The 56,103-nt window shown below is 53.4% G+C and carries 51 protein-coding genes and 1 tRNA gene; 49 read left to right on the forward strand and 3 right to left on the reverse strand.

Annotated elements, in window-relative coordinates:
* The first annotated feature begins 167 nt into the window (after positions 1-167).
* From WMO29_RS15530 to WMO29_RS15605, 16 genes are all read left to right on the forward strand, one after another.
* A complete protein-coding gene (locus WMO29_RS15530; RefSeq protein WP_349165412.1) occupies positions 168-1,157 on the forward strand; it encodes a beta-ketoacyl-ACP synthase III in 990 nt (329 codons plus the stop codon).
* Positions 1,158-1,192: 35 nt separating this feature from the next.
* Positions 1,193-1,417: an acyl carrier protein gene (gene acpP / locus WMO29_RS15535; protein WP_349165413.1), complete on the forward strand. Its 225-nt coding sequence runs from the start codon at positions 1,193-1,195 to the stop codon at positions 1,415-1,417.
* Positions 1,418-1,489: 72 nt separating this feature from the next.
* Positions 1,490-2,428, forward strand: a complete 939-nt coding sequence (gene fabK, locus WMO29_RS15540; RefSeq protein ID WP_178039204.1) for an enoyl-[acyl-carrier-protein] reductase FabK — start codon at positions 1,490-1,492, stop codon at positions 2,426-2,428.
* Positions 2,421-3,332: an ACP S-malonyltransferase gene (fabD, locus tag WMO29_RS15545; RefSeq protein ID WP_349165414.1), complete on the forward strand. Its 912-nt coding sequence runs from the start codon at positions 2,421-2,423 to the stop codon at positions 3,330-3,332. The genes fabK and fabD overlap by 8 nt, the downstream gene beginning before the upstream one ends.
* Positions 3,333-3,405: 73 nt before the next feature.
* Positions 3,406-4,149, forward strand: a complete 744-nt coding sequence (fabG, locus tag WMO29_RS15550; RefSeq protein ID WP_349165415.1) for a 3-oxoacyl-[acyl-carrier-protein] reductase — start codon at positions 3,406-3,408, stop codon at positions 4,147-4,149.
* Between the two features lie 30 nt (positions 4,150-4,179).
* Positions 4,180-5,418, forward strand: coding sequence for a beta-ketoacyl-ACP synthase II (gene fabF / locus WMO29_RS15555; protein ID WP_349165416.1), 1,239 nt, complete (start codon positions 4,180-4,182; stop codon positions 5,416-5,418).
* A gap of 13 nt (positions 5,419-5,431) precedes the next feature.
* Positions 5,432-5,935, forward strand: coding sequence for an acetyl-CoA carboxylase biotin carboxyl carrier protein (accB, locus tag WMO29_RS15560; RefSeq protein WP_349165417.1), 504 nt, complete (start codon positions 5,432-5,434; stop codon positions 5,933-5,935).
* Between the two features lies 1 nt (position 5,936).
* Complete coding sequence (gene fabZ, locus WMO29_RS15565; protein WP_349165418.1) at positions 5,937-6,365, forward strand: 3-hydroxyacyl-ACP dehydratase FabZ; 429 nt, start codon at positions 5,937-5,939, stop codon at positions 6,363-6,365.
* A 13-nt stretch (positions 6,366-6,378) separates the two neighbouring features.
* Positions 6,379-7,725, forward strand: a complete 1,347-nt coding sequence (locus WMO29_RS15570) for an acetyl-CoA carboxylase biotin carboxylase subunit (RefSeq protein WP_178039210.1) — start codon at positions 6,379-6,381, stop codon at positions 7,723-7,725.
* Positions 7,726-7,786: 61 nt separating this feature from the next.
* Positions 7,787-9,484, forward strand: a complete 1,698-nt coding sequence (gene accD / locus WMO29_RS15575; RefSeq protein WP_349165419.1) for an acetyl-CoA carboxylase, carboxyltransferase subunit beta — start codon at positions 7,787-7,789, stop codon at positions 9,482-9,484.
* Positions 9,485-9,515: 31 nt separating this feature from the next.
* Positions 9,516-10,571 carry an NAD(P)H-dependent flavin oxidoreductase gene (locus WMO29_RS15580; RefSeq protein ID WP_349165420.1) on the forward strand — a complete coding sequence of 352 codons (1,056 nt, stop codon included), beginning with the start codon at positions 9,516-9,518 and terminating at the stop codon, positions 10,569-10,571.
* A 114-nt stretch (positions 10,572-10,685) separates the two neighbouring features.
* Positions 10,686-11,225 carry a TetR family transcriptional regulator gene (locus WMO29_RS15585; RefSeq protein WP_178039212.1) on the forward strand — a complete coding sequence of 180 codons (540 nt, stop codon included), beginning with the start codon at positions 10,686-10,688 and terminating at the stop codon, positions 11,223-11,225.
* A gap of 31 nt (positions 11,226-11,256) precedes the next feature.
* A complete protein-coding gene (locus WMO29_RS15590) occupies positions 11,257-12,615 on the forward strand; it encodes a Wadjet anti-phage system protein JetA family protein (RefSeq protein ID WP_349165421.1) in 1,359 nt (452 codons plus the stop codon).
* A 9-nt stretch (positions 12,616-12,624) separates the two neighbouring features.
* Complete coding sequence (locus WMO29_RS15595) at positions 12,625-13,254, forward strand: DUF4194 domain-containing protein (RefSeq protein ID WP_349165423.1); 630 nt, start codon at positions 12,625-12,627, stop codon at positions 13,252-13,254.
* Positions 13,229-16,585, forward strand: coding sequence for an ATP-binding protein (locus WMO29_RS15600; protein ID WP_349165424.1), 3,357 nt, complete (start codon positions 13,229-13,231; stop codon positions 16,583-16,585). The genes WMO29_RS15595 and WMO29_RS15600 overlap by 26 nt, the downstream gene beginning before the upstream one ends.
* 93 nt (positions 16,586-16,678) lie before the next feature.
* Positions 16,679-17,293, forward strand: a complete 615-nt coding sequence (locus WMO29_RS15605) for a DUF4230 domain-containing protein (protein ID WP_349165425.1) — start codon at positions 16,679-16,681, stop codon at positions 17,291-17,293.
* Between the two features lie 112 nt (positions 17,294-17,405).
* On the opposite strand, the gene WMO29_RS15610 is transcribed toward WMO29_RS15605, so the two are convergent.
* Positions 17,406-17,476 (reverse strand) — tRNA-Trp (locus WMO29_RS15610).
* 170 nt (positions 17,477-17,646) lie between these two features.
* On the opposite strand from WMO29_RS15610, the gene WMO29_RS15615 reads away from it, so the two are divergent.
* The 6 genes from WMO29_RS15615 to WMO29_RS15640 all read left to right on the forward strand — a co-directional run bounded on the left by WMO29_RS15615 (position 17,647) and on the right by WMO29_RS15640 (position 23,679).
* Entirely contained in the window at positions 17,647-17,970 is a 324-nt protein-coding gene (locus WMO29_RS15615) for a helix-turn-helix transcriptional regulator (RefSeq protein ID WP_178039217.1), read from the forward strand.
* Positions 17,963-18,943: a DUF1700 domain-containing protein gene (locus WMO29_RS15620; protein WP_349165426.1), complete on the forward strand. Its 981-nt coding sequence runs from the start codon at positions 17,963-17,965 to the stop codon at positions 18,941-18,943. The genes WMO29_RS15615 and WMO29_RS15620 overlap by 8 nt, the downstream gene beginning before the upstream one ends.
* Positions 18,927-19,481 carry a hypothetical protein gene (locus WMO29_RS15625; RefSeq protein WP_349165427.1) on the forward strand — a complete coding sequence of 185 codons (555 nt, stop codon included), beginning with the start codon at positions 18,927-18,929 and terminating at the stop codon, positions 19,479-19,481. The genes WMO29_RS15620 and WMO29_RS15625 overlap by 17 nt, the downstream gene beginning before the upstream one ends.
* A gap of 79 nt (positions 19,482-19,560) precedes the next feature.
* Positions 19,561-20,259: a response regulator transcription factor gene (locus WMO29_RS15630; RefSeq protein ID WP_349165428.1), complete on the forward strand. Its 699-nt coding sequence runs from the start codon at positions 19,561-19,563 to the stop codon at positions 20,257-20,259.
* On the forward strand, positions 20,234-22,423 hold the full coding sequence (locus WMO29_RS15635) for a sensor histidine kinase (protein WP_349165429.1): 2,190 nt from the start codon (positions 20,234-20,236) through the stop codon (positions 22,421-22,423). Before WMO29_RS15630 ends, WMO29_RS15635 begins: the two co-directional genes overlap by 26 nt.
* Positions 22,424-22,554: 131 nt before the next feature.
* Positions 22,555-23,679: a dipeptidase gene (locus WMO29_RS15640; RefSeq protein WP_349165430.1), complete on the forward strand. Its 1,125-nt coding sequence runs from the start codon at positions 22,555-22,557 to the stop codon at positions 23,677-23,679.
* 80 nt (positions 23,680-23,759) lie between these two features.
* On the opposite strand, the gene WMO29_RS15645 is transcribed toward WMO29_RS15640, so the two are convergent.
* Positions 23,760-24,452 carry a gamma-glutamyl-gamma-aminobutyrate hydrolase family protein gene (locus tag WMO29_RS15645; protein ID WP_349165431.1) on the reverse strand — a complete coding sequence of 231 codons (693 nt, stop codon included), beginning with the start codon at positions 24,450-24,452 and terminating at the stop codon, positions 23,760-23,762.
* A 273-nt stretch (positions 24,453-24,725) separates the two neighbouring features.
* On the opposite strand from WMO29_RS15645, the gene WMO29_RS15650 reads away from it, so the two are divergent.
* The 23 genes from WMO29_RS15650 (at position 24,726) to WMO29_RS15760 (ending at position 51,087) form a co-directional block, all read left to right on the forward strand.
* Positions 24,726-25,424: an ABC transporter ATP-binding protein gene (locus tag WMO29_RS15650; RefSeq protein ID WP_349165432.1), complete on the forward strand. Its 699-nt coding sequence runs from the start codon at positions 24,726-24,728 to the stop codon at positions 25,422-25,424.
* A gap of 22 nt (positions 25,425-25,446) precedes the next feature.
* Positions 25,447-27,153, forward strand: a complete 1,707-nt coding sequence (locus WMO29_RS15655; RefSeq protein WP_349165433.1) for an efflux RND transporter periplasmic adaptor subunit — start codon at positions 25,447-25,449, stop codon at positions 27,151-27,153.
* Between the two features lie 2 nt (positions 27,154-27,155).
* Entirely contained in the window at positions 27,156-28,382 is a 1,227-nt protein-coding gene (locus WMO29_RS15660) for an ABC transporter permease (RefSeq protein ID WP_178040071.1), read from the forward strand.
* Between the two features lie 159 nt (positions 28,383-28,541).
* The gene (locus WMO29_RS15665; RefSeq protein WP_349165434.1) at positions 28,542-29,438 is read left to right on the forward strand and encodes a PP2C family protein-serine/threonine phosphatase; all 897 of its coding nucleotides are present in this window, start codon (positions 28,542-28,544) and stop codon (positions 29,436-29,438) included.
* Complete coding sequence (locus WMO29_RS15670; RefSeq protein ID WP_349165435.1) at positions 29,414-31,096, forward strand: serine/threonine-protein kinase; 1,683 nt, start codon at positions 29,414-29,416, stop codon at positions 31,094-31,096. The genes WMO29_RS15665 and WMO29_RS15670 overlap by 25 nt, the downstream gene beginning before the upstream one ends.
* Before the next feature lie 2 nt (positions 31,097-31,098).
* Positions 31,099-31,395 carry a hypothetical protein gene (locus WMO29_RS15675; protein ID WP_349165436.1) on the forward strand — a complete coding sequence of 99 codons (297 nt, stop codon included), beginning with the start codon at positions 31,099-31,101 and terminating at the stop codon, positions 31,393-31,395.
* A complete protein-coding gene (locus WMO29_RS15680; protein WP_349165437.1) occupies positions 31,392-35,105 on the forward strand; it encodes an Ig-like domain-containing protein in 3,714 nt (1,237 codons plus the stop codon). The genes WMO29_RS15675 and WMO29_RS15680 overlap by 4 nt, the downstream gene beginning before the upstream one ends.
* 210 nt (positions 35,106-35,315) lie before the next feature.
* Positions 35,316-35,813, forward strand: coding sequence for a translation initiation factor IF-3 (infC, locus tag WMO29_RS15685; RefSeq protein WP_178040066.1), 498 nt, complete (start codon positions 35,316-35,318; stop codon positions 35,811-35,813).
* 80 nt (positions 35,814-35,893) lie between these two features.
* Positions 35,894-36,091, forward strand: coding sequence for a 50S ribosomal protein L35 (gene rpmI, locus WMO29_RS15690; RefSeq protein WP_087165851.1), 198 nt, complete (start codon positions 35,894-35,896; stop codon positions 36,089-36,091).
* 46 nt (positions 36,092-36,137) lie between these two features.
* Entirely contained in the window at positions 36,138-36,494 is a 357-nt protein-coding gene (gene rplT, locus WMO29_RS15695; protein WP_158363222.1) for a 50S ribosomal protein L20, read from the forward strand.
* 120 nt (positions 36,495-36,614) lie between these two features.
* Complete coding sequence (locus WMO29_RS15700; RefSeq protein ID WP_349165438.1) at positions 36,615-37,694, forward strand: CobW family GTP-binding protein; 1,080 nt, start codon at positions 36,615-36,617, stop codon at positions 37,692-37,694.
* A gap of 13 nt (positions 37,695-37,707) precedes the next feature.
* Positions 37,708-38,652 carry a TIGR03943 family putative permease subunit gene (locus WMO29_RS15705; RefSeq protein ID WP_178040064.1) on the forward strand — a complete coding sequence of 315 codons (945 nt, stop codon included), beginning with the start codon at positions 37,708-37,710 and terminating at the stop codon, positions 38,650-38,652.
* A 158-nt stretch (positions 38,653-38,810) separates the two neighbouring features.
* Positions 38,811-39,263, forward strand: coding sequence for an Lrp/AsnC ligand binding domain-containing protein (locus WMO29_RS15710; protein WP_178040063.1), 453 nt, complete (start codon positions 38,811-38,813; stop codon positions 39,261-39,263).
* Between the two features lie 179 nt (positions 39,264-39,442).
* The gene (locus WMO29_RS15715) at positions 39,443-39,898 is read left to right on the forward strand and encodes a DUF1653 domain-containing protein (protein ID WP_178040062.1); all 456 of its coding nucleotides are present in this window, start codon (positions 39,443-39,445) and stop codon (positions 39,896-39,898) included.
* 15 nt (positions 39,899-39,913) lie between these two features.
* Positions 39,914-41,272 (forward strand): Trk system potassium transporter TrkA, encoded by a 1,359-nt coding sequence (gene trkA / locus WMO29_RS15720; RefSeq protein ID WP_178040061.1) that lies wholly within the window; start codon positions 39,914-39,916, stop codon positions 41,270-41,272.
* A gap of 12 nt (positions 41,273-41,284) precedes the next feature.
* Complete coding sequence (locus tag WMO29_RS15725) at positions 41,285-42,727, forward strand: TrkH family potassium uptake protein (RefSeq protein ID WP_349165439.1); 1,443 nt, start codon at positions 41,285-41,287, stop codon at positions 42,725-42,727.
* A gap of 105 nt (positions 42,728-42,832) precedes the next feature.
* Positions 42,833-43,663 carry an Mrp/NBP35 family ATP-binding protein gene (locus WMO29_RS15730; protein WP_349165440.1) on the forward strand — a complete coding sequence of 277 codons (831 nt, stop codon included), beginning with the start codon at positions 42,833-42,835 and terminating at the stop codon, positions 43,661-43,663.
* Between the two features lie 14 nt (positions 43,664-43,677).
* On the forward strand, positions 43,678-45,093 hold the full coding sequence (locus tag WMO29_RS15735) for an amidohydrolase (protein ID WP_349165441.1): 1,416 nt from the start codon (positions 43,678-43,680) through the stop codon (positions 45,091-45,093).
* A 239-nt stretch (positions 45,094-45,332) separates the two neighbouring features.
* Positions 45,333-46,757, forward strand: coding sequence for a putative DNA modification/repair radical SAM protein (locus WMO29_RS15740; RefSeq protein ID WP_349165442.1), 1,425 nt, complete (start codon positions 45,333-45,335; stop codon positions 46,755-46,757).
* Positions 46,758-46,806: 49 nt separating this feature from the next.
* Positions 46,807-47,589: a TIGR03915 family putative DNA repair protein gene (locus WMO29_RS15745; protein ID WP_349165443.1), complete on the forward strand. Its 783-nt coding sequence runs from the start codon at positions 46,807-46,809 to the stop codon at positions 47,587-47,589.
* A gap of 195 nt (positions 47,590-47,784) precedes the next feature.
* Positions 47,785-49,083, forward strand: a complete 1,299-nt coding sequence (locus WMO29_RS15750) for a homoserine dehydrogenase (RefSeq protein ID WP_349165444.1) — start codon at positions 47,785-47,787, stop codon at positions 49,081-49,083.
* Positions 49,084-49,113: 30 nt separating this feature from the next.
* Positions 49,114-49,719 (forward strand): HD domain-containing protein, encoded by a 606-nt coding sequence (locus tag WMO29_RS15755; RefSeq protein ID WP_349165445.1) that lies wholly within the window; start codon positions 49,114-49,116, stop codon positions 49,717-49,719.
* Between the two features lie 81 nt (positions 49,720-49,800).
* On the forward strand, positions 49,801-51,087 hold the full coding sequence (locus WMO29_RS15760) for an aspartate aminotransferase type Ic (protein ID WP_349165446.1): 1,287 nt from the start codon (positions 49,801-49,803) through the stop codon (positions 51,085-51,087).
* A 123-nt stretch (positions 51,088-51,210) separates the two neighbouring features.
* On the opposite strand, the gene WMO29_RS15765 is transcribed toward WMO29_RS15760, so the two are convergent.
* Entirely contained in the window at positions 51,211-52,035 is an 825-nt protein-coding gene (locus tag WMO29_RS15765) for an undecaprenyl-diphosphate phosphatase (RefSeq protein ID WP_349165447.1), read from the reverse strand.
* Between the two features lie 391 nt (positions 52,036-52,426).
* Here WMO29_RS15765 and WMO29_RS15770 point away from each other — a divergent pair, with 391 nt between their 5' ends.
* The 4 genes from WMO29_RS15770 to WMO29_RS15785 all read left to right on the forward strand — a co-directional run bounded on the left by WMO29_RS15770 (position 52,427) and on the right by WMO29_RS15785 (position 56,016).
* Complete coding sequence (locus tag WMO29_RS15770; protein ID WP_178040054.1) at positions 52,427-53,257, forward strand: ABC transporter substrate-binding protein; 831 nt, start codon at positions 52,427-52,429, stop codon at positions 53,255-53,257.
* Positions 53,258-53,445: 188 nt separating this feature from the next.
* Complete coding sequence (locus tag WMO29_RS15775) at positions 53,446-54,168, forward strand: ABC transporter permease subunit (RefSeq protein WP_178040053.1); 723 nt, start codon at positions 53,446-53,448, stop codon at positions 54,166-54,168.
* Positions 54,155-54,877: an ATP-binding cassette domain-containing protein gene (locus tag WMO29_RS15780; protein ID WP_178040052.1), complete on the forward strand. Its 723-nt coding sequence runs from the start codon at positions 54,155-54,157 to the stop codon at positions 54,875-54,877. Before WMO29_RS15775 ends, WMO29_RS15780 begins: the two co-directional genes overlap by 14 nt.
* 806 nt (positions 54,878-55,683) lie before the next feature.
* Positions 55,684-56,016 (forward strand): hypothetical protein, encoded by a 333-nt coding sequence (locus tag WMO29_RS15785; RefSeq protein WP_494337554.1) that lies wholly within the window; start codon positions 55,684-55,686, stop codon positions 56,014-56,016.
* Positions 56,017-56,103 lie beyond the last annotated feature (87 nt).

A 56,103-nucleotide genomic window follows, 5' to 3' on the forward strand; every position in this document is an offset into this window, starting at 1 on the left:
TAATAACCCCCCCCCCCCCCCCCCCACGTCGTTTTCGTCCGTCTATCGTCCTTATTCTTACACTTTCCCCATTTTTGTAAAGTCCACACCCCCATCCCATCTGCTACAATCCCCTTTGTTGAATTACAAGACACTAAAAACAGAAAGCAAAAGGAACGAAAGACGCCATGATTGGAGTTATCAAAGGCACCGGCTCCTGTGTGCCGGGGAAGGTCGTGACCAACGATGATATCGCCGGGCTGGTGGAGACCAGCGACGGGTGGATTCGGGAACGGACCGGAATTGAGGAACGGCATATCGCAACAGAGGAGACCTGCGTGGACCTGGCAGCAGAGGCGGCCCGGCGGGCGCTTCAGAACGCCGGAATGGATGCGGAGGAGCTGGATATGATTCTGGTATCTACCATCTCGCCGACCCGCGTCATGCCCTGTACGGCCTGCGAGGTGCAGGCAGCCATCGGGGCAAAAAAAGCCCAGTGCTTTGACCTGAGCGCAGCCTGCAGCGGCTTTGTGGTGGCATGGAATACTGTAAATGCTTACATGGCGGCGGGCTTTGTAAAAAAGGCCCTGATCATCGGAAGCGAGTGCCTGTCCAAGCTGACAGACTGGCAGGATCGGAGCACCTGCATCCTCTTTGGAGACGGGGCGGGAGCCGTGGCGGTGAGCGCAGAGGCGGGAACCCCTTTTCTTCCGGCGACTTACGCTGACGGCGCGTCAGGCGAAGCATTGACACTGCAAAGCAGGTATGGCAGCAGCCCGTTTCGTTCGGCGGGCGAAAGAAACAGCGAACCGGCAGGCAGCTATTTTATGGAAATGGATGGGCAGGCCGTGTTCAAATTCGCGGTCCGGAGGGTTCCGCAGGTTATCGAGGAAGTGCTGGAAAAAAATAGTATTCACAAAGAAGCCATTTCCCGGTATATACTGCACCAGGCCAACCGCCGCATCGTGGAGGCCGTGGCAAGACGCCTGGAGGAACCGGGTGAAAAGTTCCCCATGAACCTGCAGCATTACGGCAACACCTCATCCGCTTCCATCCCCATCCTGCTGGATGAGCTGAACCGGAGCGGACAGCTGAAAAAGGGACAGAAAATCGTGCTGGCAGGGTTCGGCGGCGGACTGATCTGGGGAGCGGCGGTGACGGAGTGGAACCGGGATTAAAAAACAAATTTTTAAAACAAAAGGAGAAAATGAAAATGTTTGAGCAGATTAAGAAAATTGTAGCAGAGAACCTGAATGTAGAGGAAGAGTGCGTAACGCTGGAAGCGTCCTTCAAAGAGGATTTAAAGGCCGATTCCCTGGACCTGTTTGAGATGGTTATGGCGCTGGAGGAAGAGTTCGATATGGAAATCCCGTCTGAGGATCTGGAACAGCTGGAGACAGTACAGGACGTCATCACTTATATTGAGAACCATAAATAAAAGTTCGTTTCGTGAAGCAGCCCGGAAAAACGGATGTGGCATGCGGCGGAAAACAAAGGAAAGGCAGAACATATGCAGACAAGAATTACAGATTTACTGGGAATCCGGTATCCGATTATCCAGGGCGGCATGGCCTGGGTGGCCGAGTATCATCTGGCGGCAGCCGTATCGGAAGCCGGCGGCCTTGGCATTATCGGCGCGGCCAACGCTCCGGCGGAATGGGTGCGGGAGCAGATTCGGGAGACAAAGAAGTGTACGGATAAGCCCTTTGGCGTCAATGTGATGCTGATGAGTCCCTACGCGGACCAGGTGGCGCAGGTCATTGCCGAGGAGGGCGTGGCTGTAGTCACCACCGGTGCGGGCAACCCGGAAAAATACATGGATCTGTGGAAATCCAAAGGCATCAGGGTAATTCCGGTGGTTGCCTCCGTGGCCCTGGCAAAGCGCATGGAGCGCTGCGGCGCAGACGCGGTAGTGGCCGAGGGCTGCGAGTCCGGCGGGCATGTGGGCGAGAGTACCACCATGGCGCTGGTGCCCCAGGTGGTGGACGCGGTAGAGATTCCGGTTATCGCCGCAGGCGGCATCGCCGACGGCAGAGGCGTGGCGGCGGCCCTGATGCTGGGTGCGGAGGGCGTGCAGATGGGCACCCGATTTGTGGCCACCACCGAGTGCCAGGTGCATCCGAATTATAAGGAGAAGGTGCTGAAAGCCCGGGATATCGACACCCGCGTTACAGGCCGGACCACCGGTCATCCGGTCCGGGCGCTTCGCAATGAAATGACAAAGAAGTATCTGGAAATGGAAGCGGCGGGAGCCACAGCAGAGGAATTGGAATATCTGACCCTGGGCGGCCTTCGAAAGGCTGTCGTGGAGGGCGATGTGAAAAACGGCAGTGTTATGTCAGGCCAGATAGCAGGACTGGTGAAGGATGAGCTTCCCTGTAAGGAAGTCGTGGAAAACGTTATGGCAGAGACGGAAAAGGTCTTAAAGGGAGCGGCAAAGTATGAGTAAAACCGTGTGGATGTTCCCGGGACAGGGAGCCCAGAAGGTGGGCATGGCAAAGGATTTTTACGAAAATAGTACCCTGGCGCGGCAGCTTTTTGACGAGGCGGACGCGGCATTGGATTTCAACCTTAAGGATACCTGCTTTGAGGAAAATGAGCAGATCCACCTGACGGAATACACCCAGCCCTGTCTGGTGACGGCCTGTCTGGCCATGGCGGCAGAGCTTCGAAAGCGTGGCTTCAGACCGGATATGACGGCGGGCTTAAGCCTTGGCGAGTACGCGGCCATCGCGGCGGCAGGCGGCATGAGTCCACCGGACGCCATCCGTCTGGTGCGGAAGCGGGGATTGCTCATGCAGAATACGATCCCGGCAGGTGAGGGAGCCATGTGCGCGGTGCTGGGAATGGAGACGGCAGTGATCGAGACGGTGCTTTCCGGCGTCGATGGCGTGACCATCGCCAATTATAACTGTCCGGGTCAGCTTGTGATTACCGGAAGAACGGCGGCGGTAGAGACGGCAGCAGAAAAGCTGAAGGCTGCAGGGGCCAGACGTGTGGTTCCCTTGAAGGTCAGCGGACCGTTCCATTCCCCACTCCTGGAAAGCGCGGGAGAGAAGCTGTCAGAGGAGCTTGCTAAAGTAGAATTCCATGAGTTAGACGTACCTTACTACGCCAATGTGACGGCGGCAAAGGTTACGGATAAAGCGGAAATCGCTCCGCTTCTGGCGAAGGGCGTATCCTCTCCGGTGCGCTGGCAGCAGAGCGTGGAGGCTATGATCGCGGACGGCGCGGATACCTTTGTGGAAATCGGGCCGGGTCGGACGCTTGCCGGATTTCTGAAGAAAATCAACCCGGGCGTGAAGGTTTATCATGTGGCAGCATGGGAAGATATGGAGAGTCTGGTACAGTAAAAAGAGGAAAAAGCAGATTTTAAAGAAGGCAGTTTTCGAAAAAGGAAAGCTGGGACAGGAAAGAGATAAAAGAATGAGTTTAGACGGAAAAATCACCCTGGTAACAGGCGCGTCCCGGGGCATTGGCCGGGCCATCGCCATAGAGCTGGCGGCAAAGGGGGCCTTTGTCATCGTCAATTACAACGGCTCCGAAGCGGCGGCAGCCGAAACGGTGCAGGCCATCGAGGCGGCAGGCGGCAAAGCGGCAGCCTGGCAATGCAATGTGGCTGATTACGCAGCCTGTGAACAGATGGTAAACGGCGTACTGGAACAATACAAGCGGATCGACATTCTGGTCAACAACGCGGGCATTACCCGGGATAATCTGTTGATGAAAATGTCCGAGGCGGAATTCGACGCAGTCCTGGACACGAACCTGAAGGGAACCTTTCATACCATGCGTTTTGTGTCCCGGCAGATGCTGAAGCAGCGGGCGGGCCGCATCATCAATCTGGCCTCGGTAGTCGGCATCGTCGGAAATGCAGGTCAGACCAACTACGCGGCTTCCAAAGCAGGCGTCATCGGCATGACAAAGACGGCGGCGAAGGAGCTGGCAGCCCGCGGCATTACGGTCAACGCCATTGCGCCGGGCTTTATCGAGACAGACATGACGGGCAAGCTCAGTGAGAAAATCAGAGAGCAGATGAGTGCCCAGATTCCGCTGGGACATTTTGGAAAACCGGAGCATGTGGCGAAAGCGGCGGCCTTCCTGGCTTCCGACGACGCGGCATATATCACCGGACAGGTACTGAACGTAGACGGCGGCATGGTAATGTAACACAGGCGAATTAGAGGAGCTTAGAAATAAATGAAAAGACGAGTGGTTGTAACGGGACTGGGCGCAGTGACCCCCATCGGCAATACCGTACCGGAATTCTGGCAGGGAATCCGGGAGGGCCGGGTAGGAATCGGTGAGATTACCCGTTTTGATACAGAAAGCTTTAAGGTAAAGCTGGCGGCGGAGGTCAGGGATTTCGATGCGGCGGAGCGTATGGATCCCAAGGCAGCAAAGCGCATGGAACGTTTTTCCCAGTATGCGGTGGCAGCGGCCAAAGAGGCCTTTGCAGACGCGGATCTGCATCTGGAAGAGGAGGATCCCTTCCGGGCAGGCGTCATCGTAGGCTCAGGCATCGGCTCCCTGGAGACAGTGGAGAGCGAGTACGCAAAAATCCTGAAGGGGAATGTAAAGCGGGTAGCGCCCCTGATGGTGCCGAAAATGATTTCCAATATGGCAGCAGGCAATATCTCCATCCAGCTGGGACTGCGCGGAAAATGCACCAATGTGGTGACAGCCTGCGCGTCCGGAACCCACTGCATCGGCGACGCGTTCCGGGCTATCCAGTACGATGACGCGGATATCATGCTGGCAGGCGGTGCGGAGAGCTGTATCTGCCCCACCGGCGTGGCAGGCTTCCAGGCGCTGACGGCTCTGACAGAAGAGACAGACCCGGCCCGGGCGTCCATTCCCTTTGACAAAGACCGGAGCGGTTTTGTACTGGGCGAGGGCGCAGGCGTGGTGGTACTGGAGGAGCTTCAGCATGCACTTGCGCGGGGCGCGCGGATCTATGCGGAGCTGGTGGGCTATGGGGCCACCGGAGACGCCTTCCACATCACATCCCCCAGTGAGGACGGAAGCGGCGCGGCCAAAGCCATGGAGCTGGCCATAAAAGAGGGCGGCGTCCGGCCGTCAGAGGTGGATTATATCAACGCCCACGGAACGGCCACTCATCACAATGACCTTTACGAGACCCGGGCCATCAAGGCAGCCTTCGGTGAAGCGGCAAAGGACGTGGTTATCAATTCCACCAAGTCCATGATTGGCCACCTGTTGGGCGCGGCAGGCGGCGTGGAGTTTGTAGTCTGCGCGAAAGCGGTGGAGGAAAATTATATTCACCAGACGGTGGGAACCCGGGAAACGGATGAGGAGTGCGACCTGAATTACGCCATCGGCGCGCCGGTGGAAAAAGAGGTACGCTACGCGCTTACCAATTCCCTGGGCTTTGGCGGACACAACGCCAGCCTGCTTCTGAAGAAATATGAAGCGTAGGAGGATATGGAATATGGAATTTGAAAATATCTTAAAGCTAATTGACAGTGTTTCCGCCTCCAGTCTGGACAGCTTTGTCTACGAGCAGAACGGGACGAAGATAAAGCTGGAAAAGAAGAAGCAGAAGATCCGGGTCAACGGGTCCTCAGCCTTAAGCGCAGAGCAGCTTTTAACAGGCGCAAAGGTGGGTCTGACAACGGAAGGTTCAGCTGTCCGCGCAGCAGGAACAGCGGCAGAGCTAGATACCGTGAGCCAGGTACCCGACACACAGAAGCCCGGCAAAACGATTACCTCCCCTCTGGTGGGTGTATTCTATACCGCCCCGTCCGAGGACGCGGATCCCTTCGTAAAGGCGGGCGATTCGGTAAAAAAGGGTCAGGTTGTGGGCATCGTGGAAGCCATGAAGCTGATGAACGAGATTACCAGCGACTGTGACGGTGTCGTCCGGGAGGTCTGCGCAGAAAACGCAGAGGCCGTGGAGTACGGCCAGCCGCTGTTTGTGATTGAGGAGGCGTAGTATGAAGCATCTGGATATCAATCAGATAAAAGAAATCATTCCCCACCGCCACCCATTTCTGCTGGTGGATTACATCGAGGATTACGAGCCCGGAGAGTTTGCCGTTGGTTATAAATGCGTCAGCTACCGGGAGGATTTCTTTGCAGGACATTTCCCCCAGGAGCCGGTGATGCCGGGCGTGCTGACCGTGGAGGCCCTGGCCCAGGTGGGTGCGGTGGCGATTTTGTCCCTGCCGGAAAACCGGGGAAAGACCGCGTACTTTGGAGCCATTGATAAATGCAAATTCAAAGGGAAGGTAGTGCCCGGCGACAAGCTGCGGCTGGAGACAAGAATTATCAAACGGAAAGGGCCGGTGGGCGTGGGCGAGGCCATTGCCAGTGTGGACGGAAGGGTAGTCGTGCGCGCGGAGCTGACCTTTATGATTGGGTAAATAGGAGTTTTTTATGATTAGAAAAGTTCTGGTAGCCAACCGCGGCGAAATCGCGGTGCGCATCATCCGGGCCTGCAGGGAAATGGGAATCGAGACGGTGGCGGTCTATTCCGAGGCCGACCGGGAAGCCCTGCACGCCAAGCTGGCGGACGAAGCAGTCTGCATCGGTCCGGCGGCCTTAGGCGACAGCTATCTCTCCATGGAGAAAATAATCAGCGCCACGATTATTTCAGGCGCAGACGCCATTCATCCGGGCTTCGGGCTGCTGTCGGAGAACAGTAAGTTCGCGGAGCTTTGCGAGAAATGCGGCATCATTTTTATCGGTCCCGGTTCAGACGTCATTGCGAAGTTGGGCAATAAGCAGGAGGCCCGCAATACCATGGTGGCTGCAGGCGTGCCGGTAATTCCCGGTACCAAGGAGGCCGTTTACGATCCGAAAAAGGGCGCGGAGGAAGCGGGACGCATCGGTTATCCGGTCATGATCAAGGCGGCTCTGGGAGGCGGCGGAAAGGGTATGCGCGTGGCGGAGAACGCCGATGAATTTGAGCAGAATTTCCGCCTGGCGCAGGCTGAGGCAAAGCAGGCCTTCGGCGACGATTCCATGTACATTGAGCATTTTATCACCCATCCGAGACACATCGAATTTCAGATTCTGGCCGACAGCTTCGGCAATGTGATTCACCTGGGAGAACGGGACTGCTCCATCCAGCGAAACCACCAGAAGATGATTGAGGAAGCACCAAGCCCGGCTCTTTCAGAGGAACAACGCCGGGAAATGGGTGAGACGGCAGTGCGCGCGGCAAAGGCGGCAGGCTATGTGAACGCCGGAACCATTGAATTTCTGCTGGAAAAGAATGGAAACTACTATTTCATGGAAATGAATACCAGAATTCAGGTGGAGCATCCGGTAACGGAATGGATTACGGGCATTGACCTGATCAAGGAGCAGATCCGCATTGCATCCGGAAAGAAGCTTGGGATCACCCAGGAACAGGTTCAGATCCGTGGCCACGCCATCGAGGTCCGCATCAACGCGGAGAAGCCGGAGGAGAATTTCCGGCCCTGTCCGGGTACGGTGACAGGACTTCATCTGCCGGGCGGCAAGGGCATTCGTATTGACTCCGCTATTTACAGCGGGTATACGATACCGCCTTACTACGATTCCATGATTGCGAAAATCAGTGTCTGGGCCAGAACCAGAAGCGAAGCTATCCGGAAGATGGAGAGCGCTCTGGGTGAGGTGATTATCGAGGGCGTAGACACAAATGTGAATTACCAGTATGGAATTCTGGAGGATGAAGATTTTCGGAAGGGTAATGTGGATATTGAGTTTATCAATGACAGACAGCAGGTAATCTGAAATTGTCGGACCGGATATCAAATATTGCAGCCGGAATTGGATGAAGATAGAGGATAGACATATGAATCTGGATCATGTATTTAAGAAAACGAATAAAAGAATCCTCGGTGGCAGCACCCGCCGTCCCGAGGTCCCCGAAGGACTTCTGTCCAAATGTAATATGTGCGGCGGCGCTATCGTGACCGAGGATGTGAAGAAAAATTATTATATATGTCCCAGATGTAAGGGATATTTCCGCGTCCATGCCCGGGAGCGCGTCCGCCGGGTGGCCGACGAGGGAAGCTTTGAGGAGTGGGATCAGGATTTGACAGGCGGAAATCCGCTGGATTACCCGGGTTATGAGGAAAAACTGGCAGCCACCCGTCTGAAGACAGGTCTTCGGGAGGCTGTTGTTACCGGGAAATGCCGCGTCGGCGGACAGGAGACGGTGCTTGGCGTCATGGACGGACGCTTCCTTATGGCCAGCATGGGCGAGGCTGTGGGAGAGAAAATCACCCGGGCAGCGGAACGGGCCACAAGGGAACGCCTGCCGCTGATTCTCTTTACCTGTTCCGGCGGGGCCAGAATGCAGGAGGGCATCTTTTCCCTGATGCAGATGGCCAAGACCAGCGCAGCGCTCAAACGCCATTCCGACGCAGGCTTACTCTATATCACGGTGCTGACTGATCCGACCACCGGCGGCGTCACTGCCAGCTTCGCCATGGAGGGCGATATCATTCTGGCAGAGCCGGGCGCGCTGATCGGATTCGCAGGACCCAGGGTTATTGAGCAGACCACCGGGCAGAAGCTGCCGAAGGGCTTTCAACGGGCAGAGTTTCTGCTGGAGCATGGCTTTATCGATCGGATCGTAGAACGGGGCGAGCTGAAACAGACCCTGAGCGATATTCTGCGGGTGCATCGGGCGCCGGGTAAGGGCAGGGCGATAGCAGAAGCGCAGCAGCCACAGAAAGCAGTTGGCAGACAGCTGCAAAGGACCGGTTCAGATAAAACAGCCTGGGAGCGCGTCCAGCTCTCCCGCGATAAAAAGCGGCCCCGCGGTCACGCCTATATCGCAGCCCTGTTTGAGGATTTCTATGAGCTTCACGGCGACCGCCTTTTTGCGGACGACCGCGCGGTCCTTGGCGGTATCGCCACCTTCCTGGGCCGCCCGGTCACAGTCATTTCCCAGGAAAAGGATCAGAACTTCGGCATGTGTTCCCCGGACGGCTACCGCAAGGCTCTGCGGCTGATGCATCAGGCGGAGAAATTCGGACGTCCCGTGATCTGCTTCGTGGACACCCCGGGCGCGGCCTGCGGTGTGGAGGCGGAGGAACGTGGCCAGGGAGAGGCCATCGCCCGCAATATCTACGAAATGTCCGCTCTGAAGGTGCCGGTTCTTAGCGTCATCATCGGAGAGGGCGGCAGCGGCGGCGCGCTGGCCCTGGCAGTGGGAAATGAAGTGTGGATGCTGGAAAATTCTGTATATTCCATACTTTCGCCGGAGGGCTTTGCCAGCATTCTCTGGAAGGACAGCAAGAGGGCAAAGCACGCGGCAGAATGTATGCGCCTCACGGCGGCGGAGCTAAAGGCTTCAGGCATGGTGGAGCGTGTATTTCCGGAGCCGGAGCATTTTACAGAGGAAAATCTGTACCAGGTGACTGCGTTTCTTGAGAGAGCAGTCGAAGAGTTCCTGAATAAATATGGAGAAATGAGTGGCCGGGAGCTGGCAGAACAGCGCTATCACCGATTCCGTCAGATAGGAACCACTGAGAAAGAGTAAAAACGTGGATGAAACGTTGCAGAGAGAGGATATGAAGCAGAAAGAATTAAAAATCGGAGATTTGACGCTTCGAAGACCCATTTTTCAGGGCGGCATGGGCGTCGGGGTGAGTCTCGGCGGCCTGGCGGGCGCAGTGGCAGCGGCAGGCGGCGCGGGAGCCATCTCGGCAGCCCAGATCGGTTTTCGGGAACCGGATTTTGACACCCGCACGTTGGAAGCCAATCTGCGGGCCATGGATAAGGAATTGAATAAAGCCCGGAGAATTGCAAAGGGTGGCGTGGTAGGCTTTAATATTATGGTGGCCATGCAGCACTACGCAGATTATGTAAGGCAGGCTGTGAAGGGAGGAGCGGATTTTATCGTATCCGGCGCGGGGCTTCCCGTGGATTTACCCGGCTATGCAGCCGGAAGCGATGTGAAGCTGGCGCCTATTGTCTCCACGGAGAAGTCTGCTGCCGTGATTCTGAAGTACTGGGCAAAAAAATGGAACCGGGTGCCGGATTTTCTGGTCATCGAGGGGCCAAAGGCCGGAGGACACCTGGGTTTTACCGGGGAGCAGCTTTCTTTCTTTGACGCAGTGACTTACCGGGAAGAAGTAAAAAGAATCATCGCGAAGGTACAGGAATACGAGGAAAAATTTTCCGGAAAAATTCCGGTGGTGCTGGGCGGCGGCATCAGCAGTCGGGAGAAAGCGGACGAGGCGTTTGCTCTGGGCGTGGACGCTATTCAGGTGGCAAGCCGTTTTGTGACCACGGAGGAATGTGACGCGGATGAGCGTTATAAGCAGGCTTATATCAAAGCACGGAAAGAGGATGTGATGCTCGTAAAAAGTCCGGTAGGCATGCCGGGCCGGGCCATCCGCAATTCCCTTGCCGAGCGTGTTATGGGCGGGGAAAAATTTCCGCCAAAGCGCTGCCGTGGCTGCATCAAAGGCTGTAAGCCGGCGGAAATTCCCTACTGTATTACCGAAGCGCTGATTCAGGCCGTGAAGGGCGATGCAGAGAACGGGCTTTTGTTCTGCGGGGCAGACGCCTGGAAGGCAGAACGAATGGAGACGGTGCAGGAGGTCATAGATGACCTGGTGTAACTGATGGCTTTTCGAACAGTGAAAACTGTGCTATAATAACATCTGTATGTGCAGAAATACTCTGCTCGTACAGGTGTTATTTTTGTTATGAAATATCCGTAAGGAGAACTTATTTTGAATTTATTTTCCCAAAATCACAATAAAAGAACCCGTTTCACCCGCATGTGCATCGGCGAGGCGGTTTTCGCCCTGATGGACAAGAAGGAATATGAGAAAATCAAGGTGTCGGACATCGTAAAGCGGGCTGGCGTGTCCCGGGTGACCTTTTATCATTATTATGAGACGAAGGAGGACGCGCTGACGGATTTCTTTCACGAGATCGTGGCGGGCTATATCCGCGAATGCAGGGAGGAGCAGGTGGGACGCTTCCATGACCGTAGCAGCATTATCCACGCACTCAAATATTTCGACCGGTACTCGGTATTCATCCTGAAGCTGGTGGACGCGAAGCTTCTCTACATCATCCAGGACGCCATGAACGATTACATGATGAAGCGCATCATGCCCCATTATAAAATCCCGGTCTACGAACTCTATTTCTATGGCGGGGCATTGCTGAATGTGTTTATTCAGTGGGAAAAAAACGGAAAGCGGGAGCCTGCGGAAATGATCGCGGATCAGATTACGAGTTATTGTTCACTGCGTTCACAATAACAATTAAAACCGACCATAAAAGGAGAACGAAGTGCAGTTTTTATATGAGATACCGGCAGAATTCTGGAGTCTGTTCCGCTCGGGTAACCGGGACGTGTACATCGAGGCCCTGCTGGCCATCAATGACGAATATCAGTATAACAATTATTTCCTGAGCAGGGAGGCCTGTGTGCAGATTCTGACGGACATGTGCCGGGAATCCGCCTGGAGCTTTGAGCGGGAGGAGGACGAGACCGACGAGGAGGAGCACAGCGCCCTTCCGGGTCGTATCCTTGGCTGGCTTCTGCGCCATAAATGGCTGCGCCGGGTGGAGGATTACACCGCGATGACGGTCAATATCGTAATCCCCGATTACGCGGCGATTATGATCGACTCCTTCGACCGTCTGGTCAATGAGCAGATGGAGGAGACGCAGGTTTACATCCAGAACGTGTACGCCACGCTCTTTTCCTTTAAAAATGACCGGCGTAAAAATCTGTCCATGCTGAAAACGGCCCTGGTCAACACGAAGAAGCTGAACAAGGCCCTGCAGGATATGCTGCACAACATGGACAAGTTTTTCGAGCGTCTGCTGGAGCAGAAGAATTATAAAAATCTGTTGAAGGAGCATCTGGATGGCTTCGTAGAGACCGCTGTCCAGCAGAAATACCACATCTTAAAGACCAGCGACAATTTCTATATTTACAAGATGGATATCAAGCGATGCCTGCGAAGTATGCGGGAGGAGCCGGAGATCGCCCCGGAGCAGGAGACGGAAATGCTGGATCTGGTGGATCAGATCGAGCGCGGCTTTGACGACATCGAGCATCGCATCGCCAATATGGACCGGGAGCACAGCAAATACATCCGAGCCACAGTCAGCCGTCTGAATTATCTCTTAAGCGATGAGACTGAGCGTCACGGCCTGCTGGTGCAGCTTCTGAACCATCTGGGCGCCGACCGGGAGCCGGAGGAGCAGGCGGAGAAGCTGGCGCAGGTGGCAGAGCGTATGCAGCTCACCGGATTCTCCGTGCTGAACGAGCAGCCCCTGTACCGGCAGCGGCGGCGCAGACGCTTTGAGGATGAACTGACCGGGGAGGAGAAGCCAAAGGAAATGTCCCGGGAGGATATTCTGCGGATGAATCAGATTCGCCATCGCTTTACGAGGAAGGAGATCGAGGATTTCATCGGCTCCCATATGGAGGATGGTGTACTGGAGACCGACCGGATTACGCTTCAGAACGACGAGGATTTCGAGAAGCTGATTCTGGCCTACGACCTTTCTGTGCGGCGCAGCAGCCCTTATCGGGTAGTCGTGCAGGAGGAACAGCTGGAAAACGGCGAGTACCGGTACCCCAGGATGGCTTTTTTCCCGAGACAGGAAAAAACCGATATAGAAAAAGAGGATTAGGAAAACCATATGTTAGAACAATACCAGGAATGGAACACTATAGAACAGGAAACCGTGCAGGCAGTGATTCGGAAGCTCTTATCCCAGACCTTCCTGCTGGAACGGAAATATGATAAAAAAAGCGGCCGGATGGCCTCGGATCGGGAATATGAATTCTGCGCCGACCATCTGGAATTTCTGACCGAATACTTTGCCGTGGCCGGTATTACCATCCGACAGAATTACGAGCTGGGCATCATTTATATCCGGGGCGCGGAGGGCGCGGGCGAGCGTCTGACGAAGCTGACGACCCTGTATCTTTTGCTTCTGAAGCTGATTTACGATGAAAAGATGGCGGCGGTATCCAGCAGCACCCAGGCCTTCACGACCGTGGGCGAGCTGAACGGAAAGCTCGGCGAATTCCGTCTGGTGCGGGGTCTGCCTTCGATTACCGAGCAGAAGCGGGCCTTTGCGGCACTGAAAAAATACCAGATGGTGGAATTGCTGGACGGCCTGGAGGAGATGGGCGAGGCCTGCAGAATCCTGATTTACCCAAGCGTCAATCTGGCGCTTCTTCGGGAGGACGCGGGCGAGCTGGTAAAGACATTTGAGGAAACGGAAGAGGAGTCGGAAGATGGAGCAGCAGACACAGGCTTATAAAATATTTACCAAGATAGGGCTCAATAACTGGCATTATATTGACCGGAAGGTCTTAAGCCTCAACGAGAGCATCAACTTTTTCACCGGTCATTCCGGCAGCGGCAAGTCCACGGTGATTGACGCCATGCAGATCGTTCTGTATGCCAACACTGATGGCCGCGGCTTCTTCAACAAGGCGGCGGCGGACGATTCCGACCGAAGCCTGATCGAGTACCTTCGGGGTATGATCAACATCGGGGAGAATAACCAGATTTCCTATCGGAGAAATAAGAACTTTTCATCCACCATCGTACTGGAAATGGAGCAGAGCGCCACAAAGGAGAAGGAGTGTATCGGCGTGGTATTCGACGTGGACACTTCTACAAACGAAATCGGTCGTCTGTTTTTCTGGCATAAGGGCGGCATGATTTCGGGAGACTACCGGACCCGGGAGCGGACCATGACCACCGGTGAGGTGCGGGAATATCTGCAAAAGCATTTCACCCGAGAGGAATATTTTTACACCTCCAACAACGAGCGTTTCCGCCGGAATCTCTACGACGTCTATCTGGGCGGCCTGGATATGGAGAAATTTCCGCGGCTGTTTAAGCGGGCCATTCCCTTCCGTATGAACATAAGGCTGGAAGATTTTGTAAAAGAATATATCTGCATGGAGCAGGACATCCACATTGAAGATATGCAGGAGAGCGTGCAGCTCTATGGCCGCATGTGCCGGAAAATCGAGGCTGCCATGCGGGAGATTGAGGAGCTGAACCGGATCGGGGAGCAGTATCAGGCCTTTTCCGGCGCTCAGGAGGAGCTGGCAGGGCTTCATTACCGGCAGGAGAAGCTTAAGGTGCTGCAGCTTCGGGAAGAAATTCGCAAAACCCAGGAGCAGCTGGGACTCTGGCAGTCAGATCTGGCGCTTCTGAAGGAAAAAGAACAGGAAAATGAGGCGCTGGCAGCCGATCTGGAGCAGCAGTACCACGAGATCAACATACAGCTGACCGATACAGGCTACGCGCTGCTGGAAGAGAAGCTGCGCAATCTGGAGGAAGCCTATGCACGTCTGGGCCGCAGCGAGGAGAAATGGACGGCTCTGGCCGTGAAGCTGGAGGCCTGGGAGGATGTGGAAAGCGTCTCCAATCAGGCCCTGAACGACATTGAGAAGTTCCGGACCGGCAGAATTACGGCGGAGGAGATCACGCGGCTGAAAAAATCCCTGGCCGAGGTACATGAGGAGGCGGACGGAGAGCAGCGTGAGGCGGCGTCTGAGATGCGGACGCTTCGGAAGGAAGCGAAGCTTATTGAGAGCGAGCTTGCGGAGCTGCGTTCCGGCAAGACATCCTACCCGAAGGAGCTGACCTTTGCCCGGGCGGAAATAGAGCGTCGGCTGTACGAGAGCCTTGGCAGGCGGGTGCAGGTGCGGATTCTGGCGGATCTTTTGGAGATTCGTGATGAGAAATGGCGCAACGCCGTCGAGGGCTTCCTGGCCTGGAACAAGCTGGCCCTGATCGTGGAGCCGAAGTACGTGAAGGAAGCCATGGCCATCTATGAAACCCTGGATCCGAAGAAATACTGGCGGGTATCCGTGGTGGATACGGAGCGTTTGATGAAGGAGGAGCAGCATGTGAAGCCTGAGGCGCTGGCTTCGGAGGTGAAGGCGGGCGAGGCTTATGTGAAGGCCTACGTGGATTTCCTTCTGGGAAATGTGCAGAAATGCGAGAATACCGAGGAGCTTCGCGGATGCCGCATCGGCGTGACCGCGGACTGCCGCCTGTATCAGAACTATCAGCTGCGCCGCCTGAATCCCGATAATTACACGAAATTCGCCTACATCGGCGAAAAGAGTAAGCAGCAGCGGCAGAAGGAGCTTTCCGCTCAGCTTGAGAAGCTCACTGACAAAATCGGGCAGTTTAAGAAGACAGAAGATCTGGCATCTGAAATTCTGGCCCATGAATATCTGGCCGACGCCACGGAGGAATACCGGAGCCTGCTGGATGATGTGAAGGAAAAACAGCAGAAGGAGAAGGAGCTTCAGGAGCTGAAGAATCGGATGGAGGAGCTGAATTCCGGTATCGTGGAAGAGCTGAAGACGAAGCGGACGGAGATCCTGGAGAAGCAGGCTGCCGCGAAGGTCGAACTGGAACGGGTGAAGCATCAGATCTGGGACAAGGAGCGTTCCGTGGAGAGCGGCAGTGCGGGTCTGACCGGCCGAAACGTGGAGCTGGTGGAGGCGGAACGCGCGCTCCGTGGTTCCGAAAAAGATGAGGAAGCCTTCGAGAGCTATATACAGGAGTATAAAAATCCCCGTTATGCGCGGCTTCTGGAGGAGACGGCTGCGGCCATGGAGCGAAGCATCGCGGACTGCGAGAAGCAGAAGAGCGTCCTGGTGGAGGTTCGGACCGACTACCTGAAAAATCATCCCCAGCGGGATTTCTCCGCGTCTGCCGGGGACAATGGGGATTACGAGAAGCTTTTGGCGAAGCTTCAGTGCGGCGAGCTGGAGGCTTATAAGAAAAAAGCCAACGCCCAGGCCAAGTCTGCGGTGGAGCATTTTAAAGAGGACTTTATCTACAAGATTCGAAGCGCCATCCGGGAGGCCTATGTGCGCAGGGATGAGCTGAACCGGATTATCCGGAACCTGGATTTCGGCAAGGACCGTTACCAGTTCCGTATCGGTCGGAGCAAGGGCCGGGACGGCGAGTTTTACGATATGTTCATGGATGAGGATCTGGACATCGATCCGTCCACCCTGTCCGTGTCCGTGGATCACCAGATGAACCTGTTTTCCATGAGCCATGAAAATAAATACGGCCACATGATCAGCGAGCTTCTGGATCTCTTTATCCCGCCGGAGAACGCCACAGCGGCGGAGCTGGAGGAGGCCCGGAAAAACATGGAGAAATATGCGGATTACCGGACCTACCTGTCTTTTGAGATGGAACAGATCGTGGAGGGCGACGAGCAGCGCCTGGTCATCGGCCTCAGCAAAATGATTAAGAAGAATTCCGGCGGCGAGGGCCAGAACCCGCTCTACATCGCGCTTCTGGCCAGCTTTGCCCAGGCCTACCGCATCAATCTGTCCGCACGGGCGTCCAGACGGCCTACCATCCGTCTGGTGGTGCTGGACGAGGCCTTTTCCAAGATGGATGCGGAGAAGGTGGCCAGTTGCATCGACTTGATAAGAAGCCTTGGCTTCCAGGCCATCATCAGCGCCACCAACGACAAGATTCAAAACTACATCGAAAATGTGGACAAGACCTTCGTGTATGCGAACCCGAATAAGAAGAATATTTCCATTCAGGAGTTTGAAAAGAAGGACTTTGGCGAGCTGGTGACGGAGGAATAAGAGACAGGCTGCAACAGGGGAATCGAGCCCCTGCTGTACGATGGAAAATATGGGAATACAAATGCCGGGGTATCCGGAAGGAAAGGGGAAGGTATGAGGAGAGAGAAGAGAGAACGGGAAGAGCGGCCTAGGAGACGGGTAGGCTTTAAGACAATTCTGCATTTTATCGAGATTGTGGTGATAGCGGCAGCCGTCGTGTTCGTGGCGAACCGCTTTGCGCCGAAGAGCGAGACGCAGATCACCAGCAGCTTCATCAGCGACAAGCTGGAGATGGTCAGCGAGCTGACCACGGCCAAGCTGACCTATAACGGTCTGGTCTACTACTCTGACGGCAGCATCCCGCTACTGACCCAGAAGTCCTTCACCATGACCTACCGGGCCGAGGTACGGGCCGGCGTGGACTTGTCTCAGGCGGACATCAAGATCACCGACAAGGAGGTGCAGCTGACCCTTCCGGCAGTCCGGATCCTGGACACCGTGGTGGATTCCGATTCCATCCAGTTCTACGATGAGAAAGCCGCCCTCCTGAACTGGGGCAAGAAAACAGACGTCCTGGACGGCATGACCGCCGCCCAGAAAGACGTAGAAGAAAAAGCCGACTTCGACAGCCTGAAAGCCGAAGCCAGGACACAGACCAAGCAGCTCCTCACAGGGCTCTTTGCAGGCGCCATCGGGGAGCGGGAGCTGGTGGTGAAGTTCGCGGAGTAGATGCCGGAAAATGCATGGAAAAGGGCTGGAATCTTTGAGAAAAATCAGAGATTTCAGCCCTTTTATTGTAAAAGAAAAGCCCGAAAGCATCAAACTTTCAGGCTTCTTTCAGCAGGGGATGAGAGAATCGAACTCCCACTAAGGGTTTTGGAGACCCCTGTCATGCCATTTGACCAATCCCCTGTATCAAACGTGCTTAATATTTATACCATGAAATGATGGCTATTGTCAAGAAGAAAATAGAAAAAAGTAGAAAAATCGATCTTAAACTATTCTTAAAACTTTAGTACTTGACATTACATAGTAGTAGGTGTAACCTAATATCAGACACAGGAACGTGCGGGAGGGATGAAATGAACCCACAATTTAAAAAGGGCGTGCTGGAGCTGATTGTGCTGGAGGCGGTGCGCCGGAAGGATCGGTACGGGTATGAACTGGTGGAGGAGGTTTCCCGGGTCATTGACGTGAATGAGGGAACCATTTACCCGCTGCTGAAGCGCCTGACCAATGAACATTATTTTGAGACATACCTTCGGGAGTCCACAGAAGGGCCCCCACGAAAATATTATCATCTGACGGCAGCAGGGATTCTCTATCGGGATTCCCTGGCGAAGGAATGGATAGAATTTCAGCAGCAGGTCGGGAAGTACCTGAAGGAGGGAGAACAACATGAGTAAAGAAGCATTTCTGACAGAGCTTGCGGGACATCTGAAGGTGCTGGAGGAACGGGAGCAGCAGGATATTCTGGATGAATATGCCCAGCATATTGATATGAAGATACAGAACGGCATGTCCGAGGAGGAGGCCATCGGCGATTTCGGGCCGGTGAAGGAACTGGCGGCGGAGATTCTGGAGGCCTACCATGTGAACCCGGAGTACGGCGACAGCAGCCGCCGTGTAAAGATGGATTTCGAGAGCGCGGCCCAGTCTGCGGAGCAGGGCATCCGTCAGGCGGGCGGATTTCTGAAAAAGGCGGGAAAGAAGCTGGTACAGTGGATACAGGAGGTCTGCGCCTGGATTGGGAAACCGTTCCATAAGAAGCCTGTGGGAAAGCCAGTGGAGCAGCCGGAGGAAACCGAAAGCCCGGCCGTACAGGGGACAGCCGCAGACGGTGTAGCTTCAGAGAAAAGCGCAGCCGGATATAGCCCGGCAGCTTCCCGAAAAGCATACACTAGCTCCGAACAGGGCATGCCAGGAAAACTTATCGGCTTCTGCCGTGACATCCTGAGGGGCTACGGCCGCCTGATTGGCAGCGCCGTCCGCATCTTAAGAAAACTGCTTGTATGGCTCCTGCACATTTGCTGGGACCTGCTCCGCTGGGGCGTACGCCTCTGCTGGAACGTCTTTTGGTTCTGCGCCGCGGTCTGCCTGGCACTGGGAACCATCGCCGCCATTTTCTGCTTTGGCGCGCTCCTGATTCTCTGCTTCCAGGGCTACCCGCTTATCGGCGTGACCTTGATGAGCCTTGGCGGTCTGCTCTGCGGCGGCGCGCTGACCTGTGCGGCCTGGGGCCTGATTCGTCGGAAAAAGACCGAAGAGAAAACCGCCGTCCTGGAAAATGAGGTCGATACAGATGACGAGCCGGAAGAAGACGATTTCACAGACGAGGCCGTAGAGGCAGAGGAGGATGAACATGACCAGATTGCATAAAATAACTATCGGCATCTTTTGCGGCGGTATCCTGCTGTCCGGCATCGGCGCAGGCGTAGCCTTCGGCGAATTTTCAGGCCTGGCCTACGGCGGCGCGGAAGTGGTCGGCAAGACAGATATCGTTACCAGAGACATCAGCAAAGAGATCGACCCGGAGCAGGGCGTCTGGAATATTGACGGCTACTGGGATACGGCTCCCGATGTGGAGGCCGACGAGAGCATTCCGGAAAATACCGTGCTGTTCCGCATTACCTACAATAAAGACATGGTGGAGCCGCGGATCGAAGAGAACGTCCAGGAGGATGACTATTACGATGACGACGCCGATACCTGGCGGCAGACCCGTAACCCGGCCCTGGAGCTTCGCTGCTACTGGCAGGATACGGACGAGAGTAATTTTCAGAATTTGATGGAGGCCAAGGACAAAGTCCTGGTGGGCCTGAAGCGTGGCGAGTTGATTTCCGTGGTGGGCGCGCCCCATATCAAGCAGGTACAGATCTTTTATAACCCGGTCAATGAAAAAGATTTAAGATTGTAAGAAAGCTGTAAGAAAATCCCCCGGTGTCCTGTAAGAAAGAAAGGGTATCCTGAAACCACCGGAAAAGGAGAGAGCAAATATGAACGAATGCGTACTGGTAGTAGACGACGACCGGGAGATTGTGAGAGCCATTGCAGTGCTTCTGGAAAAAGAGGGCTATCAGGTGCTGAAGGCCTACGACGGCCTGCAGGCCCTGGAGCTGGCAGTGGAAAAGCCGGTGCAGCTCATTATCATGGATGTGATGATGCCGCGCCTGGACGGACTGTCCGCCGTCATGAAAATCCGGGAGCGGAAAAATATCCCAATCATCGTCCTCAGCGCCAAAAGCGAGGAGACCGACAAAATCTTAGGCCTGTCCATGGGCGCCGATGATTACGTGGCGAAGCCCTTTCATCCCCAGGAGCTGGCAGCCCGGGTAAAAAGCCAGCTTCGGCGCTATACCATGCTGGGCGACATCCACGCGGGCGTGTCCGGGGACGAGATCCGAAATGGCCGACTCACCTATCGCCAATCCGAACGAACCCTGTACGCAGACGGAGAGCCGGTGCGGCTGACCGCCACCGAGACGAAGATCGTGGAGCTTCTGATGAAAAATCGGGGTCGCGTCTTCCCGGCGGAGGAGATTTACCGCCGGGTCTGGGAGGAAGAAGCCTATGCGCCGGAAAATACAGTCATGGTACATATCCGCCGCATTCGTGAAAAGATCGAGCTCAATCCGAAAGAACCGGAATATTTAAAGGTGGTGTGGGGCATTGGATACAAAATGGAAAAAATCTAAAATCTGGATAGGCATGCTTGCCTTCTTTCTGGGAATGACGTTGCTGATTTACAACTTCATTTCCATGCTGACGCTGATTTCGAACACGGATCTGCGGCAGTCCGACTATCAGAAAACACAGGAATTTGCCACAACCATGTCGAATCGGCTGGAGGATCTGATCGGCATCGGACTCAGGGGAAAGGACTGGATGGGCTATCAGTACAGCTACAGCGATTCCGGCTATCGGTATGATTTTTATGCGGCAGATACGGTCACAGAGGATAGCGGTACGGTCATATCCGAATGGTGGACGCCTGATTACTCAGGCTCCGTGAGCTATGAAGAGGCAGCCACAGAAGCAGGCGGATACAGCACGGCGGATTTTAACGCCTATCTGGAGGAAATGAAAGCCGACCAGAACCTGCGTTACGCGGTGTTCAAAGACGGAAAACTGATCTATACGAACATCGACGGACTGGACGCGGAAAATGCCAGCATCGGCATGGATTTCGCAGCCTGGATTCCGGCGGAGGAGTATAATTTTCAGCTGACTTACAATAAGGACGGCGACGGTAAGGTAGCCATGGAAAAGGACGGCCAGACCGTGGACGTCTACGGCGACGGCATTTACCGGGAGAACAGCCGCTGGGCCGTGCCGGGCTACCAGAACTTCACAGTCGGGGATGAGGCGAAAGCAATCGTGGTCTATCTGGCAGCGGCGAAGGCTCCTAAGCTCTACGTAGTCAGCGGCACAAACGGAACCAACCGATACGGCGGCGTCCTCTACCGTCTGAAGGAGAGTCTGGCGGCAGAAAGGCAGCAGCTGGCACGCAGCAAAGCCGGTCTGGCGGCGGCTCTCCTTTTGTTACTTCTGGCGTGGATGTTTCGGAAGCCGCGAAGGGCAGGACGGGAAATCATCGCCAGATGGACTGGAAAAATCTGGCTTGAAATTAAGCTGCTGATCTTCCTGGTTCTTCCGATTTGTCTGCTTTTGATCCTCATAAATGAGTTTTTAACCTGGAGCAGTTTCAGCCCGGGATGGGTCGTCTATTATGGAATCGAGGACTATGCGCCGGAGGCGCTGGATTACCTGGCGTCCAACCGGAACGGAATTTTCACCTGCTTGTTCCTGATTTTCTGGCCGCTGTATCTGGGAATCACCGATTTGCGCCGGAATCAGGGACAGCAGAAGATCGTCATGGGCCGTCTGCGGCGCAGCATCAGTACCCGGGAGCTTGAACAGCCCGTGCAGAAGAAGCTGGTGAAATGGCAGCGGCGCTCCCTGATTCCCTTCGTGGGCTTCTTCTATGTGGGGAAGGTACATCGGCTGGCCGAGGATCTGGGCGCGCTGACGGAGCAGATCGGAGCCGTCCGGGGCGGCGATATGGGAAATGCGCTGTCGCTGCCGGAGGACAGTGATCTGAAAGCGGCGGCGGAGGACCTGAACAGCATCCAGGAGGGCATGGAGGCGGCTATCCGGGAGCGCACGAAGAGCGAGCGCATGAAGGTGGAGCTGGTGGCCAATGTGTCCCACGACATCAAGACGCCGCTGACTTCCATCGTCAGCTATGTGGACATCCTGAAGCAGGAGGAAAATCTGCCTGAGGATGTGAAAGATTACATCCGTGTCCTGGGTGAGAAATCCGAGCGCCTGAGCGCCATGGTACAGGACGTGTTTGAGGTGAGCAAGGCGGCATCCGGCGAGCTGCAGGTGAAGCCGGAGAAGCTGGATTTCGCCAAACTTCTGCGCCAGACCCTGGCGGATATGGCGGAACCCATCGAGCAGAGTGGTCTCTCCATGCGGGTGTCTATCTCGGAGGAACCGGTGATGATCACGGCGGACGGCCAGCGCATGTACCGTGTATTCCAGAATCTGTTGCAGAACGCATTGAAGTATTCCCTGCCCGGTTCCCGCGTGTACCTGACGCTTGTGGAAAAAGATGGAAATGCAACGGCGGTTATGAAAAATACATCTGCTACCGAGCTTGGCGACGGCATCGATTTCACCGAGCGCTTCGTCCGGGGCGATAAGAGCCGGACGGACGGCGGCAGCGGACTGGGGCTGTCTATCGCCAAAAGCTTCACCGAGGCCTGCGGCGGCAGCTTCCGGGTGGAGACGGACGCGGATCTGTTTACGGCGGTGGTGAGCTTTGCGGTGACGGAGAACAAGAAAGAAGCGTAAGAATAAGTAAGAAAGAGTGCGGTTTTCGATAGAACAGGGAGCATGTCTGCCTGACTGGAGGCGGCAGTTGTAGAAATACATGTAGTGCCTACGGCAGACAGTGAGGAAACCTGTATATCGGAACCCGCAGTATGAAGAAGGTCAGAGGAATTAATATGTTTATACAGGAACAATATCTGGAATTGGCCAGAAAAATTCACCAGGAAAATCCAGTAGTGGACGCCCACTTCGATCTGGCGGCGGAGGTCTACGAACGCCATCTGACCGGAGAGAGCGGCGTGGTGGAGCAGCGGTATCTGCCGCGCTTTGAAGAAGCGGGTCTGAACATTGTCGTATCATCTATTTTCATCAACAACCGGGATTTGCCGGAGCTGGGGCTTCGGAAGGCTCTGGGGCAGATCACGGCCCTGAAGGAGGACATAGAGCCGGTGGGCGACCGCATCCGTGTGACGAAAAGTCGTGCGGAACTGGATGAGAACCTGGCGGCAGGCCGGATCTCAGTTCTATTGTCCCTGGAGGGCCTCGATCCACTGGGAAATGATCTGTCTCTGCTTCGGACCTTCTACGATCTGGGCGTCCGGGGCGCAGGCCTCACCTGGAGCCGCCGGAACGCCTTTGCCACGGGCTGCTGCACGGCGGGGCAGTTCAAAGAGATCCCGGGTGGTCTGACAGAGCTTGGCAAAGAGGCTATCCGGAGAATGGAACGGCTTGGCATGTGGCTGGACGTGAGCCATTTGAGCAACGAAGGCTTCCGGGACGTGTGCGATCTGGCAGAGCAGCCCTTTATTGCCAGCCACTCCGACGCCTGGGCGGTACATGAGAATTATCGGAATCTGACAGACGATCAGATCCGCGAGATTGCGGGGCGTGGTGGCGTCATCGGGCTGAATGCTTGCGGGTATCTGACCGGCGTGATGTCGGAGCGTGAAAAGACAGAACGGGAAGGAGCCGCCGGAGCGCCGGAGGCAGCGGGACAGAATGCGGACGCGGCCCTGCTCCGTCTCTGCGAACATGCCGAGCACTTGGTCCGCATCGCGGATCCGGAGCATGTGGGCTACGGCTTCGATCTCTGTAAAGGACTGGAAGAAACCACCCCGCGCATCCATTTTGAGACAGAAATTTATGACGTGCTGGCCCACCACGGCGAGATGGTGAAGCTGACTGCCGCTTTACTGCAGCGGGGCATGGACGAAGCGACGGCAAAGGGCATAGCAGGCGGCAATTTCCTGCGTTATTATCGCCGTATTCTTAAATAAAATGAGCGAAACAAAAACGGTATAAGACAAGGGCTGCGTAAGGAAAAGGAAGCTTTGCAATCATAATTTTATAAATACATTTACAGCAGCGACAAAAAGTATTTTAGAAGCTTACTTCCGTCCTCGATTTCTTCCCGCGCAAAGGAAAAACACATCCGCTCCGGATGCCACTGCACCCCGAGAATCGGCAGCCTCTCATGGTACAGAGCCTCGATCACGAAATCCGGCCCGTACTGGGCCACCCGAAGGCCATCCCCGACAGCGGCCACCGCCTGGTGGTGGGCGCTGTTGACCCGCGGAAAATTACTGTAAAGCTGCGCCGGAAAGGTACCGTGTGCAGCTTTTGTTATGTGAATTTTATCCCCCTCGTCCCAGGCGTGGATGCTCAGGGATTCCCCGGACAGATCCTGAATCAGCGTTCCGCCAAAGGCCACATTGATAAGCTGAATGCCCTTGCAGATGCCAAGCACCGGTTTTCCCGCAGCCGTAAAAGCCCGGAACAGTGAGAACTGCACGGAGTCCAGCAGAGAGTCGATATTCCGCGACCCCTTATTTTCCATATGATAGAAAAAAGGACTGATATCTCCGCCGCCGGGCAGAATGAGACCGTCAAAATCCGCCGGATTCGGGAGAAAATCGTCTGCCAGCAGCATGGAAAGCTCCTGAACTGTTCCGCAAAGGGTTTCGGCCTGCGCGCCCAGCAGAGAAAAGGCGGCACAATAATTCAGGGTCTGCTCCCGAAAGCCCGCAATCAGAATTTTTTTATGGATCATGATAAAAACCAGCCTGTAGGAAAAGAATTTCTCCTAATATATGCAGTGAAAGCAAGGAAAAGAAGACCCATTTCCAGGGAAATGCCCTGCTGACATCTGGAGAAATCTTACAAAAAAGAAGCACGGAAGAGCCAATAAGTGATGGTTGCGGTTAAGGTTTTTTAAGAATTTATGAATGTCCTTGAAGTTCAAAAAAATATATGGTATTGTATTACAAGACTAATACAGATGTGGGACAAAATCCCATTTTTGTGGAAAAAGAAGGAGAAAAATATGAGCGCACTGGTGGAAGTAAAAGACATTTGCAAGATCTATAACCCCGGCGAAAATGAAGTCCGGGCGCTGGATCACGTGAGTCTTTCCATAGAAACAGGGGAATTCGTAGCCATCATCGGCCAGTCAGGTTCCGGTAAATCCACCCTGATGAATATGCTGGGCTGTCTGGATACGCCCACATCGGGAACCTATTTCCTGAACGGGCAGGACGTGTCCACCCTGACCGATGATGAGCAGTCGGATATCCGCAACAAAGAAATCGGCTTCATTTTCCAGGGCTTCAACCTGATCAGCAATCTGACCGCCCGGGAAAATGTGGAGCTGCCCCTGATTTACCGGGGCGTGCCGAAGAAGGAGCGGGAACGCCTCTCAGAGGAATCCCTGAAAATCGTCGGTCTGGCCCACCGCATGGACCACAAGCCAAACGAGATGTCCGGCGGCCAGCAGCAGCGCGTGGCCATCGCCCGGGCCATTGCGGCGAAGCCGCCGGTGATTCTGGCAGATGAGCCCACGGGAAACCTGGATTCCGGATCCAGCAAAGAGATTTTGCAGATTTTGAAGGAGCTCTACAAGGGCGGTCGGACTGTCATCCTGATTACCCATGACAACGGCATTGCGGCCCAGGCCAAGCGCGTCATCCGCATCATGGACGGCCATATTGTAGAAGATTACATCAATGAAGATGTTGTATTTTAAAGAAAGAATGAGGAGTGGAACCATGGAAGAGAAAAAGAGCCTGATGGAAGAATGGGAAGCCGACGAGGCGCTCACAGAACAGGAAGAACAGAAAGCAAAGAAGGGCCTGTTCAAAAAGAGCGCCCAGAAGGAGAAGAAAGAGAAAACGCCGCTGACCCCGGTCCAGAAGAAAAAGCGCCGGAAGCGGATTATCATCGGCGGTGTAGTCGTAGTGGTAGCAGTCGTGGCCATTTTGCCGCGAGCCTTCGCAGGTCCAAGCTACCCGATGGTCAGCGTCACCGAGGTAACCGTCGGCAGCGTCAGCCAGTCTGTGGACGGCAGCGGCGCGGTGCAGTCCGAGGAAGTAAAGACCTATTTCTCCCCGGTATCCGCCACCGTTTCGGAGTTTGATTTGCAGGTGGGCGACACCGTGGAGGCAGGCGATACGCTGCTTACCTACGACAGCGCCGAGCTTGACAACCTCTACAAGCAGGCGGAGCTCACCGGCAGCGCAGCCAACTATGGCTACAAGGATTCCATCGAAAAGGACAATAAAAACGCGTCCGAGTACAACCGTTCTTCCGCGGCTCTGGATATCATCAACCGGCAGCTGGACGAGGAAGACGACAATGTGGATCACCTGAATAAGCGGGTCAACGAGTATACCGGCTATCAGGGCGATTCTTCCAATAAATTGGCGGATCTGAAGAGTCAGCAGGACGCGGCGAAGGCGGCGATTGCGGCGTTAGATGCGGCTAACCAGGAGCTGAAAGCAGCAAAAGATGCGCTGGCACAGACCAGTATCACGGATCAGAGCAGTGTGGACTATCAGAAGCTGCAGGACGCTGTGACGGTGGCGCAGAACGCGGTTGCTCAGGCAAGCAAGCATGCTGCCGATGCCCAGGCGTCTCTCCCGAATATCGAGAAGAGCATCCAGGATGAGCAGAATAATTACAACGAAATCGTGAAGAAGCTGGACAGCTATCAGGGACGCTTAAAGGACGCCCAGGAAAATAAAACCAAGCTGGAAACCAGCAAATCCAAGGAGGAGGGCATCAAGGATTCCACCGACGCGGCCAAGCTCTCCGGCGCGGCCAGGAGCCAGCTGGCAGCCCAGAATAACTTGAGCACCCTGGAAGCAACGATGACCAAGGACGATATCCAGCAGGGTAAAGATGGCATCAAAGCAGATTTTTCCGGCGTGGTAACGAAGGTGGCGGCAGTCGCAGGCGGCCCGGCCACCAAGGGCGGCGAGCTTCTGACCGTAGCCAGCAGCGAGGACGTTACCGTGGAAATGAGCATCACCAAATATGATCTGGAGAAGATGGAAGAGGGCCAGAAGGCTACCGTAACGCTGGCAGGCCATACCTACGAAGGCACCGTAACCAAGCTCAGCCGTATCGCCGAGAAAAACGATAAGGGAACCCCAGTGGTTACCGCACAGGTGAAAATTGACAACCCGGACGAGAACATTTATCTGGGACTGGAGGCCAAGGTGAACGTACAGGGCCGTTTCGTGAAGGATGTGCTGGTGGTTCCGGCTGAGTGTGTGAACTCCGGCCAGGACGGCGACTTCTGCTATGTGGTCAATGAAAATGGCGTCGTAGAGAAAAAAGTGATTGAAAAGGGGCTGGCTTCCGATGACGCCGTAGAAGTAAAATCCGGTCTGGCAGCAGGCGACAAAGTCATTTCCGGCGGCCTGACCACCGGCATCACCGAGGGCACCCGTGTCACCGCAGTGGAGGAGTAAGCATGGCACAGCTATATGAATACATCAAAATGGCCCTGGACAATATCCGGGCCAACAAGGGCCGTTCCTTCCTGACCATGCTGGGCATCATCATCGGTATCTCTTCCGTCATCATGATTATGTCCATCGGCGGAGGCGCGAAGACGAAAATGAGCGACGCCTTAAATGCCATTGCCGGAGGCCAGATTTACGTCTATTCCAATACGGACGGCGGAACGGACGAACAGCAGATAACCGTGGAAGATATGAATGCCATCAAAGAGAAAATCTCCCACGTAAAGGGCGTGACGCCTTCCGACAGCATGTTTGGCAGCATCCTGACTCCGAAAGGAACCTTTGATGTGTACGCCACCACAGGTACAGCAGATTTGGAATATACCCACAATCCGGAAATGGTGGCGGGACATTATTTTACAGATTCCGACGTGGAGGCAATGAATCTGGTGGCCGTGGTCAGCCAGAGCGACGCCATCAAAATGTTCGGAACCGACGATGTGATCGGCATGACCGTGGAGGCAACCATTTACAATGTGACCCAGGAAATCACCATCTGCGGCGTTATGAAATCCGAGGACGAGGGCGGCATGATGGGCGCAATGATGGGAGAGACCAGTTATGTGAATTTTTATATGCCTTACACAGCCAATTATGCCTTTGGTTATGAACTGGATTCCTTCTACGGCCTGAATATCATTTCTGAGGGAAGCCAGTATTCCAGGGAAGTGGGGCAGGAGGCTCTGAATCTGCTGGCAAGCCGGCACCAGACCCAGGGGGAAGACGCCTTTATGCTCCAGGACGGCGACAGCCAGATTGCCCAGATTACCAGTATGCTGGACATGATTACCGCCTTCATCGCCCTAGTGGCGGCCATCGCCCTGCTGGTGGGCGGCATTGGCGTCATGAACATCATGCTGGTATCGGTTACGGAACGGACCCGGGAAATCGGTATCCGAAAGGCTCTGGGTGCTCGCACCGGATCCATCATGATGCAGTTTCTGGCCGAATCCGCCATCATCACCTGCATGGGCGGCCTCATCGGCATCGTGCTGGGCCTTCTGGGAGCTTACGGCATCTGCTCCCTGCCCGTGCTGGGCTTCAAGCCCGCCATCAGTATCGTGACGATAGTCCTAGCCACCGTATTCTCCTCAGCCGTGGGCATCTTCTTCGGTATCTACCCGGCGAAGAAGGCGGCGCGTTTAAGCCCCATCGAAGCTCTGCGGAGAAACTAATCCGGGCAGGCACTCTCCCTTATGGGAAATCACCCGACAGCCTTCAACAAAATGTCGAAAAATGTCGAAATTTCATCCGGCAGAATTTGAGTTTTCCACTTGAATTCTGCCGGAATCTGTTATATCATAGGTTCAGCGATTCCTCCGGAATTCACCGGAGTGTCACGGCATATCGCCGATTTTACCAAAGAAGAAAAAACAGAGAATCACTGGAAATGGAGTGATGGAAGAGTGCAGTTTTGTCTGGCGGCCTGTACAGACAAGGGGAAGACCCGCGCAGTCAACCAGGATGCCCTTTTGCTACAGCAGGCACTCTGCGGGCGGAGGCGTTATGTGCTGGCGGCGGTCTGCGATGGGCTGGGCGGCCTGGAAAAGGGCGAGCTGGCCAGCAGCGAGGTGCTTCGAAGTCTGGCGGACTGGTTTCAGAGCCGATTTCCGGAGGTACTTATGGCCGGATTTCCGGAACGGGAGCTTTTGGAAGACTGGAAAAATCTGGTACATACGGAAAATGAAAGGCTTCGGACATATGGAGAGAAGCAGGGAATTGTGCTGGGCACCACGCTGACGGCAGCCCTTTTTACCGAAGAAAACTGGTACTGCGTCCACGTGGGCGACAGCCGGTTGTATGAAATTGCGGCAGATACGGCGCGGCAGCTGACCCGGGATCACTCTCTGGCAGCGGAGGCTGTGGAACGGGGATTTATGACCCGGGAGGAAGGGGAAAAGGATCGGAGACGTAGCGTCCTGACCCGCTGCATTGGAGCGTGCCCGGAGACGGTGGCGGAATACCAGAGGGGTACGATCAGGCAGGACGCCATGTACCTTCTGTGCACGGACGGCTTCTGGCACGGCAATGCGCCGGAACGTCTGGCAGCGGATTTCTCTCCGGAGCTTCTCACCGGGGAAAAGCAGATGCAGAGGGCCGCAAAAAGGGTGACGGCCCGGAACCGGAGACACGGGGAGAAGGATAATATTTCCGCCCTGCTGGTGCGTCCGCAGGAAGGCGGGAAAGCCGGGAAAAGAGGAAGGCTATGCTGGAAATCGGAACGGTCATAGGCGGCAAATATAAGATTCAGAGCGTCCTTGGCCGGGGCGGCATGAGCGTGGTCTATCTGGCGGTCAATGAAAAAGCCAATAAGCCCTGGGCGGTCAAGGAGCTGGTCCGGAAAGAGTTTCAGGAGCTGGAGACGGAACGAAAGGAAATCGCACTAATGAAGCGTCTGAAAAATCCCCATCTGCCCAGCATCGTGGATGTGATTGAACAGGGAGAGCGCTTGTTGATTGTCATGGATTATGTGGAAGGACAGACGCTGGAAGCAATGCTTCGGGAGCAGGGGGCCCAGCCGGTGGAACGGGTACTGGACTGGGCCGGACAGCTCTGTCAGGTACTGACTTATCTGCACAGACAGTCGCCGCCTGTCATATACCGGGATATGAAGCCTTCCAACGTAATGCTTAAGCCGGACGGAACCATTGTGCTGATTGATCTGGGGGCGGCCCGGGAATTCCGACCGGAGCTTTCGACGGACACGGTGGCGCTCGGAACCTGCGGCTACGCGGCGCCGGAGCAGTATGAGGAGGGGCAGAGCGACGCCCGGACGGATATCTACTGTCTGGGTGTCATGCTGTTTCAGCTGCTGACCGGGGAAGGTCCCCACAGGCTGCAGCCGCTGCGCGCCCTGAGGGCGGAGATCCCGGCGGGTCTGGAGGCCATTGTAGAGCGGTGCGTACAGAAGGAAAAGGCGGGGCGTTATCAGAGTGCGGAAGAATTGTCTTACGCGCTGCGTCATTACTGGGAGCAGGACGCGGCGTATCGGATGGAACAAAAGAAAAAGCTGCGGCGGTTTGCGGCGGTTCTGGGACTGACATTCCTGCTGGGCGTCAGCGCGGCGGCGTCCGGGGCAGCGGAACGGCAATTGCGGCGGGACAGCTACGGTGCCTGGCTTCTGGCAGCAGGGAACGCCACAGAAAAAGAGGAGGAGCTGGCAGCCTGTGAAAAAGCCATTTCCCTGGATCCGAAGCGCGCGGATGGGTGGATGACGCTGCTGGAGGATGGCTTTCTGGATGATCAGCTCCTGACAGCAGCAGAGAGCGAGCGGCTGCGGGGACTGCTGATTCGCTATGAAGGAGATGGAAAAACCTGGGAGCAGCTGTTCCGGGAAAATAAAAGGGGCTATGCGGAATTTGCCTATCAGGCAGGGATTGCCTATTTTTATAAGTATGAGGAGAACGCAGGAAAAAAGAATGCGCGGATCTGGCTGAAAGCGGCGGCTGATTCAGGAAAGCTGAACGCCTGGCAGGAGGGACGGGCGGAGAGGCTCTATGCGATCGCCGATTATTATACCCGGATTGGTCAGGCCGACGAGGCGGGGGACGATCTGATTTCCTATGGACAGTACTGGGCGGATCTGTCGGCCCTGACCCGGGGCAATCTGGTGGCGGAGGATAATGCACGAACGGCGCTGGTGATGTACCAGGAGCTGGTAGGACAGATCATCACCCGGGGAGCGGAATTTCAGAAGGCAGGTGTGGAACGTGAGGAGCTTGAGTCAGCCCTTCTGGAGATCAGAAAAAGGCTGGGAACGGATTTTGGAGAGCTTTCGGATGTGGAGCAAAAGGCGATAGCGGCGGAAAAGCAGGAACTGACGGACATGATCCGGAAGGCAGAGCGGCTGCTGGAATCGGTTTACGGAGGCAGAAAATCAGGAGGTTGAATATGGGAGAGGTCATGACGCGCCTGCAAGTATTTCACAGGCTTGGGTTGTTTTTGGGAATCGCCGCAGGCATGTCGTTTATTGGAACGGCGGCCCTGTTTGTGCGCTGGGAGATCGGCCCGGCCATAGCCTGCCTTGCGGGCTTTCGGGGACAGCGGCGATTGGGCAGGAGACGGGAGAAAATGGGTATGGAAAAGACAGAACTGCTTGTAAATAAAGAAGTTTCGGAGGCGGAATTTCGCGTAGAGCGGGAGCAGCTGGTGATTCACTGCCGGGAGCGGATAGGAGGAGAACATTGAAAAAGAGGATAAGGGGAACGTTCCTGCCGGTACTGGGGCTTGGTCTGTGGCTGGGGCTTGGAGCTGCGGCCTGGGCGGAGGAGACTGACGCGGTGGAGGACCTGCAGGGCCCGAAGCTGCGGGAGCTGACCATAGAAGGCACGCCGGTCAGGCAATTCCGGACGGAAGCGGGAGAGGCGACGCTTTACAGAAATCTGGAAGGCGCAGACGTGCGGATAAGCTTCTGTATTGAGGATGAAAGGGAAAATTGGAACGCGGAGGCTGTAAAGGTGACGGTGCTTGACGCACAGGGAGAGCGGATTGTCCGGGAGGGATGCCTGGGGGATTCAGAGATTGTCTGGGAAGAAACAGTGGCCTCTTATCTTCACCGGGGCAGCCTGGAATTTGACGGAGAGCCGGGCGTGGAGGGTGTCTATCAGGCGATCCTTAGCTATATCGGTGAAAATGGTGTCGGTCTGGAGGAGACAGGAAGCGTCGAAAGCGAACCTTTCATCCTGGATCACCAGGGGCCGAAGCTTCAGGTGACATATACGGAACCGGTGCGGACGCTGGTAGCGGATGGAACGGATCTGGCAGCAGGTGACGCGCCGACGAAGGACTGCACCGCTTATTATAACCGGGATGTGGAAGTAAGCTTCGTGATAGAAGAGACATATGCGGTTCCGATTCTGACGGGGGGACGGCTGACCGGACTGGCGGATCTGGATATCCGGCTGGATGGAAAAACGGCGGACCTACAGTGGGAGCAGACCGGCCTGCATCGTTATACGGGGACCTGCAGAGTCTTGGCGGAGCAGGTATACCGCTTCCATGCGGCCTGCCGGGATGCGGCGGGCAATCCGATGCGGGCGGGAAATGCGCTGGTTCAGGCCGGAATGCAGGAGGACGAATATGAAGGGCATCGCCTGCTGATAGATCGGACAGCGCCGAAGGTGGCAGTCTCGGTGGCGGGAAAGCCGGTGGCGATACATAAGGGACGCAGTTACTATGCGGAAGATACGCTCCTTCAGATTACGGTGGCGGATGAAAATCTGCGCCTTCGTGAAGTGCGGGCGGAGATACTCAGAATGCAGGCGGAGGACAGCAGCGGCATGGCCATAGCCGGGACAGCGGCCTGGAATACGGCGGAGCAGTGGAAGGAGCGGGAGTTGATTTCCGGCAGCCGGACACTGGAGCTTCCCCTGACGACGGAGGCAAATTATGGAATTCCCATGAATATTACGGATCTAGCCGGTAATCAGGCGGTCTGGGCGGAAGGGGAAGAATACCGGGGAGCAATCAGAGATTACCGGGTGAAGGTGACGATAGATAAGACAGCCCCGGATGAACTGAAGCTGACCGGAGAGCCTGCGTCTTACCTGCCTTACGAGCCTTGTGGCTGGCTTTTTTCCGCACAGTCCGTAAGCTTATGTGCGAAAGCCCGTGACAGCGTGGCGGGTATTCAGAAAATCCGCTATACTCTGACGGACGTGGAGGGAGCGGTCACAGTGCGGGAGCAGAGCTTTGAACCTGCGGCGACGGAAAGCTTTGAACTGACTCTTCCGGTTTCGCAGGAAGCAGCAGATTTCAGGGGAACCGTGCAGGCAGAGGTCTGGGACTGGACAGGTCGTAAATCTGAAAAGACCCTGAGCTGCGGCGTCGAGAGCGCGGAAACACACGAAAAATCCGCAGAAGCCCGGCTGGCCATATGCACAAAGCCCGGCCGCATTGTGGATGGACAGGCCTATTATAATACGGACGTGGAGCTGGACGCATTCCTGACGGATCGTTTCACAGGCCTGCGGGATTGGATTATCCGGGCGGACGGACAAATCCGCAGCGAAAAGAAATATCTGTCGGAGCTTACTTACGAAGCGACAGAAACCATGAAGCTGCGGGCTGCGGACTATAATCACAATGACGTAAAGGTACAGGCAGAGCTCACAGACAACGCAGGATACGAAAGCAGGGCGGAGATAAGCTGCAATATCGATGTGACAAAGCCGGAGATTACCGTAACCTATGATTTGAATACTCCGATCAGGGAAACCTGTTACCGGGAACCCCGGACAGCTACGATTACCATCAAAGAACGTAATTTCGACCCGCGGGACGTGGAATTCCGGATTACCAATGGGGATGGCCCGGTGCCGGCGCCGGGGCCCTGGACACACAGCGGCAGCGGCGACGAAATGACGCATACCTGTCAGCTTGTATTTGAGGCGGACGGAGCGTATACCTTTCATGTGAGCTTTCAGGATCTGGCCGGCAACCGGGCGGATTACGACCGGACGGACGCCTTTGTCATCGATCGCACGCCGCCGGAGCTTACCGTTGCCTGGGACAATACCGACGTACAGAACGGCTTCTATTATAAAGAAGCCCGCACCGCGCGGCTGACGATCCGGGAAAAGAATTTCGACGAGAAAGCCATTCAGATCCGAACGCAGGTGGAGGAAGAAGGGGAAGAACCGGAGCTGTCCGCCTGGAGTCACAACGGGGAACTGCATACGGCAAGACTCCATTTTCAAAAGGACGGGGCCTACGCTTTCTGTGTGACCGGAAGGGATCTGGCGGATAATGAGCTGCCCTTATGGGAATCGGAACGCTTTGTGCTGGATCAGACGCCGCCGGAGCTTACCATTTTTGATATTCTGGACCATTCCGCCAATAACGGCGCTGTGCGTCCGGGCATCCGAAGCATGGACAGATATTATGATCCGGAGGGAGAGAGTATTACCCTGACCGGTTATCATAACGGTGATATGAAGCTGGTCGGAAAGCTGAGCCGCAGTGAAAATGGCATGGAATACAAGCTGGATGATATTCCCATGGAGCAGAAATGGGATGATATGTATATACTGAAGGCGGTTGCAGCCGATCTGGCAGGCAATCGTAAGGAAGAGACAGTCACCTTTTCTGTAAACCGCTGCGGCTCTGTCTATACTCTGGGCGAGGCCACAGAAAGGCTGGCGGGCGAACAGGGGAGCTATTACACCCGGGAAGAACCGGAGCTTGTGATTCTGGAGACCAATGTGGACGCTCTGACACTCCGGGAGATTACCAGCAGTCACGACGGGGAGCTTAAAAGCCTGAAGGAAGGAACGGATTATCAGGTGAGCAGAAGCATGGAGACAGGCTGGCAGCAGTATACCTACCGGATTGCGAAAGAAAATTTCACCGGGGAGGGTGTCTATGCAGTAACCCTGTATTCCGAGGATCGGGCTTCCAATGTCTCCGACAACCGCAGTAAGGGCAAACGGCTGGAATTTGCCGTGGACAAGACGCCGCCGGTGATTCTGGTTTCCGGTGTAGAGGAGAAGGGCCGTTATCAGGAGAGGCATCGGACAGTGCTGCTGGATGTACAGGACAATCTGGGAATGCGGGAGCTTCAGGTCGGACAGGCCGGGAGTGTTCGTGTATACACAGCCGAAGAATTGCGGGAGAACGACGGCAGAATGGAACTTACGCTCAATAGCGCCGACGACTGGCAGGAGCTGACAGTGCAGGCGGTGGATCTGGCAGGAAATCAGGCAGAGATAACGCCGATCCGTTTTCTGTTGACGCCCGACAGCCGCATTCAGGCAGAGCAGAGCAAAAAAACGCAAATGGCTGGACGCACCGGTGATTCAGGCTTGACAATACTTCTGTTTGGCGGTATGATAGCAACGGTTCTGATTGGCATCCGGAGACGGCGAAAAAAGATCAGAATCAGGGAAAATAATAGTTGACACAGGAATTTCCATGTGTTAATATATCATGGTGACAGAAAGCAGAGTATCCACTCTCACCTTAGCGCAGACGGCGACTCGGGTTTATAATTATCGAAGATATCGACAGGAATACAGGTCGTGTAAAGAGATATTTAAGTGGATAGTCTGACTATCCACTTTTTTAGTTTTTTTCTTTCTTAGAAGGAGGGCACTACAATTAGCGATTTAATGATTAACGAACAGATCCGGGATAAGGAGATTCGCCTGATTGGCGCTGACGGAGAGCAGCTTGGCATCATGTCTGCAAGAGATGCGATGAAGATTGCCCGGGAAGCAGAACTGGACCTGGTGAAGATTGCACCGACGGCGAAGCCGCCTGTATGCAAGATCATTGATTACGGCAAGTACAAGTACGAGCAGGCGAGAAAAGAAAAGGAAGCCAAGAAGAAGCAGAGAACCATTGAGATCAAGGAAGTTCGTCTGTCACCGAATATCGAGGAGAACGACCTGAATACGAAGGTGGGAGCTGCAAAGAAGTTCATCCAGAAGGGTGACAAGGTAAAGGTAACCTTACGTTTCCGCGGAAGAGAGATGGCCCATGTGCAGAAGACAAAGCAGATTCTCGACGTATTTGCAGAGAAGATGTCCGACGTTGCTGTAGTGGAGAAGGCTCCGAAGATGGAAGGCCGTCAGATGATGATGTTTCTGGCAGAGAAGCGTCAGTAAAATTTTGAAATCAACCGCGCAGGCGGCAATGATTTGATAGAAATTTGGAAAAGGATACTAGGATAGGAGGAGTATATAAAATGCCAAAAATTAAGACAAGCAGAGCAGCTGCAAAGCGTTTCAAAGTAACAGGTACAGGCAAACTCAAGAGAATGAAAGCTTATAAGAGCCATATCTTAACCAAGAAATCTCAGAAGAGAAAGAGAAATCTCAGAAAAGCTACCATTACGGACGCAACCAACGTAAAGAGCATGAAGAAGATTCTGCCGTATCTGTAAGTCACAGATTAAGCGGAAGTGAGAAGTTTCAAGGAGGAAAGAAGAAATGGCAAGAATTAAAGGCGGTTTAGGCGCTAAGAAAAGACATAACAGAGTATTAAAGCTCGCTAAGGGTTATAGAGGAGCAAGAAGCAAGCAGTATCGTGTAGCAAAGCAGTCCGTGATGAGAGCACTGACCAGCTCCTACGCAGGAAGAAAAGAGAGAAAGCGTCAGTTCCGTCAGCTTTGGATCGCTCGTATCAACGCAGCAGCACGTCTGAACGGACTGTCCTACAGCAAGTTCATGTATGGACTGAAGCAGGCTGAGGTTGAGCTGAACCGTAAGGTACTGGCTGACATGGCAGTAAATGATCCGGCTGGATTCGCTACTCTGGCAGAAGTTGCTAAGAGCAAGCTGGCATAAGACCGAAGAAACAGAGCGCATGATGCAGCCATAGGCTGCGCATAGCGCTCTTTGTTGTTGAGAATAATTAGCATCAGGAAAGCATGTTTGCTGGTGCCGTAAGATCTGGAGGTAAAGAAAATGACAGAGATTACTATTATTTCCGGTTTCCTGGGAGCCGGAAAAACAACACTGATTAAAAAGCTTCTGGAAGAAGTATTCAAGGGCGAGAAGATCGTACTGATTGAGAATGAGTTCGGTGAGATCGGCATCGACGGAGGCTTTCTGAAGGAGGCCGGCGTACAGGTAAATGAGATGAATTCCGGCTGCATTTGCTGTTCTCTGGTAGGAGACTTTGGAACTGCGCTGAAGGAGGTTATTGATACCTATGCACCGGATCGCATCCTGATCGAGCCGTCAGGTGTTGGCAAGCTGTCTGACGTTATGAAGGCAGTCCAGAATGTGGCGGGCCACATGGATGTACACATCGACAGTTCTATCGTTGTTGTAGACGGCAAGAAGTGTAAGATGTACATGAAGAACTTTGGCGAGTTTTTCAACAACCAGGTAGAGCATGCGGGTACCATCGTACTGAGCCGTACCCAGAGCATGACCGAGGAGAAGCTTGCAGAGGCGGTAAAGATGCTGCGTGAGCATAATGACAAGGCTACTATGATCACCACTCCCTGGGAGCAGCTGAACGGCAAGCAGATTCTGGACGCCATGAAGCATGCGGAGCTGGATATGGGCGACCTGGATCAGGATGATGACGACCATGAGCATGAGCACCATCACGACCATGATCACGAGCATGAACATCATCATGACCACGATCACGAGCATCATCATGATGACGACCATGATCACGGCGAGGGCTGCACCTGCGGCTGCCACGATCATGATCACCATCACCATCATCACGATCACGACGGCCATCACCATGCAGACGAAGTATTTACCAGCTGGGGCGTAGAGACCCCGAAGCGCTTCAGCCGCGAAGAACTGGAGAAGATTCTGGAGACACTTAGCAAATCCGGTCTGTACGGTCTGATTTTACGTGCCAAAGGTATCATTCAGAATACGGATGGAAGCTGGATGGAGTTTGACTTCGTACCGGAGGAGTATGAGATCCGCGAGGGTAATCCGGATTACACCGGACGTCTCTGCGTCATCGGTTCTCTGCTTGATGAGGATGGTCTGAAGGAACTCTTCGGAGTATAATGAGGAAGATAGTATGGCAAATAAAATCCCAATTTATATGGTAAATGGCTTTCTGGAGAGCGGAAAGACCACATTTATACAGGAGACCCTGTCCGACCCCTATTTCTCCGACGGTGGCAAGACCCTGCTTATCGCCTGCGAAGAGGGTGAGGAGGAGTATGACCTGCATGTGCTGGAGTCCTATGACACCACACTGGTGACCATCGAGGGCAAGGCGGAGTTTACTGCCGAGTTCCTGGAGGAATGCCAGAAGAAGTACAAGCCCAGTCAGGTTATGATTGAGTGGAATGGCATGTGGGGCATGCAGCTGTTCCGGGAAATGCGTTTCCCGAAGGGCTGGTTCCCGGCCCAGGGCATTACCCTGGTGGACGCAGGCACCTTTGACCTGTATATGCAGAACATGAAGTCTCTGTTTATGGATATGGTACAGGATTCCGATCTGGTTATCTTTGACCGTTGCGTGGAGGGTACAAAGGCGGCGTCCTATAAGCGCAACATTCGTGCCGTGAATCCCCGGGCCCAGGTGGAATTCGAGCAGGAGGGCGGCGAGCCCTTTGAGTTCGAGGATGAGCTTCCCTTCGACCTGAACGCGGATATCATCGACATCAGCGACATTGATTACGGTATCTGGTATGTGGATGCCATGGATCACCCCGAGCACTACGATGGCAAGACCATCCGGTTCAAGGGCCGCGTCATGAAGCCGCGCCGGATGACTCCGGGCTATTTCGTACCGGGCAGAAAAGCCATGACCTGCTGTGCCGACGACACCGTATTCTTAGGCTTCCTGTGTCGCAGCCACAATGTGGATAAGCTGAAAAATGGCCAGTGGCTGACTGTGACCGCGAAGGTCTATGTGGAGAAGCGGGACGAGTATTCCGGCGAGGAAGGACCGGTGCTTTATACCAAGGCGCTGAAGTCTGCGGAGCCCCCTGAGGAAGAGATGGTATATTTCTAAAGAAAAACGTTTCAAAAAACAAAATTTTGTGTAAATTAGGACTTTACAGGAAATATTTTTTCTGGTAAGATAAGTCCAACGGTAAACAAGGCGGTTTGCGAGGAGCAAGCCGTCTTTTCTTATTTTTGTGGCAGCGGACCGGGCGAGGAGGAAGAAGTATGGACAACATTGATTTAAGCATTTTGAAATGTCTGAAGGATAATTCCAGACAGACGGCGTCAACCATCAGTCAGACCATCAACCTGTCTGTATCGGCGGTAATAGAGCGGATTCGGAAAATGGAAGCGAAGGGCGTCATTCAGCAGTACACGGTGGTGCTGGACGAGAAGCAGCTGGGCAATGACCTGACCGTATTTATCTCTGTGCGCCTGGAACACCCCAAATACGGAAAAGAATTTGCGGAAGCGGCCTACGCCCATAACAATGTGGCGGAGTGCTATTATATCGCGGGAGATGTGGATTATCTGCTGAAGATCGTGACAGACTCTTCCAAGAGCCTGGAAATCATACACCAGGATATCAAGGAAATGCCCGGTGTAGCCTGGACCAAGACCTTATATGTGCTGTCTACAATTAAAAATGATGTATCTGTACTGCCTGGGGAACTGTAAGGTCCCCGGGTTTTTTGTGAAATAGGAAATTCCGATAGAATTCCCTATTCCAAAAAAATATTATCGCACTGCGGCGGAATGATTCTATTTTATGCTGAAAGACTTGACACTTTGGGAAAGTTGGAATATTCTCATAGAACGGGTATCTATATTCAGAAAAAGGGAAAGAGGAATTTGCCGTGAGAGAAATCAAAGCAGGCGAGTACTATCGCCATTTTAAAGGCGGCCAGTATCAGGTGACGGCCATTGCGCGTGACGCGAATACGGAAGAGAAGGTAGTCGTGTATCAGGCACTGTACGGGGAGGAAGAATTCTGGGTGCGCCCCTACGAAGAGTTTGCAAGCGAAGTGGACAGGGAGAAGTATCCGGACGCAGAGCAGACCTGGCGCTTTGAGAAAATCGAAGAACCACAGCAGATGAATCCGCTGTTGCTCCGGTTCCTGGAGGCAGAGAGTTACCGGGACAAGCTGGAGCTGTTTCAGGCGTGGGAGGCCTATGTGGACGAGCAGCTTCTGGAGAGCATCGCGGTGTCTCTGGATATCACACTGGGACAGGGTACTGTCCGGGATAAATACCGGGAGATTCTGAACTGTCTGAAGACCATGGAGCATTTTGAGACAGACCGGTTTCGATAAGAGGGAGAGGAAGAAATGGATATTGTAATCATCGGGGACGGAAAAGTGGGACATAAGCTCGCCATGCAGCTGTCCGGTGAAAAATACAATGTGACACTGATTGACAAAAGTGAACGAAAGCTCAGGGACGCGGTCAATGAGATGGACGTATCCTGTGTGGTGGGCGATGGAGCCAGCGCAGATATTCAGCGTCAGGCGGACGTGCCGGGGGCAGATCTGGTGATTGCCTGCGCGTCCACAGACGAGATGAACCTGTTCTGCTGCCTGCTGGCCAGAAAGCTGGGAGCCAGGCAGACCATCGCCCGTGTGCGGAATCCGATTTATCATAATCAGATCGATTTGCTGAAGGAGGATCTGAAGCTGAGTATGGCGGTAAATCCGGAGCGGGCCCTGGCGGGGGAGATATCCCGGGTTCTGATCTTCCCGTCTGCGGCGAAGCTCGAGACCTTCGTAAAGGGTCGGGTCGAGCTGGTGGAGGTGACCTATCCGTCTCACAGCTCCATCGAGGGTCTTTCTTTAAGCGAGTTATATAAAAAGCATCAGATCAAAATGCTGGTCTGTGCGGTGCAGCGGGACGGAGCGGTCTATATTCCCGATGGTAATTTTGTGCCCCAGCCCGGCGACAAGATTAACATTACAGCTTCCCATCCGGAGATTGAGAAGTTCCTGAAGCTTACCAAGGGTATCATCAGCAAGGCTAAAAATGTCATGATCTGCGGCGGCGGCCGGGTGGCCTATTATCTGGGCAGCCAGCTTCTGGAGCTTGGTATGCAGGTCAAGATTATAGAGGTGGACGAGAAGCGCTGCATGGAGCTCTGTGATCTGCTTCCCAAAGCGACGATTATCCATGGCAATGCCACCGATCACGAGCTTCTGGAGGAGGAAGGAATTTCCAAGGCGGACGCCTTTGTAACCCTGACCGGTATGGATGAGGAAAATATCATCATGTCCATGTACGCGAAAAGCCGTCATGTGCCGAAGGTTGTCACCAAGGTCAACGACGAGGGTCTGCAGAGCATGATGGATCAGCTGGGCATGGAGAGCGTGGTTTCCGCGAAGAACGTTACGGCCAACGTGATTACCAGCTATGTGCGCGCCATGCGGAATTCCATGGGAAGCGCCAATGTGGAGACAGTGTATAAGCTGATTGGCGGCAAGATCGAGGCGCTGGAGTTCCGGATCCGGGAGAAAACCAGGTACACCGGCATTCCGCTGAAGAATCTGAAGCTGAAGAGTAACCATCTGGTAGCCTGCATTGTGCGGAACCGCCGTACCATCATACCTGGCGGAAATGATACGCTGGAGGTGGGCGATAATGTCATTGTCATTTCCATGGAGCAGGGTCTCGAGGATTTGCAGGACATCATGCGCTAGTGGGGGAAAGCTATGAATTACGGAATGATAAGATACATCGTGGGGAAAATGCTTCTGATAGAAGGTTTTCTGCTGCTTTTCCCGGCCTTTGTGTCATTTTTATATGGGGAAATGGAAGGTATCAGCTTCCTGCTGACTGCGATGCTCCTGCTCCTGGTATCGTTTCTGGGCTCCCGAAAGCCGGAGAATACGGCCATTTACGCCAAGGAGGGGTTCCTTATCGTGGCACTGGCCTGGGTTCTGTGGTCGGTATTCGGCGCGCTGCCTTTCCTGCTTTCGGGCTGCATCCCCCGGTTTGAAGATGCGTTCTTTGAGGTGGTGTCGGGCTTTACGACCACGGGCTCCACGATTTTAAGAGATATTGAGGGGCTGCCCAAGTGCATGAATTTCTGGCGCTGCCTGACCCACTGGGTGGGCGGCATGGGCGTGCTGGTATTCGTCATGGCGGTGCTCCCCTTAAGCAATAAGAATTCCATGTTCCTGATGCGTGCGGAGATACCGGGACCCACCTGCGATAAGCTGGTGCCCAAGGCGCGTACCACGGCGCGGATTCTGTACACCATGTATCTGGGGCTGTCTGTGGCAGAGGTCATTTTCCTGCTGGCAGGCGACATGAATCTGTACCAGGCAGTGATTCACACCTTCAGTACAGCCGGAACCGGAGGCTTCTCCGACCGGAACGCCAGCGTGGCGGCTTTTAACAGTGCTTATATCGACGGTGTCATTACCGTTTTCATGCTGCTGTTCGGTATTAATTTTAACCTGTATTTTCTGCTGCTCATGAAGAACGTCAAGGGCTTCTTTAAAAATGAGGAGCTGCGGAATTATCTGGGAATCGTGGCGGCGGCCATCGTGCTGATCACGATTAATATTATGAATCTGTACGGCGGTGTGCTGCACGCCTTCCGCTATGCAGCCTTCCAGGTGGTATCGGTTATCACGACCACCGGCTTTGTGACGGCCAATTTTGATCTGTGGCCGGAATTTTCCAAAACCATTTTGCTGATGCTGATGATAGTGGGAGCCTGTGCCGGAAGTACGGGCGGCGGTATGAAGGTATCACGTATCATGATTCTGGGGCGAACCATTACGAAGGAGACAAGGCAGATTCTGCATCCGAAATCGGTCAATGTGGTGAAGCTGGATGGCAAAAGGCTGACGAATGAAGAAACACACGGCGTATATGTGTATACGATCTGCTATTTTGTGATTTTATGTGTGTCGGTATTACTGGTTTCTGTAGATAACTTTGATTTCACTACAAACTTTACAGCGGTTCTGACTACGCTCAATAATGTAGGACCGGGCCTGGCAAAGGTGGGACCGGTGGAGAATTTTTCAGCCTTTTCCTGCTTCTCGAAGATTGTTTTAAGCTTTGACATGCTGATTGGCCGTCTGGAGATTCTGCCGATTATGATGCTGCTGGCGCCGGTGACCTGGCGGAAGAAGTTTTAAAAGCATCTGTTACTATGAAAATGGAAAGTGGCGCGGGAAGCTGGTATTTCCGGAAATTCTGTGCTAGAATAAAGCTTATGAGTAAAAGGGAAAGAAGGTATCTTTATGTCTGAAAAATCATGCAGCAATACAAGCTGCGATAAATCAAGCTGCGAGGGATGTCCCAGCAAGGCAAAGGAACAGACTCCGGTAAGCCTGCAGGCAGAGTGCAACGAATACAGCTGTGTGCGCCGGGTTATCGGCGTAGTCAGTGGCAAGGGCGGCGTAGGAAAATCCATGGTGACCGCTTCTCTGGCCAACGAGCTGGCGGCGAAGGGCTATCAGGTGGGTATCCTGGACGCGGATATTACAGGACCGTCCATTCCGAGAATGTACGGCGTTCATGGCGCTGCGGAAGCGAGCGATATGGGAATTGAGCCGCGAATGACAAAAAATGGAATTAAGCTCATGTCCATGAATCTTTTGCTGCCCACTGAGGACACTCCGGTTATCTGGAGAGGCCCCATCATTGCCAATATTGTAAAGCAGTTCTGGACCGACGTCATCTGGGGCGATCTGGATTATCTGCTGGTGGATATGCCGCCCGGAACCGGCGATGTACCCCTGACTGTATTCCAGTCCCTGCCGGTCAGCGAGATTGTAGTCGTGACCTCTCCGCAGGATCTGGTACAGCTGATCGTGAAGAAGGCGCTGAGTATGGCAGATCAGATGAAGATTCCGGTAAAGGGCGTGGTAGAGAATTATTCCTGGCTGGAGTGCCCGGACTGCGGAAAGAAGCTGTATCCCTTCGGTAAGAGCCATCTGGAGGAAATCGCAGGTGAGGAGAAGCTGCAGATCATCGGACGCATTCCCATGAAGCCGGAATTCGCCGAGGCTGCGGATGCGGGTGAATTTGATAAGGTGAGAAATCCTTATCTGGATGTGGATTTTGAATAGGAAAATCAAAAGAAATGTGGAAAAGGATTCGCCGGGACTTGGGAAAGACCGGCGAATCCTTTTGGATACCCGAAAATCTGGAGATAAAAGAGAAAGGGAACAGAATGGAGCGCAGAGAGATTTATACGAAGATCACAGGAAAGGCTGAGACTATGAAACAGGAGCTGGTGAAGATCCGGAGGGATTTTCATCGCTATCCGGAGCTTGGCTGGATGGAAATGCGGACATCCTCTATCATTGCATCTTATTTGAAAAGAGTTGGCTGTGACGAGGTGCTGGTGGGACGCGATGTGTGCCTGGATGAAGCCAGGATGGGTCTGCCTGCGGACGAGGCGCTGGAGCGGCATTATGAGGAGGCGGCGGCCCAGGAGGGCACAGATCTTGCGTATCTTCCCGATATAAAAGGTGGATTCACCGGTGTGGTTGGAATCCTGCGCTGCGGCGAAGGACCGACGGTGGCCTTCCGTTTTGATATGGACGCGCTGCCGGTGCTGGAGTGCAAGGAAGAGGCGCATTATCCGACAAAAGAGGGGTTTGCGTCCCGCAATACGGGTGTCATGCATGCCTGCGGCCATGACGGTCATATGACGGTAGGACTGGGAACCGCCAAAATTCTCTGCGAACTGCGGGAACAGCTTCACGGAACGGTGAAGTTTATCTTCCAGCCAGCGGAGGAAGGCGTGCGCGGCGCGAAGTCCATTGTGGAGCACGGACATCTGGACGATGTGGATTATGTGTTGGGCGCCCATATGGGAGGCGGACCGGAGCAGAAGGAAGCAGCCATCGGAATCGGCGGCGGCGAGAGTCTGGCTACCGTAAAGTATGATGTGGAATTTTATGGAAAAGGCTCCCATGCGGCGGCTTCTCCGGAAGAAGGGAAAAACGCTATGCTGGCCATGGCTACGGCGATATTGAACCTGCACGCCATTCCCCGGAGCGGTAAGGGAGATACCCGGGTAAATGTGGGAAAGGTGGTTGCGGGAACCGGACGGAATATTATCTGTGAGCATGCGCACATGGAGATGGAAGTCCGGGGCATGACCACGGAGGCCAATACCTATATGAAGGAGTACGCGGAGCGGATTATCCGCAGCGCAGCCGAAATGCACGACTGTACCTGCGAGATGAAGCTGATGGGCGCGGCCATGAATGGAATCAATGATGATGCGCTGGCGGATCGGCTGGCGAAGGTTTGTGAGGAGGATTTGCATCTGCCGGTGGTTCGGCTGAAGAAGGGCGGAGCCGGAGGCAGTGAGGATTATTCTTATATGTCGGAACGGGTGCAGAGCCATGGCGGACAGTCCTGCTATTTTATGAATCTGAGCTGCTGCACAGGAACGCTTCATAACGAATGGTTTAATTTCCGGGAGGAAGCCCTTGTCAATGGGGTGAAGGCTTTCTGCGGAATTGCGGTTGAGTTGCTACAATGAAAACGGACGGGCCGGGGCTATGTTATTATCCGTGTTCATCGTTTATCGGACGCTGTACACTGGATAACTACATAGTCCCGGCCCTGTTTTTCAAGGTCGCGAAGAGGGGCTGTTTGCTGCGTCTCTTTTTTTACTGGGGAAAACTTGCACTTGCATCCCTGTTAGATTTGTGATATAGTGAAACAAACATATGTTTCGAACATGCATTCGAAAAACAAGATGCAAGTGAGGTTTTTACCATGACGTTTGTTCAGGGGCGGGCGGATATGTCCGTCATGGAGAAGCTGCGGATTCTGGCGGATGCGGCGAAGTTTGATGTGGCCTGTACCTCCAGCGGGGTGTCCAGAGGGAATTCCGGGCAGGGAATCGGTAATTGTATGGAGGCGGGGATTTGTCACAGCTTTGCGGCGGATGGGCGGTGTATTTCGCTTCTGAAGATTCTGTTTACCAATGAGTGTATTTTTGACTGTAAGTATTGCCTGAACCGGCGGTCCAATGATGTGCAGCGGGCATCTTTTACGCCGGATGAGGTCTGTGAGCTGACCATGGAGTTTTACCGGCGGAATTATATTGAGGGGCTTTTTTTGAGTTCGGGGATTGTAAGGAGTCCGGATTATACGATGGAGCTGTTGTATGAGACGCTTCTGAAGCTTCGGCGGCAGTATCATTTTGGCGGGTATATTCATGTGAAGGCGATTCCGGGGGCGGATCCGCTTTTGATTGAGCAGACAGGGTTTCTGGCGGATCGGATGAGTGTGAATCTGGAGCTCCCTACGGCGGAGGGGCTTCGGACACTGGCCCCGGCCAAGTCCCGGGAGAAGATTCTGACTCCCATGCGGCAGATTCAGAATGGACGGCTGGAGTTTGGAGAACGGCTGCTTGGCAGGGAGAGCGGTGGTGCGGTGGATGACGCGGGCGGCGGTTGTGGACTGCAGCAGATGAAGGGCAGCGGCACGGCGGTTCTGGCTGAACGGCGCAGACGGAGGGCGGCGTTTGTCCCGGCGGGGCAGTCGACTCAGATGATCATCGGAGCCACGCCGGAGAATGATTTTCAGATTATATCGGTGGCGGAGTCTTTGTATCGGAAGTTTGATTTGAAGCGGGTATTTTATTCGGCTTTTGTGCGGGTAAATGATGACAGTCTTTTGCCGGATTTGCCGGGCGGACCGCCGCTTCTTCGGGAACACCGGCTGTATCAGGCGGACTGGCTGCTGCGGTTTTACGGTTTTGAGGCCGGGGAGCTTCTTTCGGAGGAGCGGCCCAATTTTAATGTGCTTATGGATCCCAAGTGCGACTGGGCGCTCCGGCATCTGGAAGCGTTCCCAGTGGAGGTGAACCGGGCTTCTTATGAGATGCTTCTTCGGGTGCCGGGGATCGGGGTAAAGTCGGCGCTGCGGATTGTGAAGGCCAGGCGGCTGGGGACAGTGGATTTCGCGGATCTGAAGCGGATGGGTGTGGTGCTGAAGCGGGCGCTTTATTTTATTACCTGTCGTGGTAAGACCATGTATCCCATTCGGATTGAGGAGGATTTTATTACCCGTAATATTCTGGATGTGAAGGAGCGGCTGCCCTATGGTATCAGCGGAGATGTGACGTATCGGCAATTGTCGTTGTTTGATGATTTTCAGGTGCCGCAGCCGGATGCATTCCGATTGCAGGCGTAAGGTGCAAAGCTTATGGGATGCAGCAGGATTTGAGGTGAGAAGGATCAGTATGACAATTTTTGTATGTGAGGACAGTCTGGACGGGATTCTGACCGGGGTATATGACGCCTGGGACAGTCGTCTGGGGCACAGCCGGGTGAAGCTTAAGACAGCGGATGTGGATACCTACGAGCTGTTCTGCGAGTACCGGGATGTAAAGACGGATATGGAAAAGGCGGAGAAGGTACTGCGGACAGTGTTTCATCGGATGGGCGAGGAGGCCGGGGAGGCCATTTGTTATGCCTGCGCCTGCCCCCATCCGGACAAGGCGGACGCCATCTACCGGCTGATTGCGCGGGGACTTTCCATGACGGACGGCACGAAGGCGGTATATTATTTGCAGGACAGCTCTGTATCCCTGGTTATGAAGCTTCGACAGAAGGCCTGGCATGAGGCGCACCGGATGTTGGGTTTTCTGCGCTTTGAGGAATTATCGGGCGGCGTACTGTATGCGCAGATGGAGCCGCCCTATGCGGTGCTGCCGTTGATTGCGCCCCATTTTGCGGATCGGCTCCGGCAGGAAAACTGGATTATTCATGATTTGAAGCGGGGGCTTCTGGCGCTTCACCGGGCCGGAGGCTGGTGGGTGCTGACGGACGATCAGGAACTGAATCGGGAATTCCTGGCGGGGCGTGCAGAGCGTGAGGAGGAGTTTCAGATGCTCTGGAGGACTTTTTGCCGGACCATTGCCATTGAGGAGAGAAGAAATCCCCGCTGTCAGCAGACGCTGCTGCCCTGTCGGTTCCGGCCACATATGAATGAATTTCAGACAGCCGGAGAAAATAACAGATAAAAAGTATGAAAAAAAGTACAAAAATACAGCCCTAAAATAGGCCCGGTGTGTCGCCTGTTGAATTGACACTGTAAAAGAATCATAGTACACTGTATACAGAAATCAGTAATAAAAATCCTGCATCCGGGTTAAAATCAAGATTAAATTATAAAAGAGACGCGGGCAGCAGGACTTTCACAGGCAGGAGAAAAGAAAATGAGTGACGTACGGGTAATCAAAGCCGCGCTTCTGGGCGCGGGAACTGTCGGAAGCGGTGTGTATGACATTTTGCAGTGGCAGAAGGATGAGATGCCGAAGAAGCTTGGCGCAGTGGTGGAGCTGAAGAAGATTCTGGTCCGCAATACAAAGAAGCCAAGAGAAGGCATGGACAGCAGTCTTTTTACCGACAACTGGAAGGAGATTCTGGACGATCCGGAGATAGAGATTGTCATCGAGGTTATGGGCGGTATCGAACCGGCGAAGACTTATATTACGGAGGCACTTCATGCTGGAAAGCATGTGGTGACGGCCAATAAGGATCTGCTGGCGGAGCATGGAAAAGAAGTGTTGGACGCGGCGGAAGAGCATGGCTGCGATCTGATGTTTGAGGCGGCTGTGGCAGGCGGCATTCCGATTATCCGTCCGCTGAAGCAGTGTCTGGCGGCCAATCACCTGACTGAGGTCATGGGTATCGTCAACGGAACTACGAATTATATTCTGACGAAGATGACGAAGGATCATATGGAATTTGCGGACGCGCTGGCGCTGGCGACAGAGCTGGGTTACGCGGAGGCGGATCCCACAGCGGATGTTGAAGGCTATGACGCAGCCCGTAAGGTGGCGATTATGGCGTCTATCGCGTTTAATTCCCGTGTGACCTTCTCGGATGTGTATACACAGGGTATCACGAAGATTACGGCGGCAGATATTGCCTATGCCACGGAGATGGGCATGGTTATTAAGCTTCTGGGCGTGGCGCGTAATACGGATACCGGCATTGAGGCGGGGGTATACCCGATGTTGATTCCGGCAGATCATCCGCTGGCCGGCGTTAATGATTCCTTTAATGCGGTCTTTGTACACGGCGATGCTGTAGACGACGCCATGTTCCAGGGACGCGGAGCAGGAAAGCTTCCTACCGGCAGCGCGGTAGCCGGGGATATCTTCGAGGTGGCCCGGGATATCGTGGCAGGCAGCACCGGAAGAATCAACTGTACCTGCTATAAAAATCTGCGGATTAAGCCGGTGGATGAAGTGCAAAACCGCTACTTCATGCGTATGGAGGTGGAGGACAGACCGGGTGTACTGGCTGCTATTGCATCGGTGTTCGGCAACAATCATGTGAGCATCGCCCAGGTAATCCAGAAGAGTGTCGGCGAGGGTACCGCAGAACTGGTTATCATTACCGATCAGGTGGAAGAACGTCATTTCAAGGATGCCCTTCTGGTGATGAACGAGATGTCTATTGTAAAAGAGATTCCTTCCGTTCTTCGCGTATATGCGCAGAGCGAATAAGAAAAAGCGGAGAGGGAACAGAGGCAGGGAATGAAAAAGACACTGACTTTACTGGACAAAGCGATTATATTTGCCACGAAGGCTCATTCAGGAGCCAGGCGAAAGGGCACTAACGTGCCGTATATCGTACATCCCATCGAGGCAGCGGCCATCGTATCAGCCATGACAGACGACGAGGAAGTTATCGCGGCTGCCGTGCTCCACGACGTCATTGAAGACACGGATGCTACGGAGGACGACCTGTATGCCCGGTTCGGCAGACGCATTACCGAACTGGTACTGAATGAGAGCGAGGACAAGCGGAGAACCCTTCCGGCGGCACTGACCTGGAAGACCAGAAAACAGGAGACCATCACCTTCCTGGAGACCGAAGCCGACCGGGACGCCAAGATGCTGGCCCTGGCGGACAAGCTTTCGAACCTGCGGGCGATACATCGGGATCAGTGCATCATCGGCGATAAAATCTGGGAGCGTTTCAACGAGAAGAATAAAGAAATGCATGCCTGGATGTACCGTTCCATTGCGAAAGCTTTGGAAGAATTGAAGGATCATCCTACCTGGCAGGAATACAATCGCCTGGTGACAGAAGTATTTGGCGAAGAAAAGAGTATTGACAAAACAGACGAAAAAGGATAATCTGCTACAGAGATATCTGTAGTATGATGAATACTGCGAAAAGTATCTACAGGCAGCAATAAGTAAACGAGGAGGATCAAGATGAAACCGTACCGCGAATTAACCAAAGAGGAACTTGTGCAGCTGAAAACAGAGTTGGAGACAAAGTATAAAGAAGCCCAGGCAAAAGGTTTACATCTGGATATGTCCAGAGGAAAGCCAAGCGCAGATCAGCTCGACCTGTCCATGCCCATGCTGGACGTGCTGAATAGCCAGAGCGACCTGAAAGACGCTACAGGACTGGATTGCCGCAACTACGGTGTGCTGGATGGACTGAAAGAAGCAAAAGAACTGCTGGCGGGCATGACAGGCGTATCCGCCGACAACGTCATCGTCTATGGCAATGCCAGCCTGAACATCATGTATGACACGGTAGCGAGAGCCATGATGCATGGTATCCTGGGACATACTCCCTGGTGCAAGCTGGACAAAGTAAAATTTCTGTGTCCGGTACCGGGTTATGATCGTCACTTCGCCATCACCGAATCCTTCGGAATTGAGATGATCAACATCCCGATGACCGTAACCGGACCGGATATGGATAGGGTAGAAGAACTGGTCAACAACGACCCGGCAGTCAAAGGCATTTGGTGTGTGCCGAAGTACTCCAATCCTCAGGGCATCACCTACTCGGATGAAACCGTACGCCGCTTCGCAAACCTGAAGCCTGCAGCAGAGGATTTTCGTATCTTCTGGGATAACGCGTACTGCGTACATCACCTGTATGATGACAGGCAGGATGAGATCCCCGAGATCTTAAGCGAGTGCGCCAAGGCAGGCAACCCAGATATGGTATTTGAATTCTGCTCCACATCCAAGATCAGCTTTCCGGGCTCTGGTATCTCCTGCATTGCCACATCCGAGAACAATATCAAAGATATCAAGAAGCAGATGACCATCCAGACCATCGGTCATGACAAGCTCAATCAGCTGCGTCACGTACGCTTCTTCAAGGACATCGACGGAATCAAAGCCCACATGCGTAAGCATGCAGTCATTCTCCGTCCGAAATTCGAAGCAGTACTGGATACCCTGGACAGAGAGCTTGGCGGCCTTGAGATCGGAACCTGGGTACGCCCCAACGGCGGTTACTTCATCTCCTTTGAGGCCATGGAAGGCTGTGCAAAAGCTATCGTGGCCAAGTGTAAGGAAGCAGGCGTTGTCATGACCGGTGCAGGCGCCACCTACCCGTATCACAACGACCCCAAGGACAGCAACATCCGTATTGCCCCGTCCTTCCCCACCACGGAAGACCTGGCCGCAGCCGCAGATCTATTCGTCCTCTGTGTAAAGCTGGTAAGCGTAGAAAAGCTTCTCGAGACGAAATAAATTAGATATATTTCAAAGTCAAAAATCCTGGCACCGGGCGAAGCCCCCGGTGTCAGGATTTTGTCCATCATCACAAAACAGAAGAGAGAGAGGGGGGAACCCTTCTCTCTCTTCGTCCGTTAATTAATTAAAAAACAGAAAATACACAATCACCAGCGCTCCCAGTACAATCCGATAATATCCGAACGCCTTAAAATCATTTTTCTTAATATATCCCATCAAGAACTTAATCGCCAGCACCGAAACCACAAACGCCGTCACCATGCCCACAATCAGAATCGCTGCTTCCGTCCCGGTAAAATGGAAACCGAATTTTACCAGCTTCAAAAGACTTGCGCCAAACATTACCGGAATCGCCAGGAAGAAGCTGAACTCAGCCGCGATATACCGGGAAGTACCCAGAAGCGTAGCGCCCAGGATCGTCGCGCCGGATCGGGAAGTACCCGGAATCAAAGCCAGTACCTGAAAAACACCGATAAAAACAGCCATCGGATAAGAAAGCTGTTGAAAAGATTTCACCCGGGGCTTTCGGCCTTTATTATAATTCTCAATGATAATAAACAAGACGCCATAGAGGATCAGCGTGAAAGCAACAGTCTGATAATTATAGAATAATTTATCGATCTTATCATCAAAGGGAAGACCAATGATGGCAGCCGGAAGCACTGCAACCAGCACCTTAAACCACAGGGACCAGGTATCTTTCTTGATCCAGCCCTTGGAAGGCATGGTAAAGGGCCACAGCTTGCCGAAATAGAGAACTACGACCGCCAGAATTGCGCCCAGCTGAATGACGACCAGAAACATTTCCATAAACGCGTCGCTGACATTTAGATGAATAAATTCATTGACCAGAATCATATGTCCGGTACTGCTGATGGGAAGCCATTCCGTGATACCTTCCACGATGCCAAGAAGAAGAACCTTCAACCATTCGATTACATTCATAGTATATACTCCTTAATTTTAATTTCCACATATATATGAGGAAAGATTCGGTTTTCAGTATAGCATACTGGATTTTTATGTCAATGACAGGAGCGAAAATTAAGAAAGACTTTAAGTTCCGGCAAGAATTTGGACGAAAAAGATAGAAAACGGGTCGAAATAATGGGCGAAAAAAGAAAAAAGCGAAACGATAAAGGGGTCTTATATGAATAAAAACATGGAATATACGTGTATATAAGCATAATTATGCATAAAATTACTATAAAATGCATAAAGTATTAAAAATTATGCAATTTGGGTATTGCAATTTTCTAAAATGGCGCTATAATAGGAAACAGGTTTTAACCTGAAACGTAATGGAATATCATTTCAAGGTTGGGAGGAAAAAATTATGAAAAAGTTAGTAGCAGTATTACTGGCAGGCATGATGTGCGTATCACTGGCAGCCTGCGGAGGAAAGAAAGCAGATGAGACAGCAGCAGATACAACAGCGGCTGCAACCACAGAGACCACAGAAACCACAGAAGCGGCAGACGGAGAGTTCACCACCGTAGCGGATGGAGTTCTGACCATGGGAACCAACGCGGCATTCCCGCCGTACGAGTACAAAGAGGGGGACCAGATCGTAGGTATCGACGCAGAGATCGCGCAGGCACTGGCAGACAAGCTGGGACTGAAGCTTGAGATTCTGGATATGGATTTCGCTTCCCTGATTACCGCTATCCAGGCTGGCAAGATTGATATCTCCCTGGCAGGCATGACTGTTACCGAGGAGAGAAAGCAGAATGTAGACTTCACAGATTCTTATTCCACAGGTGTACAGGTCATCATCGTAAAAGATGGCTCTGATGTCACAACCGTAGATGATCTGGCAAATGACAAGATCATCGGCGTTCAGGAAGGAACTACCGGACATCTGTACTGCTCTGATGATTATGGCGAGGATCATGTCATCGCATACACTAACGGCGCAACTGCTGTACAGGCTCTGCTTCAGGACAAGGTGGACTGTGTGGTTATCGACCAGCAGCCGGCAAAAGAGTTCGTAGCAGCCAATGAGGGACTGAAGATTCTGGATACTGAGTACGTAGTTGAGGATTACGCAGCAGCAGTTTCCAAGGACAACCCGGCACTGACCGCAGCACTGAACAAAGCACTTCAGGAGCTGAAGGACGATGGAACCATCCAGAGCATTCTGGACAAGTACATCAAAGCTGAGTAAGCAGTAAAAAGCAGACGCGAGAACGTCTGAGAGCACGACGGAGGTGTTCAGGAAACCGGACACCTCCGTATTTTTGCGAAATATTCGTAGCGTAGAAATATAAGAAGCAATGAAAACAGAAAATCAAATTGCTTTTTATATTTCTACGTTATAAAATATAAGAAATACGTATAGAGGAGAGTAAGCATATGTTCGAAGACTTAAAAAAGGGTCTTTACCAGACATTCATCCTGGATGACAACTACCAGTATTTTATCAAGGGTATCCAGACCACATTGATTGTAACGGTATTTGCCCTGATCCTGGGAGTGATTCTTGGCGTTATCATAGCGATTATCCGTTCCGCCCACGATCAGCAGCCCGAGCGCAAGAAAAATATTTTTCTGCGGATCGCCAATCTGATTTGCCAGATTTATCTGACTGTCATCCGTGGAACGCCCATGATGGTACAACTTTTGATTATGTGGTTTGTCGTATGGGCCAGCGCCCGCGCTACCGACGGCAATATGATTCGCTGCGCAATTCTGGCTTTTGGTATCAACTCCGGAGCCTATGTGGCAGAGATTATTCGTTCCGGAATTATGTCCATCGACAAAGGACAGATGGAGGCGGGCCGTTCTGTCGGTCTGACCTATGCGACTACCATGCGCTGCGTCATTATTCCCCAGGCATTCAAAAACGTACTGCCTGCTCTGGGCAATGAGCTGATTACCCTTTTGAAAGAGACATCCGTCGTAACCGTTATCGGACTTCGTGACCTGACCAAGGGCGCTCTGATTATTCAGTCCAAGACCTATCAGGCTTTCGTGCCGTTCTTTGCCATCGCGGCCATGTATCTGGTGATGGTACTGGGGCTGTCCTGGCTGATGGGTAAACTGGAAAGGAGAATGAGACAGAGTGATTTACGTTAAGGATCTGGCCAAATCATTTGGCGACAATCATGTTATCAAAAATATCAATATGCATATTACACCGGGCGAGAAAGTCGTTATCGTAGGACCCTCCGGTTCCGGTAAATCCACATTTTTACGCTGCCTGAATCTTCTGGAGCAGCCCACCGACGGAACCATTACTTTTGACGGACAGGAGATCACGGCTCCGGGTGTGGATGTCAATAAGATCCGTCGTCGGATGGGTATGGTATTCCAGCATTTCAACCTGTTCGCGAACCTGACCGTAAAGGAAAATATCATGTTGGCTCCGGTACAGCTGAAGCTGAAGACCAAAGCGGAGGCAGAGGCGGAAGCCGTGCGCCTTTTGAAGCTGGTAAATCTGGAGGAAAAAGCAGATTCCTATCCATCCCAGCTTTCCGGCGGTCAGAAGCAGAGAATCGCTATTGTGCGTTCCCTGGCCATGGACCCGGAAGTGATGCTTTTTGACGAGCCCACATCTGCCCTGGATCCGGAGATGGTAGGTGAGGTTCTGGAGCTGATGAAGAAGCTGGCAGACGACGGCATGACCATGGTGGTCGTGACCCACGAGATGGGCTTTGCCCGCGAGGTGGCTACCCGCGTAGTCTTTATGGACGGCGGCTACATCAAAGAGGAGAATAACCCCAAGGACTTCTTTGAGCATCCGCAGGATCCGAGACTGCAGGATTTCTTATCGAAAGTATTGTAAAACACGCAAAAGACCGCTATCCGCGCCGTAGAGAAGGGTCGGGGCGGTCTTTTTATTTTCATCATTCTTTCGTAAGAATTTCTTAATCGACTTTATACATTTTTTAGAGGATGGACATATTTTAGTCACAATTCCCTGCTATATTAATACTTGTAGCAAGAACACATATCAGTATTTCATTCATAACACTCGGGGACTTCCGGGAGGAAGCCCCCACTCCCTCGTATTTACTGGGTTTTCCGAAGAAGGAAGATCCTTTTTTTTGCCCATTTTTGGCCGTTTGACGACAATTTGACGACAATTGCCTTAAAAAACCTCGGAACGAAAGAATGGCTCTGTACAAATCTAATGTGAAAATCAAATGCGAAAATTATTTTAAAATTTCTTCAAACTCGCCTTTTTAGGCCGAGGACAAATCCCCAAACATCATTTATGATTATATCAGGAACAGCAAAAACCTGTTCACAGACAACTGAATAGCAGTTACAGCATGGAAAATTCCGGCGTATATTCGGCAGAATATCAGCGGGGCCTGCGAGGAGAGTTGATGGACCGAGAGGTGAAGATGGAGCAGGTACAGATTGGATTGATTACGGCGGAAGGATAATAACTCACGAAGGGAGCTTGAAGTGGTTTCCTGGCCCTCGAAATAAGCAGCAGAGGGGACGAGCGGTATATAGAATACCGGTCTTGTGAACATCAGAGGATGTCATGCGGCAGGGTTGCCAGTAACTCCCACGTACACGGGGCGAAGAGGAACAAGCGTGTACTTACATGGAAAATATGAAATGGAGGGATAAGGAAGGATGTACAAAGGAATCGAGGTTATCGGGATAGATCATGGCTGGTCGTATATGAAGACAATTTCTCATGTGTTTGTGACAGGCGTGGAAGAGATAGCGACAGAACCGGCCTTTACGAAAAATCTGCTGGAATTCGGTGGAAAATTCTATAAGATAGGCGGCACCCGGCTTGAAGTCCAGGATGTAAAAACGAAGAATGATAACTTTTTTCTTCTGACGCTGGCGGCCATCGCCAAAGAATTGAAAAGCCGAGGAAAACGAGAGGCAAAGGTATATCTGGCTGTAGGACTCCCGCTGACACGATTTGGACAGGAGCGTGCAGATTTATATTTATAAATCCCAGAATCAGTTTCTGGTAGACGCGCTGCAGTTCTACATTGAACATAGCGGAAAAGATATGTTGACCCAGCAGGAGCAGGCCGA

The sequence above is a fragment of the Laedolimicola intestinihominis genome, assembly GCF_040096155.1.
Lineage (GTDB): Bacteria > Bacillota > Clostridia > Lachnospirales > Lachnospiraceae > Laedolimicola > Laedolimicola intestinihominis.

Excerpts from the sequence above, each read along its gene's own strand:
- WMO29_RS15530 (WP_349165412.1), top strand. The coding sequence starts at position 168 with ATGATTGGAGTTATCAAAGGCACCGGCTCCTGTGTGCCGGGGAAGGTC.
- acpP (WP_349165413.1), top strand. The coding sequence starts at position 1,193 with ATGTTTGAGCAGATTAAGAAAATTGTAGCAGAGAACCTGAATGTAGAG.
- fabK (WP_178039204.1), top strand. The coding sequence starts at position 1,490 with ATGCAGACAAGAATTACAGATTTACTGGGAATCCGGTATCCGATTATC.
- fabD (WP_349165414.1), top strand. The coding sequence starts at position 2,421 with ATGAGTAAAACCGTGTGGATGTTCCCGGGACAGGGAGCCCAGAAGGTG.
- fabG (WP_349165415.1), top strand. The coding sequence starts at position 3,406 with ATGAGTTTAGACGGAAAAATCACCCTGGTAACAGGCGCGTCCCGGGGC.
- fabF (WP_349165416.1), top strand. The coding sequence starts at position 4,180 with ATGAAAAGACGAGTGGTTGTAACGGGACTGGGCGCAGTGACCCCCATC.
- accB (WP_349165417.1), top strand. The coding sequence starts at position 5,432 with ATGGAATTTGAAAATATCTTAAAGCTAATTGACAGTGTTTCCGCCTCC.
- fabZ (WP_349165418.1), top strand. The coding sequence starts at position 5,937 with ATGAAGCATCTGGATATCAATCAGATAAAAGAAATCATTCCCCACCGC.
- WMO29_RS15570 (WP_178039210.1), top strand. The coding sequence starts at position 6,379 with ATGATTAGAAAAGTTCTGGTAGCCAACCGCGGCGAAATCGCGGTGCGC.
- accD (WP_349165419.1), top strand. The coding sequence starts at position 7,787 with ATGAATCTGGATCATGTATTTAAGAAAACGAATAAAAGAATCCTCGGT.
- WMO29_RS15580 (WP_349165420.1), top strand. The coding sequence starts at position 9,516 with ATGAAGCAGAAAGAATTAAAAATCGGAGATTTGACGCTTCGAAGACCC.
- WMO29_RS15595 (WP_349165423.1), top strand. The coding sequence starts at position 12,625 with ATGTTAGAACAATACCAGGAATGGAACACTATAGAACAGGAAACCGTG.
- WMO29_RS15600 (WP_349165424.1), top strand. The coding sequence starts at position 13,229 with ATGGAGCAGCAGACACAGGCTTATAAAATATTTACCAAGATAGGGCTC.
- WMO29_RS15605 (WP_349165425.1), top strand. The coding sequence starts at position 16,679 with ATGAGGAGAGAGAAGAGAGAACGGGAAGAGCGGCCTAGGAGACGGGTA.
- WMO29_RS15615 (WP_178039217.1), top strand. The coding sequence starts at position 17,647 with ATGAACCCACAATTTAAAAAGGGCGTGCTGGAGCTGATTGTGCTGGAG.
- WMO29_RS15620 (WP_349165426.1), top strand. The coding sequence starts at position 17,963 with ATGAGTAAAGAAGCATTTCTGACAGAGCTTGCGGGACATCTGAAGGTG.
- WMO29_RS15625 (WP_349165427.1), top strand. The coding sequence starts at position 18,927 with ATGACCAGATTGCATAAAATAACTATCGGCATCTTTTGCGGCGGTATC.
- WMO29_RS15630 (WP_349165428.1), top strand. The coding sequence starts at position 19,561 with ATGAACGAATGCGTACTGGTAGTAGACGACGACCGGGAGATTGTGAGA.
- WMO29_RS15640 (WP_349165430.1), top strand. The coding sequence starts at position 22,555 with ATGAAGAAGGTCAGAGGAATTAATATGTTTATACAGGAACAATATCTG.
- WMO29_RS15645 (WP_349165431.1), bottom strand. The coding sequence starts at position 24,452 with ATGATCCATAAAAAAATTCTGATTGCGGGCTTTCGGGAGCAGACCCTG.
- WMO29_RS15650 (WP_349165432.1), top strand. The coding sequence starts at position 24,726 with ATGAGCGCACTGGTGGAAGTAAAAGACATTTGCAAGATCTATAACCCC.
- WMO29_RS15655 (WP_349165433.1), top strand. The coding sequence starts at position 25,447 with ATGGAAGAGAAAAAGAGCCTGATGGAAGAATGGGAAGCCGACGAGGCG.
- WMO29_RS15660 (WP_178040071.1), top strand. The coding sequence starts at position 27,156 with ATGGCACAGCTATATGAATACATCAAAATGGCCCTGGACAATATCCGG.
- WMO29_RS15670 (WP_349165435.1), top strand. The coding sequence starts at position 29,414 with ATGCTGGAAATCGGAACGGTCATAGGCGGCAAATATAAGATTCAGAGC.
- WMO29_RS15675 (WP_349165436.1), top strand. The coding sequence starts at position 31,099 with ATGGGAGAGGTCATGACGCGCCTGCAAGTATTTCACAGGCTTGGGTTG.
- infC (WP_178040066.1), top strand. The coding sequence starts at position 35,316 with ATGATTAACGAACAGATCCGGGATAAGGAGATTCGCCTGATTGGCGCT.
- rpmI (WP_087165851.1), top strand. The coding sequence starts at position 35,894 with ATGCCAAAAATTAAGACAAGCAGAGCAGCTGCAAAGCGTTTCAAAGTA.
- rplT (WP_158363222.1), top strand. The coding sequence starts at position 36,138 with ATGGCAAGAATTAAAGGCGGTTTAGGCGCTAAGAAAAGACATAACAGA.
- WMO29_RS15700 (WP_349165438.1), top strand. The coding sequence starts at position 36,615 with ATGACAGAGATTACTATTATTTCCGGTTTCCTGGGAGCCGGAAAAACA.
- WMO29_RS15705 (WP_178040064.1), top strand. The coding sequence starts at position 37,708 with ATGGCAAATAAAATCCCAATTTATATGGTAAATGGCTTTCTGGAGAGC.
- WMO29_RS15710 (WP_178040063.1), top strand. The coding sequence starts at position 38,811 with ATGGACAACATTGATTTAAGCATTTTGAAATGTCTGAAGGATAATTCC.
- trkA (WP_178040061.1), top strand. The coding sequence starts at position 39,914 with ATGGATATTGTAATCATCGGGGACGGAAAAGTGGGACATAAGCTCGCC.
- WMO29_RS15725 (WP_349165439.1), top strand. The coding sequence starts at position 41,285 with ATGAATTACGGAATGATAAGATACATCGTGGGGAAAATGCTTCTGATA.
- WMO29_RS15730 (WP_349165440.1), top strand. The coding sequence starts at position 42,833 with ATGTCTGAAAAATCATGCAGCAATACAAGCTGCGATAAATCAAGCTGC.
- WMO29_RS15735 (WP_349165441.1), top strand. The coding sequence starts at position 43,678 with ATGTGGAAAAGGATTCGCCGGGACTTGGGAAAGACCGGCGAATCCTTT.
- WMO29_RS15740 (WP_349165442.1), top strand. The coding sequence starts at position 45,333 with ATGACGTTTGTTCAGGGGCGGGCGGATATGTCCGTCATGGAGAAGCTG.
- WMO29_RS15745 (WP_349165443.1), top strand. The coding sequence starts at position 46,807 with ATGACAATTTTTGTATGTGAGGACAGTCTGGACGGGATTCTGACCGGG.
- WMO29_RS15750 (WP_349165444.1), top strand. The coding sequence starts at position 47,785 with ATGAGTGACGTACGGGTAATCAAAGCCGCGCTTCTGGGCGCGGGAACT.
- WMO29_RS15755 (WP_349165445.1), top strand. The coding sequence starts at position 49,114 with ATGAAAAAGACACTGACTTTACTGGACAAAGCGATTATATTTGCCACG.
- WMO29_RS15760 (WP_349165446.1), top strand. The coding sequence starts at position 49,801 with ATGAAACCGTACCGCGAATTAACCAAAGAGGAACTTGTGCAGCTGAAA.
- WMO29_RS15765 (WP_349165447.1), bottom strand. The coding sequence starts at position 52,035 with ATGAATGTAATCGAATGGTTGAAGGTTCTTCTTCTTGGCATCGTGGAA.
- WMO29_RS15770 (WP_178040054.1), top strand. The coding sequence starts at position 52,427 with ATGAAAAAGTTAGTAGCAGTATTACTGGCAGGCATGATGTGCGTATCA.
- WMO29_RS15775 (WP_178040053.1), top strand. The coding sequence starts at position 53,446 with ATGTTCGAAGACTTAAAAAAGGGTCTTTACCAGACATTCATCCTGGAT.
- WMO29_RS15785 (WP_494337554.1), top strand. The coding sequence starts at position 55,684 with ATGTACAAAGGAATCGAGGTTATCGGGATAGATCATGGCTGGTCGTAT.